Annotated in this window: 58 protein-coding genes, 1 tRNA gene and 1 pseudogene (1 of these 60 cut by a window edge); 10 read left to right on the top strand and 50 right to left on the bottom strand. The window is 64.3% G+C overall.

The features are described from left to right. Positions 1-946, top strand: partial view of an ABC transporter substrate-binding protein gene (locus QF050_RS09955; protein ID WP_308930287.1) — the 3' portion only. 404 nt of this gene lie to the left of the window's left edge; 946 of the gene's 1350 nt are visible here — the last part of the coding sequence; its start codon lies off the left edge, out of view; it ends in the stop codon at positions 944-946. Between the two features lie 70 nt (positions 947-1016). On the opposite strand, the gene map is transcribed toward QF050_RS09955, so the two are convergent. The 23 genes from map to rpsJ all read right to left on the bottom strand — a co-directional run bounded on the left by map (position 1017) and on the right by rpsJ (position 14015). Then, positions 1017-1844 carry a type I methionyl aminopeptidase gene (gene map / locus QF050_RS09950; RefSeq protein WP_308930286.1) on the bottom strand — a complete coding sequence of 276 codons (828 nt, stop codon included), beginning with the start codon at positions 1842-1844 and terminating at the stop codon, positions 1017-1019. 72 nt (positions 1845-1916) lie between these two features. Beyond that, on the bottom strand, positions 1917-2486 hold the full coding sequence (locus QF050_RS09945; protein WP_308932142.1) for an adenylate kinase: 570 nt from the start codon (positions 2484-2486) through the stop codon (positions 1917-1919). A gap of 5 nt (positions 2487-2491) precedes the next feature. Beyond that, the gene (gene secY, locus QF050_RS09940) at positions 2492-3802 is read right to left on the bottom strand and encodes a preprotein translocase subunit SecY (protein WP_308930285.1); all 1311 of its coding nucleotides are present in this window, start codon (positions 3800-3802) and stop codon (positions 2492-2494) included. 211 nt (positions 3803-4013) lie between these two features. Beyond that, the gene (gene rplO, locus QF050_RS09935) at positions 4014-4499 is read right to left on the bottom strand and encodes a 50S ribosomal protein L15 (protein WP_308930284.1); all 486 of its coding nucleotides are present in this window, start codon (positions 4497-4499) and stop codon (positions 4014-4016) included. Next, a complete protein-coding gene (rpmD, locus tag QF050_RS09930) occupies positions 4500-4706 on the bottom strand; it encodes a 50S ribosomal protein L30 (RefSeq protein ID WP_018760444.1) in 207 nt (68 codons plus the stop codon). A 2-nt stretch (positions 4707-4708) separates the two neighbouring features. Then, positions 4709-5395 carry a 30S ribosomal protein S5 gene (gene rpsE, locus QF050_RS09925; RefSeq protein WP_308930283.1) on the bottom strand — a complete coding sequence of 229 codons (687 nt, stop codon included), beginning with the start codon at positions 5393-5395 and terminating at the stop codon, positions 4709-4711. 27 nt (positions 5396-5422) lie between these two features. Further along, positions 5423-5806 (bottom strand): 50S ribosomal protein L18, encoded by a 384-nt coding sequence (rplR, locus tag QF050_RS09920; RefSeq protein ID WP_018760446.1) that lies wholly within the window; start codon positions 5804-5806, stop codon positions 5423-5425. Positions 5807-5808: 2 nt separating this feature from the next. After that, on the bottom strand, positions 5809-6345 hold the full coding sequence (gene rplF, locus QF050_RS09915; RefSeq protein ID WP_018769140.1) for a 50S ribosomal protein L6: 537 nt from the start codon (positions 6343-6345) through the stop codon (positions 5809-5811). Positions 6346-6363: 18 nt separating this feature from the next. Continuing rightward, complete coding sequence (gene rpsH, locus QF050_RS09910) at positions 6364-6762, bottom strand: 30S ribosomal protein S8 (RefSeq protein WP_018760448.1); 399 nt, start codon at positions 6760-6762, stop codon at positions 6364-6366. A gap of 82 nt (positions 6763-6844) precedes the next feature. Next, positions 6845-7423, bottom strand: coding sequence for a 50S ribosomal protein L5 (gene rplE, locus QF050_RS09905; protein ID WP_308932141.1), 579 nt, complete (start codon positions 7421-7423; stop codon positions 6845-6847). Between the two features lie 3 nt (positions 7424-7426). Further along, positions 7427-7789 carry a 50S ribosomal protein L24 gene (gene rplX, locus QF050_RS09900; RefSeq protein ID WP_308930282.1) on the bottom strand — a complete coding sequence of 121 codons (363 nt, stop codon included), beginning with the start codon at positions 7787-7789 and terminating at the stop codon, positions 7427-7429. Positions 7790-7792: 3 nt separating this feature from the next. Further along, a complete protein-coding gene (gene rplN / locus QF050_RS09895) occupies positions 7793-8161 on the bottom strand; it encodes a 50S ribosomal protein L14 (protein WP_003803789.1) in 369 nt (122 codons plus the stop codon). A gap of 501 nt (positions 8162-8662) precedes the next feature. Beyond that, positions 8663-8968 carry a 30S ribosomal protein S17 gene (gene rpsQ, locus QF050_RS09890; protein ID WP_018760451.1) on the bottom strand — a complete coding sequence of 102 codons (306 nt, stop codon included), beginning with the start codon at positions 8966-8968 and terminating at the stop codon, positions 8663-8665. Further along, on the bottom strand, positions 8965-9294 hold the full coding sequence (rpmC, locus tag QF050_RS09885) for a 50S ribosomal protein L29 (protein WP_018760452.1): 330 nt from the start codon (positions 9292-9294) through the stop codon (positions 8965-8967). The genes rpsQ and rpmC overlap by 4 nt, the downstream gene beginning before the upstream one ends. Positions 9295-9296: 2 nt before the next feature. After that, positions 9297-9713 carry a 50S ribosomal protein L16 gene (gene rplP, locus QF050_RS09880; RefSeq protein ID WP_015937848.1) on the bottom strand — a complete coding sequence of 139 codons (417 nt, stop codon included), beginning with the start codon at positions 9711-9713 and terminating at the stop codon, positions 9297-9299. After that, the gene (gene rpsC, locus QF050_RS09875) at positions 9714-10544 is read right to left on the bottom strand and encodes a 30S ribosomal protein S3 (RefSeq protein ID WP_308930281.1); all 831 of its coding nucleotides are present in this window, start codon (positions 10542-10544) and stop codon (positions 9714-9716) included. Beyond that, positions 10545-10910 carry a 50S ribosomal protein L22 gene (gene rplV, locus QF050_RS09870; protein WP_009358304.1) on the bottom strand — a complete coding sequence of 122 codons (366 nt, stop codon included), beginning with the start codon at positions 10908-10910 and terminating at the stop codon, positions 10545-10547. 38 nt (positions 10911-10948) lie between these two features. Next, positions 10949-11230, bottom strand: a complete 282-nt coding sequence (gene rpsS, locus QF050_RS09865) for a 30S ribosomal protein S19 (RefSeq protein ID WP_003803803.1) — start codon at positions 11228-11230, stop codon at positions 10949-10951. 12 nt (positions 11231-11242) lie between these two features. Next, positions 11243-12082: a 50S ribosomal protein L2 gene (gene rplB / locus QF050_RS09860; protein WP_026264302.1), complete on the bottom strand. Its 840-nt coding sequence runs from the start codon at positions 12080-12082 to the stop codon at positions 11243-11245. 29 nt (positions 12083-12111) lie between these two features. Then, positions 12112-12417, bottom strand: a complete 306-nt coding sequence (rplW, locus tag QF050_RS09855; protein WP_011692807.1) for a 50S ribosomal protein L23 — start codon at positions 12415-12417, stop codon at positions 12112-12114. Beyond that, positions 12414-13034, bottom strand: coding sequence for a 50S ribosomal protein L4 (rplD, locus tag QF050_RS09850; RefSeq protein WP_018760455.1), 621 nt, complete (start codon positions 13032-13034; stop codon positions 12414-12416). The genes rplW and rplD overlap by 4 nt, the downstream gene beginning before the upstream one ends. A 4-nt stretch (positions 13035-13038) precedes the next feature. Continuing rightward, positions 13039-13689 carry a 50S ribosomal protein L3 gene (rplC, locus tag QF050_RS09845; protein WP_308930280.1) on the bottom strand — a complete coding sequence of 217 codons (651 nt, stop codon included), beginning with the start codon at positions 13687-13689 and terminating at the stop codon, positions 13039-13041. A 17-nt stretch (positions 13690-13706) separates the two neighbouring features. Continuing rightward, complete coding sequence (rpsJ, locus tag QF050_RS09840; protein WP_003803825.1) at positions 13707-14015, bottom strand: 30S ribosomal protein S10; 309 nt, start codon at positions 14013-14015, stop codon at positions 13707-13709. Positions 14016-14410: 395 nt separating this feature from the next. Here rpsJ and QF050_RS09835 point away from each other — a divergent pair, with 395 nt between their 5' ends. Next, complete coding sequence (locus tag QF050_RS09835) at positions 14411-15847, top strand: GH1 family beta-glucosidase (RefSeq protein ID WP_308930279.1); 1437 nt, start codon at positions 14411-14413, stop codon at positions 15845-15847. 21 nt (positions 15848-15868) lie between these two features. Here the strand turns inward: QF050_RS09835 and QF050_RS09830 are convergent, their stop codons facing one another. The 10 genes from QF050_RS09830 to QF050_RS09785 form a co-directional block, all read right to left on the bottom strand. Continuing rightward, positions 15869-17119: an Nramp family divalent metal transporter gene (locus tag QF050_RS09830; protein ID WP_308930278.1), complete on the bottom strand. Its 1251-nt coding sequence runs from the start codon at positions 17117-17119 to the stop codon at positions 15869-15871. 105 nt (positions 17120-17224) lie between these two features. After that, positions 17225-17350 carry a hypothetical protein gene (locus QF050_RS09825; RefSeq protein WP_308930277.1) on the bottom strand — a complete coding sequence of 42 codons (126 nt, stop codon included), beginning with the start codon at positions 17348-17350 and terminating at the stop codon, positions 17225-17227. Positions 17351-17379: 29 nt separating this feature from the next. Beyond that, positions 17380-21582 (bottom strand): hypothetical protein, encoded by a 4203-nt coding sequence (locus QF050_RS09820; protein ID WP_308930276.1) that lies wholly within the window; start codon positions 21580-21582, stop codon positions 17380-17382. A 150-nt stretch (positions 21583-21732) separates the two neighbouring features. Beyond that, entirely contained in the window at positions 21733-22923 is a 1191-nt protein-coding gene (gene tuf / locus QF050_RS09815; protein ID WP_018760460.1) for an elongation factor Tu, read from the bottom strand. Positions 22924-23188: 265 nt separating this feature from the next. Further along, a complete protein-coding gene (fusA, locus tag QF050_RS09810) occupies positions 23189-25303 on the bottom strand; it encodes an elongation factor G (RefSeq protein WP_308930275.1) in 2115 nt (704 codons plus the stop codon). 69 nt (positions 25304-25372) lie between these two features. After that, positions 25373-25843, bottom strand: a complete 471-nt coding sequence (rpsG, locus tag QF050_RS09805; RefSeq protein ID WP_003803829.1) for a 30S ribosomal protein S7 — start codon at positions 25841-25843, stop codon at positions 25373-25375. Position 25844: 1 nt separating this feature from the next. After that, the gene (gene rpsL, locus QF050_RS09800) at positions 25845-26219 is read right to left on the bottom strand and encodes a 30S ribosomal protein S12 (protein ID WP_009358312.1); all 375 of its coding nucleotides are present in this window, start codon (positions 26217-26219) and stop codon (positions 25845-25847) included. A 387-nt stretch (positions 26220-26606) separates the two neighbouring features. Then, positions 26607-30506 (bottom strand): DNA-directed RNA polymerase subunit beta', encoded by a 3900-nt coding sequence (locus QF050_RS09795; RefSeq protein WP_308930274.1) that lies wholly within the window; start codon positions 30504-30506, stop codon positions 26607-26609. 103 nt (positions 30507-30609) lie between these two features. Then, positions 30610-34119, bottom strand: coding sequence for a DNA-directed RNA polymerase subunit beta (rpoB, locus tag QF050_RS09790; protein ID WP_141942688.1), 3510 nt, complete (start codon positions 34117-34119; stop codon positions 30610-30612). Between the two features lie 298 nt (positions 34120-34417). Further along, complete coding sequence (locus QF050_RS09785) at positions 34418-34882, bottom strand: hypothetical protein (RefSeq protein ID WP_308930273.1); 465 nt, start codon at positions 34880-34882, stop codon at positions 34418-34420. A 266-nt stretch (positions 34883-35148) separates the two neighbouring features. Here QF050_RS09785 and QF050_RS09780 point away from each other — a divergent pair, with 266 nt between their 5' ends. Next, entirely contained in the window at positions 35149-36348 is a 1200-nt protein-coding gene (locus QF050_RS09780) for an acetyl-CoA C-acetyltransferase (RefSeq protein WP_308930272.1), read from the top strand. Continuing rightward, complete coding sequence (locus QF050_RS09775) at positions 36348-36845, top strand: YbaK/EbsC family protein (RefSeq protein ID WP_308930271.1); 498 nt, start codon at positions 36348-36350, stop codon at positions 36843-36845. Before QF050_RS09780 ends, QF050_RS09775 begins: the two co-directional genes overlap by 1 nt. 74 nt (positions 36846-36919) lie before the next feature. Here QF050_RS09775 and rplL read toward each other — a convergent pair whose 3' ends face one another. From rplL to QF050_RS09730, 9 genes and pseudogenes are all read right to left on the bottom strand, one after another. After that, on the bottom strand, positions 36920-37294 hold the full coding sequence (gene rplL, locus QF050_RS09770; RefSeq protein WP_139029946.1) for a 50S ribosomal protein L7/L12: 375 nt from the start codon (positions 37292-37294) through the stop codon (positions 36920-36922). Between the two features lie 78 nt (positions 37295-37372). Continuing rightward, a complete protein-coding gene (rplJ, locus tag QF050_RS09765; RefSeq protein WP_141942696.1) occupies positions 37373-37954 on the bottom strand; it encodes a 50S ribosomal protein L10 in 582 nt (193 codons plus the stop codon). 296 nt (positions 37955-38250) lie between these two features. Then, entirely contained in the window at positions 38251-39369 is a 1119-nt protein-coding gene (locus QF050_RS09760) for a GNAT family N-acetyltransferase (protein ID WP_308930270.1), read from the bottom strand. A gap of 7 nt (positions 39370-39376) precedes the next feature. Beyond that, positions 39377-40516, bottom strand: a complete 1140-nt coding sequence (locus tag QF050_RS09755; protein ID WP_308930269.1) for a GNAT family N-acetyltransferase — start codon at positions 40514-40516, stop codon at positions 39377-39379. Positions 40517-40629: 113 nt separating this feature from the next. Then, complete coding sequence (gene rplA / locus QF050_RS09750; RefSeq protein ID WP_308930268.1) at positions 40630-41337, bottom strand: 50S ribosomal protein L1; 708 nt, start codon at positions 41335-41337, stop codon at positions 40630-40632. 179 nt (positions 41338-41516) lie between these two features. Further along, positions 41517-41948 carry a 50S ribosomal protein L11 gene (gene rplK / locus QF050_RS09745; protein WP_018760472.1) on the bottom strand — a complete coding sequence of 144 codons (432 nt, stop codon included), beginning with the start codon at positions 41946-41948 and terminating at the stop codon, positions 41517-41519. Positions 41949-42076: 128 nt separating this feature from the next. Continuing rightward, positions 42077-42899: pseudogene (gene nusG / locus QF050_RS09740) on the bottom strand (transcription termination/antitermination protein NusG). Between the two features lie 114 nt (positions 42900-43013). Beyond that, positions 43014-43298 carry a preprotein translocase subunit SecE gene (gene secE, locus QF050_RS09735; RefSeq protein ID WP_308930267.1) on the bottom strand — a complete coding sequence of 95 codons (285 nt, stop codon included), beginning with the start codon at positions 43296-43298 and terminating at the stop codon, positions 43014-43016. Positions 43299-43381: 83 nt separating this feature from the next. Next, positions 43382-43454, bottom strand: a tRNA-Trp gene (locus QF050_RS09730). Between the two features lie 277 nt (positions 43455-43731). Between QF050_RS09730 and QF050_RS09725 the strand changes: the two genes are divergently transcribed. Next, positions 43732-44949 (top strand): pyridoxal phosphate-dependent aminotransferase, encoded by a 1218-nt coding sequence (locus tag QF050_RS09725; protein ID WP_308930266.1) that lies wholly within the window; start codon positions 43732-43734, stop codon positions 44947-44949. Positions 44950-45082: 133 nt separating this feature from the next. Here QF050_RS09725 and QF050_RS09720 read toward each other — a convergent pair whose 3' ends face one another. Both QF050_RS09720 and QF050_RS09715 read right to left on the bottom strand, forming a co-directional pair. Continuing rightward, complete coding sequence (locus tag QF050_RS09720) at positions 45083-45772, bottom strand: response regulator transcription factor (RefSeq protein WP_308930265.1); 690 nt, start codon at positions 45770-45772, stop codon at positions 45083-45085. Next, on the bottom strand, positions 45769-47106 hold the full coding sequence (locus tag QF050_RS09715; RefSeq protein WP_308930264.1) for a PspC domain-containing protein: 1338 nt from the start codon (positions 47104-47106) through the stop codon (positions 45769-45771). The genes QF050_RS09720 and QF050_RS09715 overlap by 4 nt, the downstream gene beginning before the upstream one ends. A 125-nt stretch (positions 47107-47231) precedes the next feature. Between QF050_RS09715 and QF050_RS09710 the strand changes: the two genes are divergently transcribed. From QF050_RS09710 to QF050_RS09690, 5 genes are all read left to right on the top strand, one after another. After that, positions 47232-48791 carry a PspC domain-containing protein gene (locus QF050_RS09710; protein ID WP_308930263.1) on the top strand — a complete coding sequence of 520 codons (1560 nt, stop codon included), beginning with the start codon at positions 47232-47234 and terminating at the stop codon, positions 48789-48791. Position 48792: 1 nt separating this feature from the next. After that, positions 48793-49047: a hypothetical protein gene (locus tag QF050_RS09705; protein WP_308930262.1), complete on the top strand. Its 255-nt coding sequence runs from the start codon at positions 48793-48795 to the stop codon at positions 49045-49047. A 3-nt stretch (positions 49048-49050) separates the two neighbouring features. Beyond that, positions 49051-49314: a PspC domain-containing protein gene (locus tag QF050_RS09700; RefSeq protein WP_308930261.1), complete on the top strand. Its 264-nt coding sequence runs from the start codon at positions 49051-49053 to the stop codon at positions 49312-49314. 209 nt (positions 49315-49523) lie between these two features. After that, positions 49524-50549 (top strand): ATP-dependent 6-phosphofructokinase, encoded by a 1026-nt coding sequence (locus tag QF050_RS09695; protein ID WP_018760481.1) that lies wholly within the window; start codon positions 49524-49526, stop codon positions 50547-50549. Between the two features lie 27 nt (positions 50550-50576). Continuing rightward, positions 50577-51293: a GNAT family N-acetyltransferase gene (locus QF050_RS09690; RefSeq protein WP_308930260.1), complete on the top strand. Its 717-nt coding sequence runs from the start codon at positions 50577-50579 to the stop codon at positions 51291-51293. Here QF050_RS09690 and QF050_RS09685 read toward each other — a convergent pair. The 6 genes from QF050_RS09685 to QF050_RS09660 form a co-directional block, all read right to left on the bottom strand. Beyond that, the gene (locus QF050_RS09685; protein ID WP_308930259.1) at positions 51255-52778 is read right to left on the bottom strand and encodes a DHA2 family efflux MFS transporter permease subunit; all 1524 of its coding nucleotides are present in this window, start codon (positions 52776-52778) and stop codon (positions 51255-51257) included. The genes QF050_RS09690 and QF050_RS09685 overlap by 39 nt on opposite strands. A 52-nt stretch (positions 52779-52830) precedes the next feature. Beyond that, positions 52831-53253 carry an ankyrin repeat domain-containing protein gene (locus tag QF050_RS09680; RefSeq protein ID WP_308930258.1) on the bottom strand — a complete coding sequence of 141 codons (423 nt, stop codon included), beginning with the start codon at positions 53251-53253 and terminating at the stop codon, positions 52831-52833. After that, the gene (locus tag QF050_RS09675) at positions 53253-54335 is read right to left on the bottom strand and encodes a glycine cleavage T C-terminal barrel domain-containing protein (protein WP_308930257.1); all 1083 of its coding nucleotides are present in this window, start codon (positions 54333-54335) and stop codon (positions 53253-53255) included. The genes QF050_RS09680 and QF050_RS09675 overlap by 1 nt, the downstream gene beginning before the upstream one ends. A gap of 59 nt (positions 54336-54394) precedes the next feature. Continuing rightward, a complete protein-coding gene (locus QF050_RS09670; protein ID WP_308930256.1) occupies positions 54395-55129 on the bottom strand; it encodes a flavodoxin family protein in 735 nt (244 codons plus the stop codon). A gap of 17 nt (positions 55130-55146) precedes the next feature. Beyond that, on the bottom strand, positions 55147-55755 hold the full coding sequence (locus QF050_RS09665) for an FABP family protein (RefSeq protein ID WP_018760487.1): 609 nt from the start codon (positions 55753-55755) through the stop codon (positions 55147-55149). A gap of 173 nt (positions 55756-55928) precedes the next feature. Then, complete coding sequence (locus QF050_RS09660) at positions 55929-56696, bottom strand: permease (RefSeq protein ID WP_308932140.1); 768 nt, start codon at positions 56694-56696, stop codon at positions 55929-55931. Positions 56697-56754: the final 58 nt, after the last annotated feature.

Below are 56754 nucleotides of genomic sequence, written 5' to 3'. Positions count from 1 at the left end.
CAGCCTCACCAAGCAGCTGGACATGAAGATGGACGATTTCCAGCAGTCCCTGGTGGATGACTACAAATACGACGGCAAGCAGTGGGCGCTCCCTTACGGCCGCTCAACGCCGCTGTTCTACTACAACAAGGATCACTTCGCCGCGGCCGGCCTGCCCGACCGCGCACCCAAGACCTGGGACGAGTTCGGTGAATGGGCACCCAAGCTCAAGGCGAGCTCCGGCGCCCAGTACGCCTACATCTACCCGGCCCTGGCCGGCTACGCTGGGTGGACGCTGCAGAACATGCTGTGGGGCTGGGGCGGCGGCTGGTCCAAGGAATGGGACATCACATGCGACTCCGCCGAATCCGTGGCGGCGCTGCAGTGGGCCCAGGATTCGATCTACAAGGACAAGTGGGCAGGCGTTTCGTCCAAGGAAGCCGCTGACGATTTCTCGGCCGGGCTGACCTCCACCACCATCTCCTCCACGGGCTCCCTGCTGGGGATCCTGAAGTCCGCCAAGTTCAATGTCGGCGTTGGCTTCCTGCCTGGAGGTCCGAAAGCGCAGTCCAACGTATGCCCCACCGGCGGCGCAGGCCTGGGCATCCCGAGCGGAATCACCAAAGAAGAACAGCTTGCCGCGGGTACGTTCCTGAAGTTCGTCACGCAGCCGGAAAGCACTGCGGAGTTCTCGGCCGCCACCGGCTACATGCCCATCCGCAAATCGGCCGACATGGCGGCTGTCCTCGCCAAGACACCGCAGATCAAGACGGCGATGGACCAGCTGGCCGTGACCAAGGTCCAGGACAACGCCAGGGTGTTCCTGCCGGGCGCAGACCAGGAGATGGCCAAGGCTGCCGCGAAGATCCTCACCCAGCAGGGCGACGTCAAGTCCTCCATGACGGACCTGAAGAGCACCCTGCAGGGCATCTACGACCGGGACGTCAAGCCCAAACTGAAGGCATAGCGCTACACGCTCCGGTGGTTGAGCCTGTCGAAACCCGGTCTTGGATTTCGACAGGCTCAACCACCGCGCCTTAAGGGATGGGGACGGGCGTGACGCCGAGGGGCACCAGCTGCTCCGCGCCGCCGTCGGGAGCTGACAGCACCCAGATGCCCTTCTCATGCACCGCAACCGAATGCTCCCACTGGCAGGACCGCTTGCCGTCGGTGGTGACCACGGTCCAGTCGTCGTCCAGCACCGCGGTGTCGATGCTGCCGCGGACCAGCATGGGTTCGATGGCAAGGCACAGGCCCGGCTTGATCTTGGGGCCGCGGTGGTTGGTGCGGTAGTTCAGCACGTCAGGTGCCATGTGCATCTCTGAGCCGATGCCATGGCCCACGTAGTCCTCCAGGATGCCCAGGGGCTTGCCGGGTACGGAGGAGACGTAATCGTCGATGGCGGCGCCGACATCGCCCACGTGGCTGCCCGTGGCCAGTGCCGCAATGCCCCGCCACATGGCCGCCTGGGTGACGTCGGAGAGCCGCTGGTCCTCAGGGTCCACGGTTCCCACGATCACGGTCCGGGCGGAATCAGAGTGCCAGCCGTTAACGATCGCCCCGCCGTCGATGGAAATGATGTCGCTGTCCTGCAGGACACGGCTGCCCGGGATGCCGTGGACCACCTCCTCGTTGACAGAGGTGCAGATGGTGGCCGGGAAGCCGTGGTAGCCCAGGAAGTTGGACTTCGCGCCTGCTTCGTTGAGGATTGCCGCGAAGACGTCGTCCAGGTGCTTGGTGGTGACCCCCGGCACCGCGGCGGCGACGGCGGCGTCCAGCGCGCGGCTGAGGACCAGTCCGGCCTCGTGCATGGTGCGCATCTGGGCGTTGTTCTTGTATTCGATGCGGGGTTGGCCGAAGGCCATGGTGTGTCCTTTCAAATGGCTGAGGCTCCTCCCGGATTCCGGGAGGAGCCTCGATAACCGTGGCGCCTTAAGTCAGGCTGCCTGTGCGGCCTTGATGGCCTGCATCACGCGGTCGGTTACTTCGTCGATGGGACCGATCCCGTCCACCTGGGTCAGGATGCCGCGCTCGGCGTACTTCGCCACTACGGCTTCCGTCTGCTCGTGGTAAAGATCAAGGCGGTGGCGGATGACGGCTTCATTGTCGTCGCTCCGGCCCGTCTCCTTGGCCCGGCCCAGGAGACGGTGCACCAGCTCTTCGTCGTCGGCCGTCAACTGCAGCACCACGTCGAGCTTCTCGTCGCCGTCGGCGAGGATCTCGTCAAGGTAGTCCACCTGCGCGGTGGTGCGCGGGTAGCCGTCCAGCAGGAAGCCGTTTTCGACGTCGGACTCGCCCAGGCGGTCGCGGACCATCTTGTTGGTCACGCTGTCCGGAACGAAGTCACCGTTGTCCATGTACTTCTTGGCCTCGATGCCGAGCGGGGTTTCGCCCTTCACGTTGGCACGGAAAATGTCGCCGGTGGAGATGGCCACAACGCCGAGGCGTTCTGAAATCCGCTCCGCCTGCGTTCCTTTTCCGGAACCGGGAGGTCCAATAATCAGCATTCTCGTCATCGCAAAAGCCCTTCGTAGTGACGTTGTTGTAGCTGCGCATCAATCTGCTTGACGGTCTCCAGGCCAACGCCCACCATGATCAGGATCGAGGTGCCACCGAACGGGAAGTTCTGGTTTGCGTTGATCAGCACCAGTGCCACCAGCGGAATCAGTGCCACGAAGCCCAGGTAGAGGGCGCCGGGCAGGGTGATCCGCGAGAGCACGTACTGCAGGTAGTCCGCGGTCGGCCGGCCGGCGCGGATACCTGGAATGAAGCCGCCGTACTTCTTCATGTTGTCTGAGACTTCTTCAGGGTTGAAGGTAATCGCGACGTAGAAGTAGGTGAAGAACACGATCAGCAGGAAATAGACCACCATGTAGATCGGGTGGTCACCGCGGGTCAGGTTGTTGTTGATCCATTCAACCCACGGCTGGAGCTGCTCGCCGTTCTTGGGCTGGTTGAACTGCGCAATCAGCCCGGGAATGTAGAGCATGGAGGAAGCGAAGATCACCGGAATGACGCCGGCCATGTTCACCTTGATGGGGATGTAGGTGCTGGTGCCACCCACCGTGCGCCGGCCGATCATACGCTTGGCGTACTGGACCGGGACGCGCCGCTGTGACTGTTCCACGAAGACCACCAGCGCGACCGTCAGCAGGCCCACCACCAGGACGAGGAAGAAGGTCCCCGGTCCCTGGGAGGTCCAGATCGCTCCGAGCGAGGTGGGGAACTGCGCTGCGATGGAGGTGAAGATCAGCAGCGACATGCCATTACCCACACCCTTTTCGGTGACAAGCTCGCCCATCCACATGATCAGGCCGGTGCCGGCCGTGAGCGTGATGATGATCAGGATGGTGGTGATGATGCTTGTATCCGGGATTATGGGGAGCTGGCAGCCTGGCAGCAGCTGGCCGGAACGGGCCAGGGACACCAGGGTGGTGGCGTTGAGCAAGCCCAGGGCAATGGTGAGGTAGCGGGTGTACTGGGTCAGCTTGGACTGGCCTGACGCGCCCTCGTCGTAAAGCTCCTGGAACCGGGGAATGACCACCCGGAGGAGCTGAACGATGATGCTGGCCGTGATGTACGGCATGATGCCCAAGGCGAAGATGGACACCTGGAGCAACGCGCCGCCGCTGAAGAGGTTGACGAGCTGGTACAGCCCGCCGGCAGTCTGACCGTTATGCAAGCATTGCTGGACATTCTGGTAGTTCACACCTGGCGAGGGAATGAAAGCACCCAAGCGGAAGATGGTGATGATTCCCAGCGTGAACAACAACTTGCGCCGCAGATCAGGCGTGCGAAAGGCCCGGCCAAATGCGCTAAGCAAGCGTCCTCCTGTGGTGTCAATAAGAGTGGGGTTGCGGAATTTGATAAATCCCGACATCCGAGTCTAACGGTTGGATGCGCCATGCGAACAATCCGTACCGGCCAAGGTACGCCGGATGGCAGGAAAAATTCGTCCGGCGGATATGAAAAACTCCCGGTATCCGGGGCCGAGGCCCGCGGATACCGGGAGTTCAACAGCTGGCGCCGTCCCTTTAGAGGGCGGTGGTGCTTCCGCCTGCTGCGGCAATCTTTTCAGCGGCGCTGGCCGAGAATGCGTGGGCGGTGATGTCAACCTTGACGGTGATGTCGCCGGTGCCCAGCACCTTGACGGGCTGGTTCTTGCGAACGGCACCCTTTTCGACCAGGTTCTCCACGGTGACTGCGCCACCTTCCGGGAACAGCTCGTTGAGCTTGTCCAGGTTTACAACCTGGAACTCAACCCGGAACGGGTTCTTGAAGCCGCGCAGCTTCGGCAGGCGCATGTGCAGCGGCAACTGGCCGCCGGCAAAGCCAGCCTTCACCTGGTAGCGGGCAGCCGTACCCTTGGTACCGCGGCCGGCGGTCTTACCCTTGGATGCCTCACCACGACCAACACGGGTCTTGGCGGTCTTGGCACCCGGAGCGGGACGCAGGTGGTGAACCTTCAGGGCGTTCTGCTTCTCAGCAGCCTGTGCCTTATCAGCAGTGTTCTCTGCCATTTACTTCGCCTCCTCTACCTTTACCAGGTGCGGAACCGTGTTGATCATCCCGACGGTCACGGCGTCGGCGGTGCGGACAACGGTGTGCCCGATCCGCTTCAGGCCGAGGGACCGCAGGGTATCGCGCTGGTTCTGCTTGCCGCCAATGGCGGACTTGATCTGAGTGATCTCCAACTGAGCGTCGGAGGGGACCAGGTTCTTAGCCATGACTAGGCACCTGCCTTCGGTGCGAGAAGGGCCTTCACCAGTGCCGGCGGGGCAACCTCGTCCAGCGGCAGGCCGCGGCGTGCTGCCACGGATGCCGGCTCTTCGAGGCGCTTCAGGGCATCAACGGTCGCGTGGACGATGTTGATGGCGTTGGAGGAACCGAGCGACTTGGAGAGGATGTCGTGGATACCCACGCACTCCAATACTGCACGGACCGGACCACCGGCGATAACACCGGTACCGGCGGAAGCCGGACGCAGCATTACGACGCCGGCAGCGGCTTCACCCTGAACGCGGTGCGGGATGGTGCTGCCGACGCGGGGAACGCGGAAGAAGGACTTCTTGGCCTCTTCAACGCCCTTGGCGATAGCAGCGGGAACTTCCTTGGCCTTGCCGTAGCCGACGCCGACCATGCCGTTCCCGTCACCAACGACCACCAGAGCGGTGAAGCTGAAGCGACGACCACCCTTGACGACCTTGGAAACGCGGTTGATGGTGACAACGCGCTCTACGAACTGGTTCTTTTCGGCTTCACGGCCACCGTCGCGGCCACCACGGCCACCGCGGTCGCCGCGGCCCTGGCCACGGTCTCCACGCTCGCCCCGACGGGCGCCACCACGGCGGTCCTCGGCAGCGGGGGCAGTGGTCTCAGCAGCTGCGGCTTCGGGCGCCTTCTGATCTGCAGACACAGTGTCCTTTTCCCTTGTTTGCTTCGGTCACAGTGACAGCCCACCTTCGCGTGCACCGTCGGCGACGGCAGCGATCCGGCCGTGGTACTTGTTACCACCACGGTCGAAAACGACAGCCTCGACGCCGGCAGCCTTGGCACGTTCGGCAACGAGCTCGCCGACGCGCTTGGCCTTGGCAGTCTTGTCACCGTCGAATGCACGAAGGTCAGCTTCCAGAGTGGACGCGCTTGCTACGGTCTGGCCAATGCTGTCATCGACAACCTGGACAAATACGTGGCGTGCGGAGCGGTTGACCACCAAACGGGGGCGGGCAGCCGTGCCGGCAATGCGCTTGCGGATACGAAGCTGGCGACGGCTGCGTGCAGCAGCCTTGCTCTTGTTCGTACGCTTCTTGTTAATGGCGATGGCCATGGTTACTTACCAGCCTTTCCGACCTTGCGGCGGATGACTTCGCCGGCGTAACGAATGCCCTTGCCCTTGTACGGGTCAGGCTTGCGCAGCTTGCGAATGTTGGCAGCAACTTCGCCGACCTGCTGCTTGTTGATGCCTGAGACAGAGAGCTTGGTCGGACCCTCTACTGCAAAGGTGATGCCAGCCGGAGCGGAAACGCTGACCGGGTGGCTGTAGCCGAGAGCGAACTCAAGGTCTGATCCCTTGGCCTGAACGCGGTAACCGGTACCAACGATTTCAAGCTTCTTCTCGTAGCCTGCGGTGACACCCTGGATCATGTTGGCGATCAGGGTGCGGGTCAGGCCGTGGAGCGAACGGGAGGCGCGCTCATCGTTCGGGCGGGAAACGGTCAGGGTGTTCTCGTCCAGGGCAACCTCGATGGGGCTGGCCACAGTGTGGGTCAGTTCCCCCTTGGAACCCTTGACGCTGACGACAGAGCCGTCAACCTTGACCTCAACGCCGGCAGGAACGGTGATGGGGAGACGTCCAATACGTGACATTATTCTCTTCCTTTCCCGTTACCAGACGTACGCGAGGACTTCGCCGCCCACGCCCTTCTTGCCGGCCTGCTTGTCAGTCAGGAGGCCGGAAGAGGTGGACAGGATTGCGATACCCAGGCCACCGAGCACGTGCGGCAGGTTGGTGGACTTCGCGTAAACGCGGAGACCCGGCTTGGAGATCCGGCGTACACCGGCGATGGAACGCTCGCGGTTCGGACCGAACTTGAGTTCGAGGGTCAGCTTCTTGCCAACCTCAGCGTCCTCTTCCTTCCAGCCGGCGATGAAACCTTCGGCCTTGAGGATGTCGGCAACGCGTGCCTTGAGCTTGCTGTACGGCATAGTCACGGAGTCGTGGTAAGCCGAGTTTGCGTTACGCAGGCGCGTAAGCATATCTGCGACAGGATCTGTCATTGTCATGTGGGCTCATGCCCTTCCTCATAACGGTTTCCGCCATTCCGTCCCGTGGGGAGCGGAGCAGCCGGACCTTTTACGTAGTTAATTAAGCTTCGGTTTTGAACGGGAAACCAAGCGCCTTGAGCAGCGCACGGCCTTCGTCATCGGTCTTCGCAGTGGTGACAACCGTGATGTCCATACCGCGGACGCGGTCGATCTTGTCCTGGTCGATTTCGTGGAACATAACCTGCTCGGTCAGACCGAAGGTGTAGTTGCCGTTGCCATCGAACTGCTTGCCGCTGAGGCCGCGGAAGTCGCGGATACGGGGCAGTGCGAGGCTAACCAGGCGGTCCACGAATTCCCACATACGGTCGCCACGCAGGGTTGCGTGTGCACCGATGGGCATGCCTTCGCGCAGCTTGAACTGTGCGATCGACTTGCGGGCCTTGGTAACCTGCGGCTTCTGGCCGGTGATCTGGGTGAGGTCGCGGACAGCGCCGTCGATCAGCTTGGAGTCCTTGGCGGCATCTCCAACACCCATGTTCACAACAACCTTCACCAGACGGGGTACCTGGTTCACGTTCGAGTACTTGAATTCATCCTGGAGCGCAGTCTTGATGGATTCGGCGTACTTGGTCTTCAGACGGGGAACGATCTTCGTTGCCGGAGTCGTCGATGGTCTCAGTCATTAGATGTCCTTCCCGGTGCTCTTGGACACGCGGATGCGGACGGTCTTGTTGACGCCGTTCTTCTCCACCGTGTCGAGGCGGAAGCCCACGCGGGTCGGCTTCTTGGTCGACGGGTCAACCAGGGCCACGTTGGAAATGTGGATCGGGGCCTCTACGACCTCGATGCCGCCGGTCTTGGTGCCGCGCTGCGACTGTCCAACCCGGGTGTGCTTGGTGACGCGGTTGATACCCTCAACCAGCACGCGGTTGGTGTCGGTGAATACGCGCAGAACCTTGCCCTGCTTGCCGCGGTCGCCGCCGCGCTCAGCCTTGGCGCCAGTGATGACCTGAACCAGGTCACCCTTCTTGATCTTTGCAGCCATGGACTAGAGCACCTCCGGAGCCAGAGAAACGATCTTCATGAACTTCTTGTCACGCAGTTCACGACCAACCGGTCCGAAGATACGGGTGCCGCGGGGGTCACCGTCGTTCTTCAGGATCACAGCTGCGTTCTCGTCAAACTTGATGTAGGAACCGTCCGCACGGCGGCGTTCCTTCTTGGTACGGACGATGACGGCCTTGACCACATCGCCCTTCTTTACGTTGCCGCCCGGGATTGCATCCTTGACGGTGGCGACGATGACGTCACCGATGCCTGCGTAGCGACGGCCGGATCCACCGAGAACGCGAATGGTAAGGATTTCCTTAGCACCCGTGTTGTCGGCGACCTTGAGTCGCGACTCCTGCTGAATCACTATTTACTCCTTGCGTCGCGCCGGTTCTCAGGCCGTGATCTTGCTACGGAATGAGCCTTGCGGAACGGTTGATCGGGGTGTCTCTTGACCTGCCTGGATTTTGCCAGACCAGGCCTAAACGCCCGTGCCGGAAGCAGTTGCTCCCATCCAGTCCGGGACGGATCCCGGGCGCACAGGGGCACTATGCTGTGGCACGCTTGTTTACGAGGTTGATGACAGCGCGCAAAAGGCGCCATACAAACTCAATATCCTAGCACGTATTCCGCCAGTCCCCATATCACCCTCCGCGCCCGCACTGCAAGATGGACGACGACGTCACCCGGCGCAGCCTTTCGGGCCGCCTGCGGTGCCACTCCCCCGGATCGGCGCAAGCCCGCCGTCGTCGTCTCCAGCAAAGGCTGCTGCGCGTGCCGCACGCCGGGGCACGGGGCCGCCGCACGGCTTAAACGAGGAAGCCCCCGCTCCCGTAAGGGAGCAGGGGCAACAGCGAAGCAGCAGGTGCTACTTGGCCTTCTCGAGGATTTCCACGAGCCGCCAGTTCTTGGTGGCGGACAGCGGACGGGTCTCGGCGATGACAACGAGGTCGCCGATGCCGGCGGTGTTCTCTTCGTCGTGTGCCTTGACCTTGGAGGTACGGCGGATAACCTTGCCGTACAGGGCGTGCTTTACGCGGTCCTCAACCTCGACAACGATGGTCTTTTCCATCTTGTCGGAGACCACGTAGCCGCGACGCGTCTTGCGGTAACCGCGCTCCCCAGCCTTGGCGGCGGTAGCAGTTTCCGTCACGTTCTCGTCCTTTTCACTCACTTGGCATCCTCCTCGGTCTCAACCGTTTCAGCCTTTTCGGCCTTCTTGGTTGCAGCCTTCTTGGACTTCTTTTCTTCCTTGGCTTCCACAACCGGTGCGGCAACCTCGGCACGAATGCCCAGCTCGCGTTCGCGGAGAACGGTGTAGATGCGGGCAATGTCCTTCTTTACTGCACGCAGGCGACCGTGGTTCTCCAGCTGTCCGGTGGCGGACTGGAAACGCAGGTTGAACAGCTCTTCCTTGGCCTTGCGGAGTTCTTCAACGAGACGCTCGTTGTCGAAACCGTCCAGCTGTGCGGGAGCCAGATCCTTGGATCCTACTGCCATTTCTACTCACCACCTTCGCGACGCACAATGCGTGCCTTCAACGGCAGCTTGTGGATTGCCAGGCGCAGGGCCTCGCGAGCTACCTCTTCATTGACACCGGAGAGTTCGAACAGAACCCGACCCGGCTTGACGTTGGCGACCCACCATTCCGGTGAACCCTTACCGGAACCCATGCGGGTTTCGGCCGGCTTCTTGGTCAGGGGACGGTCCGGGTAGATGTTGATCCAGACCTTACCGCCACGCTTGATGTGGCGGGTCATCGCGATACGGGCAGATTCGATCTGACGGTTGGTGACGTATGCCGGGCTCAGAGCCTGGATACCCCACTCACCGAACGAGACCTCGGTGCCGCCCGTGGCAGCGCCGGAACGACCCGGGTGGTGCTGCTTACGGTGCTTGACTCGACGTGGGATAAGCATTTAAGCCTGTCCTCCTTCTGCTGCTGCAGGTGCAGCTTCAGCTGCCGGAGCTTCGGCAGCAGGAGCTGCGTCAGCGGCCGGGCGGTCGTTGCGACGACGGCGGTCACCGCGGTCGGCGCCACCCGGACGGCCGGGACGCTCGCCACGGTTGCCGCGGGACGGTGCCGAAGCAGCCTGGGCGGCCAGTTCCTTGGCAGTGACGTCGCCCTTGTAGATCCAGACCTTCACGCCGATGCGGCCGAAGGTGGTCTTGGCTTCGTAGAAGCCGTAGTCGATGTTCGCACGGAGGGTGTGCAGGGGCACACGGCCTTCGCGGTAGAACTCCGAGCGGGACATTTCAGCGCCACCAAGACGGCCCGAGCAGGCAATGCGGATGCCCTTGGCACCTGCACGCTGTGCGGACTGCATGGCCTTCTTCATCGCGCGGCGGAAGGCCACGCGGGAAGTCAGCTGCTCTGCAACGCCCTGGGCCACAAGCTGGGCTTCCATCTCGGGGTTCTTGACCTCGAGGATGTTCAGCTGAACCTGCTTGCCGGTGAGCTTTTCGAGCTCGCCGCGGATGCGGTCTGCTTCTGCTCCACGGCGGCCGATGACGATGCCGGGACGTGCCGTGTGGATGTCCACGCGGACGCGGTCACGGGTGCGCTCGATCTCAACCTTGGCGATACCGGCGCGCTCCATGCCCGTGGACATGAGCTGGCGGATACGGATGTCTTCGCGAACGAAGTCCTTGTACCGCTGGCCGGCCTTGGTGCTGTCAGCGAACCAGTGCGATACGTGATCGGTGGTGATGCCGAGTCGGAACCCGTGCGGGTTTACTTTCTGTCCCACTTAGCGAGCCTCCTCTTTCTCCGGGGTAGCGACTACCACGGTGATGTGGCTGGTGCGCTTCTTGATCTGAAATGCACGACCCTGGGCACGCGGCTGGAACCGCTTCATGGTCGGGCCTTCATCAACAAACGCTTCGCTGATGATGAGGTCACCTTCGTCAAACGCCACGCCGTCGCGGTCCGCGAGGACCCGGGCGTTGGAGATTGCCGACTGAACTACCTTGAATACCGGCTCCGAAGCTGCCTGTGGGGCAAACTTCAGAATTGCCAGAGCCTCATTCGCTTGCAATCCACGAACAAGGTTGACGACGCGCCGGGCCTTCATAGGCGTTACGCGGATGTGGCGCGCAATTGCCTTGGCTTCCATTGCTTTCCTTCTCTCGTCTTTGACGTAAACGCAGGCGCCTAGCGGCGCTTGCCCTTACGGTCGTCCTTGACATGGCCGCGGAATGTCCGCGTGGGAGCGAATTCGCCGAGCTTGTGCCCGACCATCGACTCAGTGACAAACACCGGGATGTGCTTGCGTCCGTCGTGTACGGCGATCGTGTGCCCGAGCATGTCGGGGATGATCATCGAACGGCGTGACCAGGTCTTGATGACGTTCTTGGTGCCCTTTTCGTTTTCCCTGGCGACCTTCACAAAGAGGTGCTGGTCAACGAAAGGACCTTTTTTCAGGCTGCGTGGCATGTGTCCAGGCTCCTATCGCTTGTTCTTGCCAGTACGACGGCGACGCACAATAAGCTTGTCGCTCTCTTTGTTCGGGCGGCGGGTGCGGCCTTCACGCTTACCGTTCGGGTTGACGGGGTTACGTCCACCGGACGTCTTACCCTCACCACCACCGTGCGGGTGGTCAACCGGGTTCATGGCGACACCACGGACGGTCGGGCGGACGCCCTTCCACCGCATACGGCCGGCCTTGCCCCAGTTGATGTTCGACTGCTCGGCGTTGCCGACCTCGCCGACGGTTGCGCGGCAGCGCACGTCAACGTTGCGGATTTCGCCGGAAGGCAGACGCAGCTGGGCGAAACGGCCTTCCTTGGCAACGAGCTGGATGGATGCACCGGCGGAGCGGCCCATCTTGGCGCCGCCGCCCGGACGCAGTTCAACTGCGTGGATGACGGTACCCACCGGGATGTTCAGCAGGGGCAGGTTGTTACCGGGCTTGATGTCAGCACCGGCACCTGCCTCAACAACGTCACCCTGGGAGAGCTTGTTGGGGGCGATGATGTAACGCTTGGTGCCATCAACGTAGTGCAGGAGGGCGATGCGAGCCGTGCGGTTCGGATCGTACTCGATTTCGGCAACGCGGGCGTTGACGCCGTCCTTGTCGTGGCGACGGAAGTCGATCAGACGGTACTGGCGCTTGTGTCCACCACCCTTGTGACGGGTGGTGATCTTACCGGTGTTGTTACGGCCGCCCTTCTTGGGCAGCGGACGTACCAACGACTTTTCCGGCGTCGACCGCGTGATTTCGATAAAGTCCGCTACGCTCGAGCCGCGTCGGCCCGGGGTAGTCGGCTTGTACTTACGGATTCCCATAATTTATTTCCTCGTTAAAGTGGTCTCCGCTACGCGAGCGGACCGCCGAAGATGTCGATGGTGCCTTCTTTGAGGGTGACAATCGCACGCTTGGTGTTCTTGCGGGTACCCCATCCGAATTTGGTGCGCTTGCGCTTACCGGCACGGTTGATGGTGTTGATCGATTCGACCTTGACGGAGAAGATTTTCTCCACGGCCAGCTTGATCTCGGTCTTGTTCGAACGGGGGTCCACCAGGAAGGTGTACTTGCCCTCGTCGATCAGGCCGTAGCTCTTTTCCGACACGACGGGTGCAAGCACGACGTCGCGGGGATCCTTGATGGTGGCTGCACTCACTTGGCATCCTCCTCGTTCTTAGCTGCCTTGGCGGCTACGAATGCTTCGTAGGCTGCCTTGGTGAAGACAACGTCATCGGAGACGAGAACGTCGTAGGTGTTCAGCTGGTCTGCGTACAGAACGTGAACGCCGGCGAGGTTGCGCACGGACAGTGCGGCAACGTCGTTATCGCGCTCGATGACGACCAGCAGGTTCTTGCGGTCGGAAACACCGCGGAGCGTTGCCAGTGCGGTCTTGGCGGAGGGCTTGGTGCCTTCAACCAGTTCTGCGACAACGTGGATGCGTCCGTTGCGGGCCCGGTCGGAGAGTGCGCCACGCAGTGCAGCAGCAATCATCTTCTTGGGGGTGCGCTGGCTGTAGTCACGCGGGGTGGGACCGTGGACAACGCCACCGCCGGTCATGTGAGGAGCACGGATTGAACCCTGACGGGCGCGGCCGGTGCCCTTCTGCTTGAACGGCTTGCGTCCTGCACCGGAAACTTCGGCGCGGGTCTTGGTCTTGTGGGTTCCCTGGCGTGCAGCAGCGAGCTGAGCAACGACAACCTGGTGCAGCAGGGGCACGTTGGTCTGAACGTCGAAGATCTCTGCAGGCAGGTCAACCTGGACAGTGTTAGCCATTGAACTAGGCTCCCTTCACGGCGGTGCGTACGAAGACGACCTGGCCGCGGGCACCGGGAACGGCGCCCTTGATCAGGAGCAGCGACTTCTCGACGTCAACCGCGTGAACGGTGAGGTTCAGCGTGGTGTGACGAACGGCGCCCATGCGGCCGGCCATTTTCATGCCCTTGAAGACGCGGCTCGGGGTGGATGCGCCACCGATTGAACCGGGCTTACGGTGGTTCTTGTGGGCACCGTGGGAAGCGCCGACGCCGTGGAAGCCGTGACGCTTCATAACACCGGCGAAGCCCTTACCCTTGGTGGTGCCGATGACGTCGATCTTCTGGCCGGCTTCGAAGAGCTCTACGGAGAGCTCCTGGCCCAGCTCGTACTCGGCAGCATCTGCGGTACGGAGTTCGACGACGTGGCGGCGAGGCGTGACGCCTGCCTTTTCAAAGTGACCAGCCAGCGGCTTGGTGACCTTGCGGGGATCGATCTGGCCGTAGCCGATCTGAACGGCGACGTAACCATCGGTCTCAGCGTTGCGCAGCTGGGTGATGACGTTCGAGTCTGCCTGGACCACAGTGACGGGGATGAGCTTGTTGTTCTCGTCCCAGACCTGGGTCATGCCGAGCTTCGTGCCCAGCAGGCCCTTTACGTTACGGGTTGCGGTCATAGTTTCTCAGCACCTCCCTACAGCTTGATTTCGATGTTCACGTCAGCCGGCAGGTCGAGACGCATGAGCGAGTCGACGGCCTTCGGCGTGGGATCGATGATGTCGATAAGACGCTTGTGCGTGCGCATTTCAAAGTGCTCGCGGCTGTCCTTGTACTTGTGCGGAGAGCGGATCACGCAGTACACGTTCTTCTCCGTCGGCAGCGGCACGGGGCCAACTACCGTTGCGCCTGCGCGCGTGACCGTCTCAACGATCTTCCGTGCTGAAACGTCAATGACCTCGTGGTCGTATGACTTCAGCCGGATGCGGATTTTTTGTCCCGCCATGTCGCCTGACTCTCTTTCAGTCTGTGCTTCCCCGGTTTAGGGCTGCCCTGTTCACTTACTCGTTGTATGGCTGCCGAAGCATTTGAGGTCGTGACCACCATCCGCCGCACAAACTGAATCCGGATAAATCCGGGTTCCTCACCTTGCCGGCGTAACCGACCCCCGCGGTCGGGCGTGTCGCGCTGGGCGCGCATATGAATCCGCAGTTCCTTGGGGGTGGGTTATGTTTGGACTTCAGCTTGGACCCTGCACCCGGCATTATCCGGATCGGGACGCGAAGAAGCGCTTGAACAACTCATCTAGTATGCCGGAAAACCCGGCCAGATGCGAATCGTCCCTTTTCAGGCCCGGCAACGGCCATTGCCGTGGACGGGAAGCCACTGGATGATAGGGGCATGACCATGGAAGGCACGGAATCGGTGACCGAACTGGCCGGGCGCGTGCCGGCGTCGTTCACCCTGGGCGTCGCGGCAGCGGCATTCCAGATCGAAGGCGCACTCAAGGCGGACGGCCGGGGACCCTCCGGATGGGACGCCTTCGTCGAAAAACCCGGGGCGATACTGGACGGCCACTCCCCCGCAGTCGCCTGCGACCACTACAACAGGCTGCCCGAAGACGTGGCGCTGCTCAAGGAGCTGGGCGTTGGCTCGTACCGCTTCTCGCTCTCCTGGCCCCGTATCCAGCCCGATGGCCAGGGCAGCTTCAATGCCCAGGGCCTGGACTTCTACGACCGACTGATCGACGAGCTCCTTGAGGCCGGCATCTCCCCCATGGCCACCCTCTACCATTGGGACACCCCGCTGCCGCTCGAGCACCGGGGCGGCTGGCTGAACCGGGACACTGCGCATCGGTTTGCCGAATACGCCAGGGCAGCCGGCGACCGGTTCGGGGACCGGGTGGCGCAGTGGGTAACCCTCAATGAACCCGTCTCGGTGACCCTGAACGGGTATGCCCTGGGGGTGCACGCACCGGGGCGCCGCCTGATGTTCAATGCCCTGCCCGCCATCCACCACCAGCTCCTGGCGCACGGCCTGGGAGTCCAGGCTCTGCGGGCCGCCGGTGTTGCCGGTGGCATCGGCCTGACGAACCTGCACTCACCGGTGAGGCCCGCAACCCGGAAGATCGGCGACCGGCTGGTGGCCCACCTGTACGACCTGCTGATGAACCGACTTTATGCCGACCCCGTCCTGCTTGGCAGGTACCCGTCCCTGCCTTTGTACGCCAGGCCGTGGCTGCGCTCCATTGGCAGGATCTCCGACGCAGACCTGAAGACCATCCACCAGCCGCTGGATTTCTACGGGCTCAACTACTACTTCCCGGTCAAGGTTGCGCTCGGCCCCGGCATCACCCCCTTGCCTGCGGACATGCACCAGGAGCTGGCCCGGCTTCCCTTCCACGAGGTGGGGTACCCGGAATACGGCAGCACCGGCTTCGGTTGGCCGGTGGCACCGCACCACCTGGGCATCCTGCTAAAGGAAATGCGGGACCGGTACGGCGACGCCCTTCCGCCGGTGTACATCACCGAGGGCGGGGCCAGCTTCCCCGAGCCCGACCGTGTATCCGGGACATTGGAGGACGCCGACCGGGTGGACTACCTCGCAGCGCACCTGGGGACTGCCCTTGACGCCACCGCCCCCGGCGGTATTGCGGACGGCGTGGACCTGCGCGGCTACTACGTGTGGACCCTGATGGACAACTTCGAGTGGGCCGCCGGCTACTCGCAGCGTTTTGGCCTGGTGCACGTGGACTTTGAGACCCTTGAACGGACCCCGAAAAGGTCCTTCTACTGGTACCAGGCTCTCTCGCGGGCGCGGGCACGCCGGGACAGCTAGCGCAGGGCTGCCGGCTGCGGCTCAGGCATGTCCGGACACCGTGAGGACTATCAGGACACAGTTCAGCCCAACGATCAGCGCGGCACTCGTCCAGCCGGCAACGCGCAGCGGCTTGGAGTCCACGTGGATACCCATCACCTCCCGGCTGCCTGTGAGCCGGATGAGTGGGATCAGCGCGAACGGAATCCCGAAGCTGAGGAGCACCTGGCTCAGGACCAGGGCGAGCGTCGGTTCAATACCCGCGCCCAGGACCACCAGTGCCGGGATAAGGGTGATGATCCGCCGGACCAGGAGGGGAACCTTCATCTTCAGCAGGCCGCCCATGATCGTGGCGCCGGCGTAGCAGCCCACGGAGGTGGAGGCCAGGCCCGAGGCCAGCAGGCCCACGGCGAATACGACGCCGATCACCGGTCCGAGCGCCGACGTCACCGCGGCGTGCGCCCCGGCAATGGTGTCGGTTCCCTCCACGCCGCGGAGGCTTGTGGCAGCCAGCAACAGCATGGCGATATTGACGATTCCGGCAAGCAGCAGGGCACCGGCGACGTCAAAGCGCGTGGCCCGGATCAGCCGGGACCGGACCCGCGGATCCGGTGAGAAGCCATGGCGGTCCCGTGCCAGGGCTGAGTGCAGGTAGATCGCGTGCGGCATGACGGTTGCCCCGAGCATGCTGGCCGCCAGCAGGACCGTATCCGTCCCCTCGAACCGCGGCACAAGGCCAGCCAGGGCACCCCCCGCGTCAGGTGGGCTGACGAACAGACCCGAGACGAAACCGACCGCTATCACGCCCAGGAGCATCAGGATGGCGATCTCGAAGGACTTCTGGCTCCGGTGTGATTGCAGTGCCAGCAACAGCATGGAGGCTACGCCAATGATGAATCCGCCCGCGAGGAGGGGCACTCCGAAGAGGAGGTTGAGCGCCACGGCGCCGCCGATCACCTCGGCCATGTCCGTAGCCCCGGCCACAATCTCGGCCTGGGCCCAGAAGGCACGGCGGCGACGGGTACCCAGCCGCTTGCCCAGGATTTCCGGCAGGCTCATGCCGGTGGCGAGCCCAAGCTTTGCGGACTGGTACTGGATCAATACCGCCATGGCGTTGGCCGCCACGAGGACCCACACGAGCAGGTACCCGAAGTTGGCACCAGCGGTCAGGTTTGCGGCAACATTGCCCGGATCCACGTAGGCGATGGCCGCCACGAAGGCAGGTCCGAGCAGCAGGAGCCGGGACCAGGCCTTGGGGGCGGCAGGTCCGGCTGTCAGTGTTGGAGCAGCCATTTCGTGTCCTCGTCGTTGCGGGCATCAATAAGACGAGGATAGCGCGAATTTAGGCATACCGAAAAGTAGGAATACGGTAGACCGGCAAACTTTGAAGGGCCCGTGTTACTGGTTCTTGTTGGACCTGTTGATCCGCTTGGCGCGATCGATCTCGCGCCGGAAATACCTTCTGGCCCAGAACGCCCCGGCGACTACGGCAACCGCGATGATCAGGAAAATAAGCCATCCCATGATGGACTCCTTTCAGTGCTGAAACAGTATCAGGGCGCGTCCCCTGCTTTATCCGCACCGGCGGCAGCTCGGTTGAGGCGCCACACCGCGAAGGCAATAAGGCCGACGGCGACAATTGCCAGGAGCGCAAAAGTGTACTGCCGCATCGCCCACAGGACGCAGACGGCGATCCCCACCGCACCCCACCTGACGAAGAGCCTGTCACCAACAACAAGCCCCGCAGCCAGAAACACTGCCAGCCATACCAGCACCCACAGCTGGTGGGAGGCTTCGCCGCCGAAGATGGTGCCCAGCCCGGACAGTGAGAGCAGCCCCGCCGAGGCACACGCATAACGCCGGCCCACGGAAGGACTGCCTGTCAGGTACCGCAGGCCTGCCAGCGCAGCCGCCAGCAGCATGTACCACTGCGCCACCCAGAAGGGATCCGCCTGGGAAGCTGCCGGCCACGGCAGGAGTCCCCGGGCTCCGCTGAACTCGAATATTGCTGCCCGCTGGACAGCAGCCACAATCAGGATGGCAGCCAGTTCCGCAGCAGGCCTGCGCATGCGGGGTGAAGGTTCGAAGACTGCAACAGCCGCGGCGGCAATGAGCACGCCCACACCGGCCCAGGCGGTCCCGTCCCGGTACAGGCCCGCTGCCGCTGCCAGCACAAGGCCAAAGAACGCGCCGCCCGCCAGGGACCAGCGCCGGACCGGATCATCCGCCAACGCCGCTGACCGTGCCCGGCGCGCTGCATACAGCCCCAATGCCGCTGCACCCGGGCCCGCCAACCACGGCAGATAGCGTTCCCACTCCCCCGGGCCAGCATCGCTCCCAAGTCCCGGCAAAGCGTTCGCAAGCATAAAGGCTCCGCCAAGGACGGCGGCCGCGGCAGGCGGATAGAGCATCGGCACGGCTTCAACATGGGAGGCCGTCAGCAGGACTGCGGCCACAGCCAGCACAGCAGCTCCCGGAAGCCAGCCAGCTGCTTGCGGCGACACAGCCAGCGCCGCACCGGTGAATGTTCCTGCGGCGGCGAGCCACAGGCGGAGTTCCGGGCCGGCCGCAGAAGCGCTGCGGCGCCGCCACTCCGGACCGGCCGCCGCTGCCGCAAGGCCCAAGAACAGCAGCACAACCGCCGTCCCGGTGAAGCTGAGGGCTGCCACGTCCCCGAAAGCAACCACCGGACTGAGGGACAAAACACCGAAGAGCAGGCCGTAAATGCCGAAGTACAACGCACCGCGGGCAACGAACAGCCTGCGGGCCACGGCAGCCGAAACCACCAGGAGGCCCACCTCAAGGAGCAACACCCAACGGCCGGCGTCGCCCATCCCGCCGCCGCCCGGCAGCGAGCCACTGAGGTCCGTGCCAGGCCACAAAGCCCCGTGCTGCACGGCGTAAACCAGGGGCAGCAGGGCCTGGCCTGCAAGGGTGATCCATACGGCGGCTTGCTGGAACGGCACGGCAGCGAGCCGGAAACGCATCATCCAGCGGATCACATGCTGGGCAGCGAGGACGAGAGCAAACGTTACGGAGACAGCGGTAGGTGACGCCGTGACATCGTCGCTGAGCACCAGGGCAAGGACGGCAGTGAGCACGCGCGCGGCAACGAAGTACCACCCTTTGCTCCGAGGCCGGGGAACCGCCACCACCATGACGGCGGCAAAGACGGCGAAGACACCCAGGAGAACCTCCACCACCCGGACATTTCCGAGCGAGAGGCCGACGAGGATCAGGAAGGACACCGGGGCAAACACCACAGTGACGGGCTCGGTCCGCAGGACGTAGGCAGCCAGCGCGGCGGCAATTGCAGCCCCGGACACGGCAACGAGGTGTTGCCAACTCCCGGAGGCTTGCTGCGCCAGGACGGCACAGGCGGCAAGCTGCAGCAGGATGACACAGGCGGCATCGAACACCACGCCCGCAGGAGCCCGCCGCAGCATTTGCCCGCCCAGCGGCAGGGCCAGCTGAACGAACAATGCGGCGAAGAGAACGCTGGCCGGATGCAACTCCTCCCCGCCGACAACGATACTGCCGGTGCTGTGCTGCAACTGCGAGAACGCCGTCAACACCAGAACAGTTCCTGCCGCCCGGGCCGCCCACCAATAAGCCCACCGGTGCTCCAGCGCCGGTAGCCTGGGCGCAGAAGCCACCATGTACGCCAGCAGCAGCAAGAGCACCAGGTTGCCGGCTCCCTCCGAAAGCCTCATAAACGCGAACGCTGCAAGCATCGCTGCCACCACCGGTGCAAGGAACTCTCCGGCGCCGAACCGCCAGTTGCGCGAGTCCGTAGGTTTGCCGGTCAGCAACAGGCCGGTCACAAGGACGGCGGCCAGTTGGATCAGCACCGCTGCCCACGTCAGTCCCTGGGAACCGCGGCCCTCAAGTGACGAGACGCTGGCGATACTCCCCAGGCCAACAAGCGTGAAACCGACCAGGCTCACTTGGGGTGCCAGTGCGCTTATCCCGAATCGCTGAATCCCCGCTGAGAGAAGTTGCTGTGCTGCAGCGGCGATCAGCAACACGAACCACACGGCCCGGTCCTGCACAGCGCCTTCGGTCACGGCTGCCGCCACGGCAGGCGCCAGTAGTGTGACGGCCACGCGTGCGTTGAGCACCATGAGGCGACGCAACGCCCCGTCCGCAGCGTAGGCCCTGACTGCCCAGAAGCCCGAGGCCAGGGCGAGCAGCACCGCAAACATTCCTTCACCGATGTGATGGCTGACGACGGCTGCCAGCAACAGAGCCGGAACCGGGGCAATCTCGGCGCGGCCGCGAAGCCTGGCAGCCAGCGTAAAACCCGTGACAAGGCTGATCAGGACGGGAAGCCACAATGGCACAGGGGTGACAGATATCCGAGCCGGCGGGAAGAAGCCCGCGACGACGACAGCCAGCGCAAAGACGGCCGTGGCCGCGATCTGGAGGCCGAACTCGATGAAAGCGTCACGCCGCCACCGTGCCATACCCGCTTTCGGGACGGGATGGGCCGCCCTTTGGTGCCCGCCGGTCACGCCGGTTGCCCGCGTGATCCAGGTTTCAAGGCGCGCACCCATGAACGCAACAGCCACTGACTGGGCGCCGAGCAGCACGACGAGGGTGAACAGGGCGTCCGTCCCGCGGCCTGTCATGTGCCACATCCCGACGGCGGCCGCGATTGTCAGTGCCACCCTCGCGGCCCTGAAATAAGCCAACCTTAAGGCAGCCGCGGCTGCTGCAAACACGGCGAAGTATGCCCCACAGGTGCCGAGGACGAGTGCATACTCTGCCTTGGTCAACCCCGGTTCAGCCGGCAGGAACAGCGACAACGAGGCCGCGGCGGCGACGCCTGGCACCAAGTAGGGGTGCAGCGCGGCGAGCGGCCCGACGAAGAGTGGCGGCAGCCAGGCGGGGCGCAGGTGCGATAACAGCGTGAATACCACGGCCACGCTGATCAGCGCCGCGAAATACCAAATGAGTGCTCCCCCGAGGACAGCAACTCCCGACCACGCACTCGACACCACGAACGTCAAGGAGAGGTACGTCAGGACTTTACTCTCCAGCCTGATGGCGGCCGCTACATAGGCGGCGGTTCCCACTATGGACGTCAGCAACCAGGTGGCGGGCCCGTTATGCCAGGCAAAGTTGTACAGCGCCAGGCCGGAGACCGGCACCAGCGCCAGGCCGGTCCCCGTGAAGGCGACGGCGGCGGGCCTCAACCGCGCGATCTTCGCATGCAGCCCGAAGCCCAGGCAGTAGAACATCGTAGTGACGGCGCCTACGCCGGCAAAGCGCAGCATCGGCGGCAGCCCGCTGCCGACAAACAGAGCGGCAGCAGCCACCAGGAGCAGGCTCGCTACGTAGAGCGTGGTGTTGATGTTCTGCCGGTCCCGCCGTTCACGGCGCGCCTGGCGCTCGGCAGGCGTGAATGCGGGCCGTACGGTACGGACACCGGGCGGTGCAGGTGCGGGGCGCCGTGGCTGCACCCGCAGCCCGGGGCCAACGACGATTCCGGATCCCTCGGCGTCGACCTGGGCGGCCATGGCGGAGGGAGCCGGTATGACCTGCCCGGCTGGCGCTGCCGCGGCGGATGCTGCGGTTTCCCGCGGAGAGACAGCAGCGGGCTCCCGCACAGGAACAGGCGTGGGCTGCACGCCTTGGGGCGCGGGCTGGGGCGTGCCAGTCGGCTGCCGCATCTGTTCGATTGGCGCTATGGCATCCAACCAACCCTGCAGGTGGCCGGCCCGGTAGCCTGCGGCATACGACTCGTCCCTCATGTCCGGCCTTCTCCTAACAGACAGCAGCAATCCACTTTTTTATCCAGCGAATGGATAAATTTTAGCAAAAGAAAACCCCGCTGCGCAGGGCAGCGGGGTTTTCTGTGGATTACCGAATCAATGATTCGGATGGTCCGTGATCAGCAGAAACTACTTGATGATCTTGGTAACACGTCCCGAACCAACGGTGCGGCCGCCTTCACGGATTGCGAAGCCGAGGCCCTCTTCCATTGCGATGGGCTGGATGAGCGCAACGGTCATCTCAGTGTTGTCGCCAGGCATAACCATTTCCGTGCCCTCAGGCAGGGTGATAACGCCGGTTACGTCCGTGGTGCGGAAGTAGAACTGCGGGCGGTAGTTGGAGTAGAACGGGTTGTGACGTCCGCCTTCGTCCTTGGAGAGGATGTAGACGTTTGCCTCGAAGTCGGTGTGCGGGGTGATGGAACCCGGCTTGACGACAACCTGGCCACGCTCGACATCGTCGCGCTTCAGACCGCGGAGCAGGAGGCCACAGTTCTCGCCGGCCCATGCTTCGTCGAGCTGCTTGTGGAACATCTCGATACCGGTAACCGTGGTCTTCTGGACCGGGCGGATGCCGACGATCTCGACCTCGGAGTTGATGGCGAGGGTTCCACGCTCGGCGCGGCCCGTAACAACGGTGCCACGACCGGTGATGGTGAAGACATCTTCGATCGGCATCAGGAACGGCTTGTCGCGGTCACGTACGGGGTCCGGAACGGACTCGTCGACAGCAGCCATCAGGTCCTCAACGGACTTGACCCACTCGGGGTCGCCTTCCAGGGCCTTCAGGCCGGAAACGCGGACAACCGGAGCGTTGTCACCGTCGAAGCCCTGCGAGCTCAGGAGCTCACGAACTTCCATTTCGACGAGGTCGAGGAGCTCTTCGTCGTCAACCATGTCAGCCTTGTTCAGCGCGACCAGCAGGTAGGGAACACCAACCTGGCGGGCCAGCAGAACGTGCTCGCGGGTCTGAGCCATCGGGCCGTCGGTAGCAGCAACCACGAGGATTGCGCCGTCCATCTGGGCAGCACCGGTGATCATGTTCTTGATGTAGTCAGCGTGGCCGGGGGCGTCAACGTGTGCGTAGTGACGCTTCTCGGTCTGGTACTCCACGTGGGAGATGTTGATGGTAATACCGCGCTGACGCTCTTCGGGTGCAGAGTCGATCGACGCGAAGTCACGCTTCTCGTTGAGAGTCGGGTACTTGTCGTACAGCACCTTGGAAATGGCGGCCGTCAGCGTCGTCTTACCGTGGTCAACGTGACCAATGGTGCCGATGTTGACGTGCGGCTTAGTCCGCTCGAACTTTGCCTTTGCCACAGGTTCCTCCTAGAACGTTTTCAAATGACATACCCTCCTGCCGCTCTTGTCGCGGCAGAAACTCAGGTAAGTCTACTTGGGGGGCTTTGGATTGGTGAAATTGCAGATTCAGGAACTAATACTAGTCCCTAGAGCCTGTTCGTGCAGATGGCCAGAGCCCGGCTTGACCGGACGAATCCGACCGAGCCCCGACCACCTGCACCGGCTGTGCTTTCCGTAACCGGCAAGCGCACCCGAGTTTGTTCGCTTTGAGAAGTCCCAGGGACTATTCGCCGCGGGTCTTCTGGATGATCTCGTCGGCAACTGCCTTCGGGACCTCGGCGTAGCTGTTGAACGTCATGGAGTACACAGCACGGCCCTGGGTCTTCGAGCGCAGGTCGCCGATGTAGCCGAACATGCCGGACAGCGGTACGTGCGCACGGATGACCTTGACGCCCTGTGCATCTTCCATCGACTGCATCTGGCCACGGCGGGAGTTGAGGTCACCGATAACTTCACCCATGTATTCCTCAGGGGTGCGGACCTCGACATCCATCAGCGGTTCAAGCAGAACCGGGTTCGCCTTGCGCGCAGCTTCCTTGAAAGCCATGCGTCCGGCGATCTTGAACGCCATTTCCGAAGAGTCAACATCGTGGTACGCGCCGTCAATCAGCGTGGCCTTGATGCCGACGACCGGGTAGCCGGCCAGGACGCCGTCGTTCAGCGCGTCCTGGATGCCAGCGTCAACAGACGGGATGTACTCGCGGGGAACGCGGCCACCGGTGACCTTGTTCTCGAACTCATACAGCTCGCCTTCGGCGGTGTCCAGCGGCTCGATCGCGATCTGGATCTTTGCGAACTGGCCCGAACCACCGGTCTGCTTCTTGTGCGTGTAGTCGTGGCGTTCGACGGCGCGCTTGATGGTTTCGCGGTAAGCAACCTGCGGCTTGCCCACGTTAGCCTCGACCTTGAATTCGCGGCGCATGCGGTCCACCAGGATGTCCAGGTGGAGTTCGCCCATGCCGGCGATGATGGTCTGGCCGGTGTCTTCGTTGAGGGACACCTGGAAGGTGGGGTCCTCAGCGGAGAGCTTCTGGATGGCCGTGGAGAGCTTCTCCTGGTCACCCTTGGTGTTCGGTTCGATGGCAACCGAGATCACGGGCTCCGGGAAGCTCATGGACTCGAGCACGATCTGGTTGTTGGCATCGCACAGGGTGTCGCCCGTGGTGGTGTCCTTCAGACCGATGGCTGCGTAGATGTGGCCGGCGGTAGCGCCCTCGACGGGCATTTCCTTGTTGGCGTGCATCTGGAAGAGCTTGCCGATGCGCTCCTTCTTGCCCTTGGTGGAGTTGACCACCTGGGCGCCCGCTTCCACGTGACCGGAGTACACGCGGATGAAGGTGAGCTGGCCGAAGAAGGGGTGCGCCGCAATCTTGAACGCCAGCGCCGAGAACGGTTCCTCGGAGGAGGGCTTGCGGGTCAGTTCCTTCTCTTCGTCACGAGGATCGTGACCGATCATCGGGGGGACGTCGAGCGGGTTCGGCAGGTAGTCCACCACGGCATCGAGCATCGGCTGGACGCCACGGTTCTTGAAGGCAGAGCCACAGAAGATCGGGTACAGCTCGGAGTTGATGGTCATCTTGCGGATGCCGGCCTTGAGCTCGTCGACCGAGATCTCTTCGCCCTCGAGGTACTTCTCCATGAGTTCCTCGGAGGACTCTGCGACCGTCTCAACGAGGTTCGCGCGGTACTCTTCAGCCTTTTCCTGGAGGTCAGCAGGGATCTCGCGGATCTCGTACTTGGCACCCATGGTCACGTCGCCCTTGGCGTCGCCCGGCCAAACCAGGGCGCGCATGTAAAGCAGGTCGACGACGCCGATGAAGTCGTTCTCGGCACCGATGGGCAGCTGCATTACCAGCGGCTTGGCACCGAGACGGCTGATGATGGTGTCTACGGTGAAGTAGAAGTCAGCACCGAGCTTGTCCATCTTGTTGACGAAGCAGATACGCGGAACGTTGTACTTGTCAGCCTGGCGCCACACGGTCTCGGACTGCGGCTCAACGCCTTCCTTGCCGTCGAAGACGGCAACTGCACCGTCGAGGACGCGCAGGGAGCGCTCAACCTCAACCGTGAAGTCCACGTGGCCGGGGGTGTCGATGATGTTGATCTGGTTGTTCTCCCAGAAGCAGGTCACGGCGGCAGACGTGATAGTGATGCCGCGTTCCTTTTCCTGTTCCATCCAGTCAGTGGTCGAAGCGCCGTCGTGCGTTTCGCCGATCTTGTGGTTCACACCCGTGTAGAACAGGATGCGCTCGGTTGTGGTGGTCTTGCCGGCATCAATATGGGCCATGATGCCGATGTTGCGGACCTTACTAAGGTCGGTAAGCACGTCCTGTGCCACGGGGTCTCCTTTTGGGATGGACTACACGTTCGCCGCCGGCTCTGTTGAGCCGGCGGCGCCCGGGGAGTATTACCAGCGGTAGTGTGCGAAGGCCTTGTTGGACTCGGCCATCTTGTGGGTGTCTTCGCGACGCTTCACAGCGGCACCGAGACCGTTGGACGCATCCAGGATTTCGTTCTGGAGGCGCTCGGTCATCGTCTTTTCACGGCGGGCCTTGGAGTAGCCAACCAGCCAGCGCAGGGCGAGTGCGGTGGAGCGGCCCGGCTTGACCTCGACCGGAACCTGGTAGGTGGCGCCACCGACGCGGCGGGAGCGAACCTCAAGCGAAGGCTTGACGTTGTCCATGGCCTTCTTCAGCGCTGCGACGGGGTCGCCACCGGACTTGGCGCGTGCGCCTTCGAGGGCACCATAGACGATGCGCTCTGCCGTGGACTTCTTGCCGTCAACAAGCACCTTGTTGATGAGCTGGGTTACCAGCGGGGAGCCGTAAACCGGATCCGAAACGAGCGGCCGCTTGGGGGCCGGACCCTTGCGAGGCATATTACTTCTTCTCCATCTTTGCGCCGTAGCGGCTGCGGGCCTGCTTACGGTTCTTCACGCCCTGGGTATCGAGGGCGCCACGGACGATCTTGTAGCGGACACCGGGGAGGTCCTTCACACGACCACCGCGGACGAGCACAATGGAGTGCTCCTGCAGGTTGTGGCCAACACCGGGGATGTAGGCGGTAACTTCCACGCCGCCGTTGAGGCGAACACGCGCCACCTTACGCAGAGCCGAGTTCGGCTTCTTCGGGGTGGTGGTGTAAACGCGGGTGCAAACACCGCGGCGCATGGGGCTGCCCTTAAGCGCGGGAGCCTTGGTCTTTGAGACCTTAGGCGTGCGGCCCTTGCGGACCAGCTGGTTAATCGTAGGCACTCTCGTGTTCTCCGTTTTATCCGGAGCGGCTGTTTCCGGCCACTCTCTTGTTGCGTTGCCCCGCCGCCCGGGCCCTGAAGAGGATCTCCATGGCGGCGAAGGCGAAGCCTTTAATAGTCGGATCGCATACCGGGAAGGAGCTTGCGATCCTATCAGTCCCTAGGCATGCAAAAATGTGGCATACGTTGCACAAGAACCCTGCAAACCGGAAACGTCGCTCTGGTTCAGCCTTTCAGCTGGAACCGGCGCACTCATCCACTGCCACAATAACAATTGGTATCCACTCTACCACGGACAGGGTCCAGGCCTTAATCGACGGTTAAAGGGGGAAGGTCCCCCACCTTGCGGTGCGGGACCATCCCTTTCGGCTAAGTCGGATCCTACTGGTTAGCGGAAGTCGTTGCCGAGGTCGTAGTCATCCAGCGGGATGGCGTGGAACTCAGGAGCTCCGTCACCGCCCAGGGTGTCGTACGAGAAGTCACTGAATGCGCTGGGGCCGGTGAACAGGTTGGCCTTCGCTTCCTCAGTGGGCTCGACGGTGACCTCGGTGTAGCGCGGGAGACCCGTGCCGGCCGGGATCAGCTTACCGATGATGACGTTTTCCTTCAGGCCAAGCAGCGGATCGCTCTTGCCTTCCATGGCCGCCTGCGTCAGGACGCGGGTGGTCTCCTGGAAGGAAGCGGCCGACAGCCAGGACTCGGTGGCCAGCGACGCCTTGGTGATGCCCATGAGCTCGGGACGTCCGGAAGCCGGAGTCTTGCCCTCGGACACAACGCGGCGGTTCGCTTCCTCGAACCGGCTGCGCTCGGCGAGCTCGCCGGGCAGCAGGTCCGATTCGCCGGACTCGATGACCGTGACGCGGCGCAGCATCTGGCGGACGATAACCTCGACGTGCTTGTCGTGGATACCGATGCCCTGGCTGCGGTACACGCCCTGGACCTCGTCCACCAGGAACTTCTGGGCGGCACGCGGACCCATGATGCGCAGGACCTGCTTGGGGTCCACGGGACCGTTGATCAGCTTCTGGCCAACGGTGACGTGGTCGCCGTCTTCGATGAGCAGGCGTGAACGGCGCAGGACCGGGTAAGCGATCTCTTCCGTTCCGTCATCAGGGGTGATGACCAGGCGCATCTGGCGCTCGGACTCTTCGATGGTGATGCGGCCGGCTGCTTCAGCAATCGGAGCGACACCCTTCGGAGTACGGGCTTCGAAGAGCTCCTGGATACGGGGCAGACCCTGGGTGATGTCGTCGCCACCGCTGGCGGAAACAGCACCACCGGTGTGGAACGTACGCATGGTCAGCTGGGTACCCGGCTCACCGATGGACTGTGCGGCGATGATGCCCACGGCCTCGCCGATATCCACGGTCTTGCCGGTGGCCAGGGAACGGCCGTAGCACAGTGCGCAGGTGCCGACGCTGGACTCACAGGTGAGTACGGAGCGGACCTTGACCTCGGTGATGCCGGCCTTGAACAGCTCGTCAATCACCACGTCACCGCAGTCGGTGCCGGCGGCTGCGAGGACCTTGCCCTCGGAGTCCACGACGTCGACGGCGAGGGTACGTGCGTAGGCACTGTTCTCGACGTTCTCGTCCAGGACCAGCTCACCGTTGGAATCGGCGACGGCAATGGGCGTGACCAGGCCACGCTCGGTGCCGCAGTCCTCTTCGCGGACGATGACATCCTGCGAGACGTCCACCAGACGACGGGTCAGGTAACCCGAGTTGGCGGTACGCAGCGCGGTGTCAGCCAGACCCTTACGGGCACCGTGGGTGGCGATGAAGTATTCCAGCACCGACAGGCCCTCACGGTAGGAGGACTTGATGGGACGCGGGATGATCTCACCCTTAGGGTTGGCCACCAGGCCACGGATACCCGCGATCTGACGGACCTGCATCCAGTTACCACGGGCACCGGAGGACACCATGCGGTTGATGGTGTTCATCGGGGACAGGCTGTCACGCATCGCCTGGGCGATCTCGTTGGTTGCCTTGTTCCAGATCTCGATCAGTTCCTGGCGACGCTCGTCGTCGTCGATCAGGCCCTTGTCATACTGGCCCTGGATCTTGGCGGCGCGCTCCTCGTAACCGGCAAGGATCTGCGGCTTCGCGGCCGGAACCTCGATGTCCGAGATGGCGACGGTGACGCCTGAGCGGGTGGCCCAGTAGAAACCGGCATCCTTCAGGTTGTCCAGCGTTGCCGCGGTAACAACCTTCGGGTAGCGCTCGGCGAGGTCGTTGACGATGCGGGACAGTTCGCCCTTGTCGGCAACAGCCTCAACCCAGGGGTAGTCCTCGGGCAGGGTCTCGTTGAAGAGGACCTGGCCCAGGGAGGTCTGGACGAGTGCGGGCTGACCCTGCTCCCAGCCTTCCGGAGCTTCCCAGCCGGCGTACGGCACGAACCCTTCGAGACGGATCTTGACCTGCGAGTTCAGGTGCAGCTCGCGGGCGTCGAACGCCATGATGGCTTCCGAAACCGAACCGAAGATGCGGCCTTCACCGGCTGAACCCTTGCGCTTGGTGGTCAGGTGGTAGAGGCCGATGATCATATCCTGCGAGGGCAGGGTGACCGGGCGTCCGTCGGAGGGCTTCAGGATGTTGTTCGAGGACAGCATCAGGATGCGGGCCTCAGCCTGTGCCTCGGGGCTCAGCGGCAGGTGGACTGCCATCTGGTCGCCGTCGAAGTCGGCGTTGAACGCGCCACAAACCAGCGGGTGCAGCTGGATTGCCTTGCCTTCAACAAGCTGCGGCTCGAAGGCCTGGATGCCCAGGCGGTGCAGGGTAGGTGCACGGTTGAGCAGCACCGGGTGTTCGGTGATGATCTCTTCGAGCACGTCCCAAACCTGCGGACGGTAGCGCTCCACCATCCGCTTGGCCGACTTGATGTTCTGGGCGTGGTTGAGGTCAACCAGGCGCTTCATCACGAACGGCTTGAAGAGCTCCAGCGCCATCTGCTTGGGCAGGCCGCACTGGTGCAGCTTCAGCTGCGGGCCGACGACGATGACCGAACGGCCGGAGTAGTCGACGCGCTTGCCGAGGAGGTTCTGGCGGAAACGGCCCTGCTTGCCCTTGAGCATGTCGCTCAGGGACTTAAGCGGACGGTTGCCCGGTCCGGTGACCGGACGGCCGCGACGGCCGTTGTCGAAGAGGCTGTCAACAGCTTCCTGAAGCATGCGCTTCTCGTTGTTGACGATGATCTCCGGAGCGCCCAGGTCAAGCAGGCGCTTGAGGCGGTTGTTGCGGTTGATCACGCGGCGGTAAAGGTCGTTCAGGTCGGAGGTCGCGAAGCGGCCACCGTCCAGCTGGACCATCGGGCGCAGTTCCGGCGGGATCACCGGGACGGCGTCGAGCACCATGCCGAGCGGGCTGTTGTTGGTGGTCAGGAACGCGTTGACCACCTTCAGGCGCTTGAGGGCCCGAGTCTTGCGCTGGCCCTTGCCGTTGGCAATGATGTCGCGCAGCAGGTCGGACTCGGCCTGCATGTCGAAGTTCTCAAGGCGCTTCTTGATGGCTTCGGCACCCATGGAGCCTTCGAAGTACATGCCGTAGCGGTCGCGCAGTTCGCGGTACAGGCCCTCGTCACCTTCGAGGTCGGCGACCTTGAGGTTCTTGAAGCGGTCCCAGACCTGCTCGAGGCGCTCGATGTCGGCGTCGGCACGCTTGCGCACGTTGGCCATCTGGCGGTCGGCGGAGTCGCGGGCCTTCTTCTTGTCGGCTGCCTTGGCGCCTTCGCCCTCGAGGCGTGCGATTTCGCCTTCGAGGTCGCGGGCGATCGCGGCGATGTCGGCGTCGCGGTTGTCGATCAGCTGCTTCTTCTCGATGTCGTGCTCAACCTGCAGGTTGGGCAGTTCCTCGTGGCGGGCAGCCTCGTCGACGCTGGTGATCATGTAGGCAGCGAAGTAGATGACCTTTTCGAGGTCCTTCGGGGCCAGGTCAAGGAGGTAGCCCAGGCGGGACGGAACACCCTTGAAGTACCAGATGTGCGTGACCGGGGCGGCCAGCTCGATGTGGCCCATGCGCTCACGGCGGACCTTGGCGCGGGTGACTTCAACGCCACAGCGCTCACAGATGATGCCCTTGAAGCGCACGCGCTTGTACTTGCCGCAGTAGCATTCCCAGTCCCGGGACGGGCCGAAGATCTTCTCGCAGAAGAGTCCGTCCTTCTCGGGTTTGAGCGTGCGGTAGTTGATGGTTTCCGGCTTCTTAACCTCGCCGTACGACCAGCCGCGGATGTCTTCCGCGGTGGCGAGGCCGATCTGCATGAGGCCGAAGGAGGATTCGCTGGACATATGGTCCCTGTTCTCTCTTGTTCTCTAAATTCTGAAGTCTTGGTGCGGGATGAGGGAGGGGGCATACGACGGCGGGTGGTCACCCGCCGTCGTAAACCTCCTGCTAGACCTCTTCTACGGAGCTGGGCTCTGCACGAGACAGATCGATGCCCAGTTCTTCCGCAGCCGTGAAGACTGCGTCATCAGAGTCACGCATTTCAATTGTGGTTCCGTCCGTGGAAAGAACTTCCACGTTCAGGCACAGCGACTGCATTTCCTTGATCAAGACCTTGAAGGATTCGGGAACGCCCGGCTCGGGGATGTTCTCGCCCTTGACGATCGCTTCGTAGACCTTCACACGACCGTGGATATCATCCGACTTGATCGTGAGGAGTTCCTGGAGCGTGTAGGCAGCGCCGTAAGCCTCGAGCGCCCACACTTCCATTTCACCGAAGCGCTGGCCGCCGAACTGTGCCTTACCACCCAGCGGCTGCTGCGTGATCATGGAGTACGGGCCGGTGGAGCGCGCGTGGATCTTGTCGTCCACCAGGTGGTGGAGCTTCAGGATGTACATGTAGCCGACCGAGATCGGATCCGGGAACGGCTCACCGGAGCGGCCGTCAAACAGGCGGGTCTTGCCGGAGGAGTTGATCAGGCGGTCACCGTCGCGGGTCACGTTGGTGGAGTCCAGCAGGCCCGTGATTTCCTCTTCGCGGGCACCGTCGAACACCGGCGTCGCAACAGTGGTGGGACCACTCTCGCGCGGCAGGTTCGGCAGCTGCTTGACCCATTCGGGCTCGCCTTCGATCTTCCAACCGGTCTTGGCAACCCAGCCGAGGTGCGTTTCGAGCACCTGGCCCACGTTCATACGGCCCGGAACACCCAGCGGGTTCAGGACGATGTCAACGGGGGTACCGTCGGCAAGGAAGGGCATGTCCTCGACGGGGAGGATCTTGGAGATGACACCCTTGTTGCCGTGGCGGCCGGCGAGCTTGTCGCCGTCGGTGATCTTGCGCTTGGCAGCCACGTAGACGCGCACCAGCTGGTTCACGCCCGGGGGCAGCTCGTCGTCGTTGTCGCGGTCGAAGACGCGAACGCCGATGACGGTGCCGGACTCGCCGTGCGGCACCTTCAGGGAGGTGTCGCGCACTTCGCGGGACTTCTCACCGAAGATGGCGCGCAGCAGGCGCTCTTCCGGGGTCAGCTCGGTTTCACCCTTCGGGGTGACCTTTCCGACCAGGATGTCACCTGCTTCAACCTCGGCACCGATGTGGATGATGCCGCGCTCGTCCAGGCCGGCCAGGACTTCCTCGGACACGTTGGGGATGTCACGGGTGATTTCCTCGGCACCAAGCTTGGTGTCGCGGGCATCGATCTCGTGCTCCTCGATGTGGATGGAGGAAAGGACGTCCTCGGCAACGATGCGCTGCGAGAGGATGATGGCGTCCTCGAAGTTGTGGCCTTCCCATGACATGAATGCCACGAGCAGGTTCTTGCCGAGTGCGAGTTCACCCTGGTCCGTTGCCGGACCGTCGGCGATGATGCCGCCGACCTCAAGGCGCTGGCCTTCGTTCACCAGGACGCGGTGGTTGTAGCAGTTGCCCTGGTTGGAGCGGGCGAACTTGTTGATGCGGTAGTTGGTCTCGGTGCCGTCGTCGTTGAGCATGATGACGAGCTCGGCGGAAACCTCGGTGACCACACCGGCCTTCTTGGCGATGACAACGTCACCGGCATCGACGGCGGCGGCGCGCTCCATGCCGGTGCCCACGAACGGAGCCTCGGAACGGACCAGCGGAACGGCCTGGCGCTGCATGTTGGCACCCATGAGTGCGCGGTTGGCGTCGTCGTGCTCCAGGAACGGGATCAGGGCGGTTGCCACGGACACCATCTGGCGCGGGGAAACGTCCATGAACTCGACGTCCTCGGCCGGAACCAGGACGGGCTCGCCTCCACCACCACGGGCACGGACCAGCACGGTGTCCTCGGCGAACTTGTTGTTCTCATCCAGCGGCGCGTTGGCCTGTGCGATCAGCACCTCGGCCTCGTCGTCGGCCGTCAGGTACTGGACGTCGTCGGACACGACGCCGTCCTTGACCAGCCGGTACGGGGTCTCGATGAAACCGAACGGGTTGATGCGGCCGTAGGATGCCAGCGAACCGATCAGGCCGATGTTCGGGCCTTCAGGAGTTTCGATGGGGCACATACGTCCGTAGTGGGACGGGTGAACGTCACGGACTTCCATGCCGGCGCGGTCACGGGACAGACCACCCGGGCCAAGCGCGGACAGGCGGCGCTTGTGGGTCAGGCCCGAGAGCGGGTTGTTCTGGTCCATGAACTGCGACAGCTGGGACGTTCCGAAGAACTCCTTGATGGCTGCAACCACGGGGCGGATGTTGATCAGGGTCTGCGGCGTGATGGCCTCGACGTCCTGGGTGGTCATACGCTCGCGGACGACGCGCTCCATGCGGGACAGGCCGGTGCGGACCTGGTTCTCGATGAGCTCGCCGACGGCGCGGATGCGGCGGTTGCCGAAGTGGTCGATGTCGTCGATTTCGACGCGCAGGTCCACTTCCTGGCCATCGCGGGTGCCCTTGATGGTTTTCTCGCCAGCGTGCAGCGCGACGAGGAACTTGATCATGGCAACGATGTCTTCAACGTGCAGGACCGAGGCTTCCTTGTCGCCAAGGGAGCGGTCGATGCCGAGCTTGCGGTTGATCTTGTAGCGGCCAACCTTGGCCAGATCGTAGCGCTTGGAGTTGAAGTACAGGTTGTCCAGCAGGGACTGGGCAGCCTCGACGGTGGGCGGCTCGCCCGGACGAAGCTTGCGGTAGATGTCCAGCAGGGCGTCTTCGCGGGTCTCGGTGGCGTCCTTCTCCAGGGTTGCCCGCATGGAGTCGTACTGGCCGAACTCTTCGAGGATCTGGCCTTCGGTCCAGCCGAGGGCCTTGAGCAGGACCGTGACGGACTGCTTGCGCTTGCGGTCGAGGCGGACACCGACCTGGTCGCGCTTGTCGATCTCGAGCTCGAACCAAGCACCGCGGGACGGGATGATCTTGGCGGTGAAGATGTCCTTGTCGCTGGTCTTGTCAGCGGCGCGCTCGAAGTAGGCGCCCGGTGAACGGACCAGCTGGGAGACGACGACACGCTCGGTGCCGTTGACCACGAAGGTGCCCTTCTCGGTCATCAGCGGGAAATCGCCCATGAACACGGTCTGCTGCTTGATTTCGCCCGTGTTGTTGTTCATGAACTCGGCCTTGACGTACAACGGAGCCGAGTACGTTGCGTCCCGGTCCTTGCACTCGGCCATGGTGTATTTGGGGTCAGCGAACTCCGGATCGGAGAAGCTCAAGGACATGGTGCCCTGGAAGTCCTCGATCGGGGAGATCTCTTCGAAGATGTCCGACAGGCCGGACGTGGTGGCGACGCTGAGATCGTTTTCTTCGACAGCCTTTGCCACGCGTGCCTGCCAGCGCTCATTGCCGACCAGCCAATCGAAGCTGTCTGTCTGCAGGGCAAGCAGATTCGGAACGTCAAGAGGTTCGTGAATCTTTGCGAATGAGAGCCGGCGAGTGGCACCATCAGTGCTGTCGGCGGTGTTAGCGGTTTCGTTATTAGAGGTGCTCGAGGCGACCAAGAGGGATCCTTCCACAGACCTTCAGGCGTTTTCAGATCTCCCCCGCTGTGCACCCTGCGAAAGTGACTCCGCAGCGCTACCATCCGGTTCCGCTATATGACCCGGGACCCGTGCTGACGATGCTGTGACGTTGTCACGGCACGTTGATTGCCAGCTGCCAGGCAAAGCCCACCGCTATATGAAGGCTGAAGGTAAACAGGGAAGACGCAAATATCTACGATACGGCAAAACAACCTACATGTCTACCCCACATCGGGCCGGATTGCAAGCACTGTTTTCGCGCTGTCCGCCGGCCGTCCTACAGGCGCAGCGTGACACCTTCCGCAGTGCAGGTCCCCGAGTTCGCGAAGACGGCGTCCCGCACGGCGTCCTTGGACTCCTGGGCAGGCGTGCTGCCGGATTCAGCGGCGGCCGAGTGGTCGATCGCAAGCAGGCTGAGCGAGGCGAAAAGCCCCTCGAGGTCCCCGGAAACGGTGCCCTTGGCGTCCTGGGCCTTCAGGTAGACGTCCTCATAGCCTTTTGCGTCGGTGGGGGAAACCGCAGCGTAGTCAGCGAAGAGTTTGTTGAAGAGTTCGCAGGCTTCCCTGGCGCCCCGGCTCGGGCTGCCGGCGTCTGCTGACGCACGGGGCGTGCTGCCGCCGCTGGACCGGGCCGAGGACGGAGCAGGCTGCTGCGTTGATTCCGCCGGTGCGGGTGTCGACACCGAGCAGCCTGTCAGTGCTGCAAGGGCTGCAAGGGCTGCTGCGGCAAGTGTCGTTTTCATGATCTCGCTCCGTCCGTCACGGCCCCGGACCCGGTGTCCCCCTGAAAAGCCTCGCCCACCACCCTACGCAAGCCGCCGCCGTCGTGCACACCGGGAGGATGGGGACCTCTCCCCTGCCCGCACCCTTACCCCGGCCCGCAGTGGCCGGACCCGCAGCAGCCGGGACGCCGGAATGCGCACAGGTGTTCCGGCGTTTCAATAGTTGGGTGACCAGGCTCACGATAGCCTTGGTGGCTTACACCTGAACCGGATTGAAAGTGATGACCATGGGCAACTCTCCTGACAACAGTGACGTTGTCATCCTTGCAGCAGCGCGGACCCCGCAGGGCCGCATCAACGGCCAACTGTCCAGCCTGACGGCGGTGGACCTTGGCGCCCACGCCATCAAGGCTGCCTTGGCGGCCAGCGGCATTGAAGCCGCCGATGTGGAGGCTGTGATCATGGGGCAGGTGCTGCAGGCGGGCGCAGGCCAGAATCCCGCACGGCAGAGCTCCATCGGAGCCGGGATCGGCTGGAACGTCCCCGCCGTGACAGTGAATAAAGTGTGCCTCTCCGGGCTCACCGCGGTGATCGACGCCGCCCGCATGATCCGGGCCGGTGAGGCCGCCGTGGTGGTGGCAGGCGGCCAGGAATCGATGAGCCGGGCGCCGCACCTGCTGCCGGGCTCGCGCCAGGGATGGACGTACGGCTCCATCCAGGCGCTGGACGCGGCTGCCAATGACGGACTGACCGACGCCTTTGACGGGCAATCCATGGGCCTGTCCACTGAAACCCGGAATCTCACGCTGGGCATCGACCGCAGTTCCCAGGACAACGTGGCCGCCCAGTCGCACCAGCGTGCGGCACTGGCGGCTAAGAACGGAACGTTCGACGGCGAGATCGCACCGATCAGCGTCAAGCAGCGCAAAGGCGACCCCCTGGTGGTGGACACCGACGAAGGCGTCCGCCCCAACACCTCGGTTGAGTCGCTGGCAGGCCTGCGCGCAGCGTTTGTGACCGATGGCACCATCACCGCGGGCAACTCCTCTCCCCTGTCCGACGGCGCCGCCGCCCTGGTGCTCGCCTCCCGCGGCTATGCCGAGGAGCACGGGCTGGAGTACCTTGCCGTGGTGGGAAAGCCGGGGCAGGTGGCCGGCCCGGACAATTCCCTGCATTCCCAGCCTTCCAACGCCATCATGAACGCCTTGGGCAAGGCCGGCTGGAGCACTGCGGACCTGGATTTCATTGAGATCAACGAGGCCTTTGGTTCCGTGGCGGTCCAATCGCTCAAGGACCTGGACTACCCCCTGGAGAAGTGCAACATCCACGGCGGTGCCATCGCCCTGGGACACCCAATCGGGGCATCAGGAGCCCGGCTCGCCGCCCACGCGGCCCATGAGCTGAAGCGGCGCGGAAGTGGCAAGGCCGCCGTGTCCCTCTGCGGCGGGGGCGGGCAGGGCGAAGCCCTCCTGCTGTACCGCGACTGATGGCGGGCGCAACCGGAAACGGAACGGACGGCGTCGGACGGGAACGCTTCCTGGCCGACGCCGCGGCCCGGGGCTTGCAGGTTGACGTGGTGGAACGCCCGCCGGCACGGAGCCTGGAGGAAGCCGCCGCCATTCTGGGCATCAAACCCGCTGACATCGTGAAGTCACTGGTGGTCAAGCACAAGGACGGCACGTTCCTGTTCGCCCTGATTCCCGGCGACCGCCAGATCTCCTGGCCCAAACTCCGGTCCCTGGTGGGCGTCAACAAACTGTCCCTTCCACCGGCAGACATTGCCCTGGAAGCGACCGGCTACGAGCGTGGCACCATCACGCCGCTGGGCAGCACCACGGCGTGGCCCGTCTATGCCGACGCCACGATCAGCGGGCGCCGGATCTCCATGGGCGCCGGAGCCCACGGCTACAGCGCTTTCGTTGACGCCGACTCACTGACCGCGGCCCTGGGTGCGGTGGTCGCCGACATCTCAGATCCCGGCTGACCCCTCCGCCCCGCTTAAAGCAGGAAACCCCGCCCACCGAAGTGGACGGGGTTTCCGAAGGAAAAAAGGCGTTGTTACTTGAGGGTAACGGTGGCGCCTGCAGCCTCGAGCTGCTCCTTGGCCTTCTCGGCAGCTTCCTTGGTGGCGCCTTCGAGAACAGCCTTCGGTGCGCTGTCAACCAGGTCCTTGGCTTCCTTGAGGCCGAGGGAGGTGATGGCGCGAACTTCCTTGATGACTGCGATCTTCTTGTCACCGGCAGCTTCGAGGACGACGTCGAAGTCGGTCTTCTCTTCAACCTCTTCAGCAGCAGCGCCGGCGGGGCCAGCAACTGCAACAGCAGCGGCGGTAACTTCGAAGGTCTCTTCGAAGAGCTTGACGAACTCGGAGAGCTCGATGATGGTCAGTTCCTTGAAAGCTTCAATGAGCTCTTCGTTGCTGAGCTTCGCCATGGTTGGCGTCCTTCCTGTTGTGGTGTCCGAGCGGCGCGGAGCCGGGCCTGACACCGGAGTCTGGTGGGGTAAAGAGAATCAGTTCTCTTCGGCAGCGGGAGCTTCGGCGGGTGCCTCGGCTTCAGCGGCGGGAGCTTCTTCAGCGGCAGGCGCTTCGGCAGCTGCCGGTGCACCGTTCTCTTCTTCAAGCTTGAGGCGCAGTGCGTCGATGATGCGTGCAGCTGCGGCGGCGGGTGCCTTGAGGACGCCTGCAACCTTGGCGAGCTGCAGCTCACGGGACTCGAGGGCAGCCAGGGCTGCAACCTCGGTGGCGTCCAGCGCCTTGCCCTCGAAGTAACCGGTCTTGATGACCAGCTGCTTGTTGGCCTTGGCAAAATCCGTCAGGCTCTTGGCAGCGGCAACTGCGTCACCCTTGATGAACGCGATTGCAGTGGGGCCGGCAAGCTGGCCGTCGAATGCTTCGACGCCGGCTTCCTTGGCTGCAATGGCGGTCAGGGTGTTCTTGACGACCGCGAACTTGGTGTCCTGGCCGAGAGAAACACGCAGCTGCTTGAGCTGTGCAACGGTGAGCCCGCGGTATTCGGTCAGGACAGCGGCGTTCGATTCCTTGAAATCGTTAGTGATCTCAGCTACTGCTGAAACCTTGGTAGGCGTTGCCATAACCCTCCTTCCGGGGATAGTGCCGGTATTCGACGGTCCCCGCTCAAGAGAGCTAAAACTAAAAACGCCCCGCGCAGATGCACGGGGCTTGGCTCAACACGGTTTGACCGCGGAGCTTTGCTTCGTTCACCTGCGCCGGCCGCCCTGCGTTGAGGGTCCTTCGTCCGGAAACCCACTGTGGCCTCCGGCGCACAACTGCAGAGTTGAGCCATGTACAGGAGAGTGGATTTCCAACAACCGACGGTCTTTGGTACTCCCAGCTTACGCGAGGGGACGCCGGTCCGCCAAATCGGCGGTCAGCTGGTGCTGGTCCGCAGCGTGGGAAGTTCCTTTTGCCAGATGCCGGTCACCCCAGCCGTCTGGAATCCAAGCTGCTTGTTGACCGTCAAGAGGTAGCGGTTCTCCGGGGCGTTCCAGGTGTAGATGATGCGCGCATCCGGGAACTGCTCGCTGAGCCGTTCCATGTTGGCCACCTTGATCAGCAGGCCCAGCTTGTTGCCGCGGTGTTCCTGCAGGACCAGCGTATCGTCCTGGAAAACGACGTCAGCGCGGTGGGCGAGCACGGTGATGGTGGTCAGCCCTACCAGCGATCCTGTGGCGATGTCTTCGACGGCGGTGACCACCGTGCGCCTGCCCTGCGCGATGGCGACGTCTTCGGCCTCGCGCAGGATCCCGCCGTCGAACACCATGTCCTGCTCAACCGGCACGTCCAGGGAAGGGTCGACGTCGGCACCCGCCTGGTTTTCCAGGACAGCCACGGCCTCCAGCCACTGGTCCGGGCAGCGGTCCGTCCAATGGTGCAGCCGGTACCTGCCGCCGTTGGCTTCCTCCGCCTCGGCCTGGAGGTCTGACACCAGCATGGTGTCCAGGGGAAGCAGACAGGAGCTGAACTGCTCGATGTGCTGCAGCGTGTAGCCGGTCCTCTGCGCGAATTCCACCTCCCGGCTTTCCAAGGGAACGAAACCCTGGCCGGTGCCCGGGACCAGCTGGGCCTGCCCAAACTCGTGGAGCGATGCGCCGGGGTGGTTGGTGTCCACCAGGATCATGGTGCGGCCTTCACCCCGGGCCAGCTGCTCGGCGGCCTCGAGCAGGCGCCGCCCCACGCCCTGGCGCTGGAACTCGGGCAGGATGTCCAGGGTGAGTTCGGCGAGGTCCAGGTGGTCTGTCAGCGGCAGTGCGATGTCCACGGTCCCCACGATGTCCCCGTCCACCTTGGCAACGAGGATCAGCTGGCGCTCATAGGGGTCGGCGAACTCGAGCAACTTTTCCAGCGGACCATAGGCAAGATCATCACTCCCCCAGGTCTGCATCCGCACTTTGCGGCCCACCTCGACGGCGGCCAGGAAGTCCGCTGCGTCGGGGGTATCCAGGGAATCGGGGATCCACAGCTGCTCGATCTTCACGTCTATTGCCATTCGGGCATCATCCCAGCCGTTTCTGCCACTCACCTTCATAGCCAGCGGGCTTGAATCCAAGTGCGGTATTTATCGCCAGCATATGCTGGTTTTCGCTGGCATTCCATGTCAGGACCGAGCGCGCCGAGGGCCACTTTTCCTGCGCGCGGCGGAGGTTGGCCGCCTTGACCAGCATGCCCAAGCGGTGGCCGCGGTGCTCCGCCGCCACCAGGGTGTCCTGCTGGATCAGCGACTCCGGCACCTGCGGACGCCAGGTCAGGACCGTATACGCCACCAGTTCGCCGGTGTGCCGGTGCACGGCGGCTGCCACTGCTGACTGGACGCCACCGCGCCCGAGCGTCGATTCGTCCTCGCGTACCCGGGCGGCGTCCCAGTCCTCGCGTTCCCAGTCCATGCCTGCGGTGGGGGCATCCTCACTCATCCGCACCCTGAGCCGCGCATAGCCGGCGACCAGCGCTTCCGGGCACTGATCATCCCAGGCCGTCAGCGTGTAATGCCCTGCCTGCGCAAGGCCTTCCGCCTCCAGCCGGGCCAACAGGCATTCGGACACGGGAAGCGCCAGCCGGCTGGAGCGCTCCACCTGTTCCAGCTGGTATCCAGCGGCCATGGCAAACGCGCTTGCGGGATGGTCCGTGGGCAGGTGCCCGGCCCCGGACTTCGCGGCCAGTAGGCGGGTGCCATCCTCCGGGACTTCCAGCGGTATTTCCTGGAAGGCATCCAGGGATGACCGGCCACGGGCGCGGGCCACGGCTTCGGCGTGCCTCAGCAGGGCACGCCCAATCCCCCGGCGGCGCCTGCCGGGAACCACCAGGACGTCGATGCCTGCCGTGGCCGTGTTGTCCTGCAACGGCAAGGTGACCGAACACAGCCCCACCGGTTCGTTGCCAATCCGGGCCAGGAAGAGATGCCGTTCTTCGTACCGGTTGCCACGCCAATACTCGAGCGCTTCCTTGTCTGTCAGGCAGCGGTCCAGGTTGCCCCACACTGCCGTGTCCTGCGCCTCCCGCATGGCCTGGCAAGTCCGGAAGTCCGCGGACAGCCGGGCGGTATCCGGGCCGCTTCCCCGGGGCGGGATCACGACGGCGGCAATCACCAACGCGTCATGCGGCGGCAAAGGCGGGACTCCAGCGGGGTCCGGTATATCCATGCAGCCACCTTAGGCAAACACGCGGACAACAAAGGAGCCCGCCACGACGCCTAAGCGTCGGACGGGCTCCTGGTGCTCCGGAATCAGCCCGGGGCAGGAACTTCAATCAAGGACTACGCCTCGGTGAGCACCTTGGTGACGTTGGGGTCGACGGAGATGCCGGGACCGAACGTGGTGGCCACGGTGGCCTTCTGGATGTAGCGGCCCTTGGAAGCGGACGGCTTCAGGCGAAGCACCTCTTCCAGTGCTGCTGCGTAGTTCTCGGCCAGCTTGACGGCGTCGAAGGAAACCTTGCCGATGATGAAGTGCAGGTTGGAGTGCTTGTCGACGCGGAAGTCGATCTTGCCGCCCTTGATGTCGTTGACGGCCTTGGCGACGTCAGCGGTCACCGTGCCGGTCTTCGGGTTCGGCATCAGGTTACGCGGACCCAGGACCTTACCGAGGCGGCCAACCTTGCCCATGAGGTCAGGGGTGGCAACGGCTGCGTCGAAGTCGGTCCAGCCGCCGGCGATCTTTTCGATCAGGTCGTCGGAGCCAACGAAGTCGGCGCCGGCTGCGATTGCGGCCTCTGCCTTGTCGCCCGTGGCGAAGACCAGGACGCGTGCGGTCTTACCGGTGCCGTGGGGCAGGTTGACCGTACCGCGGACCATCTGGTCGGCCTTACGGGGGTCAACGCCCAGGCGGAAAGCCACCTCGACGGTTGCATCGAACTTGGACGGGTTGGTGTCCTTGGCCAGCGTTACTGCCTCGAACGGTGCGTAGTGCTTCTCCGCGTCGATCTTGGCGGCTGCTGCCTCATATGCTTTGCTGCGCTTTGCCATGCTGCTTATTTCTCCTTGTGCAGTTGTGGTCTGCGGACCGCGCTGGGCCCTGCCACAGTCGGTAATCCGGTTCGTTATCCGGCCCGGATGACCGACATTTCAATTGTTGTGGTGCCGGTGTCCCGGCGGTGCGGCCCGTCGTCGTCATAATCCTGACGCCGGACAGCAGGTAGGGCTGGTTAGCCCTCGACGGTGATACCCATGGAGCGGGCGGTGCCGGCGATGATCTTGGCTGCGCCTTCGAGGCTGGTGGCGTTGAGGTCTTCCATCTTGGTGGAGGCGATCTCGTTGACCTGGGCCTGGGTCAGCTTGGCAACCTTGACGGTGTGCGGGGTGGATGAACCCTTGGCAACGCCTGCAGCCTTCTTGATGAGCTCTGCAGCCGGCGGGGTCTTGGTGATGAACGTGAAGGAACGGTCCTCGTAGACCGTGATTTCCACGGGGATGACGTTTCCGCGCTGGGCTTCCGTCGCAGCGTTGTACGCCTTGCAGAATTCCATGATGTTGACACCGTGCTGGCCAAGCGCGGGACCGATCGGCGGGGCCGGGTTGGCGGCACCTGCCTGGATCTGCAGCTTGATGAGGCCGGTGACCTTCTTCTTGGGAGCCAATGTAGGGTCCTTCTCTCAATAACGTCCTGGGGCACAGGAGCGTGCCTCAGGTTTCTGGCCGCCATGGCAAGGCGGCCGGCCGTTCCGGTGCCGCTAAGCGGGCGGTGCCGGAACGAATTCTAGGGTTGTCAGATCTTGGAGACCTGGTTGAACGCCAGGGTGACAGGCGTTTCGCGCTCGAAGATGGAGACCAGCACCACGAGGGTCTGGGACTCGGGCTTGATCTCGGAGATCGTGGCGGGGAGGGTCTCGAACGGACCTTCCTTGACGATGACCGACTCGCCGACCTCGAAGTCGACGGCCACGGGAGCCTGGTTCTGCTTGTTGACCGGCTTGCCCTTCTCGGCCTGCTCCTCTTCGAAGACAGGGGCGAGCATGGAGAAGACCTCGTCCAGGCGCAGTGGGACGGGGTTGTGGGCGTTGCCCACGAAGCCGGTGACGCCGGGGGTGTGGCGGACGGCCGCCCCACGAGGCGTCGGTCAGGTCCATGCGGACCAGGACGTAGCCCGGGATGCGGACGCGGTTGATCACCTTGCGCTGGGCGTTCTTGATCTCCACGACTTCTTCCATGGGCACCTGGATTTCGAAGATGTAATCTTCCATGTCCAGGGTCTGGATGCGGGTTTCAAGGTTTGCCTTCACACGGTTCTCGTAACCGGCGTAGGAGTGGATGACGTACCAGTCACCCTCCTGGCGGCGCAGCTTGGCCTTGAACTCCTCGGCGGGATCAGCGGCTGCGGAAGCCGCTGCGGCGGCGAGGGCGTCGGCGGACTCGTCGTCGCCGTCGTCTGCGGCGTCGGCTTCTTCGCCGGCGACGTCGTCAGCATCGGAGCCGGCGTCGTCGGATTCGGGCGCGAAGGACTCAACCTCGGACTCTTCACCGGCTTCTGCCGCGACGTCCTGGGACTCTTCCAGCCCAGACTCGGTTACCTCGAGCTCCTGCTCAGACACTTGGTCTCCTGCTTCCTCATTGCCTAACATGCCTATTTAAATGGCTCAATTCCGCACGCCGGCGCTTCCCTTCCGGTTTCCCGGACGAACACGCGGCCTGCGGACCATACAGCCTTAGCGGTCCGTCGCGCCGGTACCGCCGAAGATCCAGCTGACAGCGGTTCCGAAACCAATGTCCAGCAGGCTGACGATGACCATCATGATGGCCACGAACACCAGCACCACGAGCGTGTAGTTGATCAGTTCCTTGCGGGTGGGGGCCACAACCTTCTTGAGTTCGCCAATGATCTGGCGGACAAAGAGAGCAATGCGGGCGAAGAAGCTTGCCTTGGCTTCCTTCTTAGCTGGGCGGCCCTTGGAGCTGCTGGCAGCTGTTTCGGTCACCTGGTCCTCGCTCATCTTTGCAATGGTGGATTACCCGGCCCTGATCAGAACCATGGTTACTGCGCCTGCCCCGGGCTTTCGCCCGGGAACAGCTTGCGCAGGGCAGACAGGACTCGAACCTGCAACCTGCGGTTTTGGAGACCGCTGCGCTACCAATTGCGCCACTACCCTTTGGAGTGAATCCCACTCTTTGACGACCCAGGCACCAGCTTGTACTGGGGCGCACGCCATCATCCGTGTTTCAACACCGGTGAACCAGTCTACGCAAGAACTTCGCGTAGGTAAAACCGGCCCGACCCGGCCCGACCGCCGGCCGGTCCGACTTGTGCGGCGAGTGGCAGTCACAAAACCAAACCGGCTCCCCGGAGGGTCCGGTGAACAGCTTAGAGTAGAACTCGTCGAAACCCACATTCCAGCCTTCCGGCTGCAAGCGAAGAACGGACCTGCCATGTCTGCCGCCCGCGTTTCCAAGCGCATATCCGCAATTGCCGAATCCGCAACCCTTGCCGTTGATGCCAAGGCGAAGGCGCTCAAGGCAGCAGGCCGTCCGGTTATTGGCTTCGGTGCGGGTGAACCCGACTTTCCCACCCCGGACTACATTGTCCAGGCCGCCATAGAAGCTGCCGCCCAGCCCAAGTACCACCGCTATTCCCCAGCGGGCGGCCTGCCGGAGCTGAAGAAGGCCATCGCCGAAAAGACCCTCCGGGACTCCGGGTACACCGTCGATCCCTCGCAGGTACTGGTAACCAACGGCGGCAAGCAGGCTGTGTACAACACCTTCGCCACACTGGTGGATCCGGGCGACGAAGTGATCGTTCCCACCCCGTTCTGGACCACCTACCCTGAGGCGATCCGCCTGGCCGGCGGCGTGCCGGTGGAAGTTTTCGCCGGGCCGGAGCAGGACTACCTGGTGACGGTCGAACAGTTGGAGGCGGCTGTCACGGACAAGACGAAGATCCTGTTGTTCGTCTCGCCGTCGAACCCCACCGGCGCTGTCTACTCGCCGGAGCAGGTGGCGGAGATCGGCAAGTGGGCCGCAGCCAAGGGCCTGTGGGTTGTCACGGACGAGATCTACGAGCACCTGACCTACGACGGCGTCCCCTTCACCTCCATCGCTACCGCGGCCCCGGAACTGGGCGACAAGGTGGTCATCCTCAACGGTGTTGCCAAGACGTACGCGATGACCGGTTGGCGCGTGGGCTGGATGATCGGCCCGGCCGACGTCATCAAGGCCGCCACCAACCTGCAGTCGCACGCCACGTCCAACGTGTCCAACATCATGCAGATCGCTGCCCTCGCTGCCGTGTCCGGTCCGCTGACGGCCGTCGACGAGATGAAGGTGGCCTTCGACCGCCGCCGCAAGGCCATCGTTGCCGGCCTGAACGCCATCGACGGGGTGGAATGCCCGACGCCGAAGGGTGCCTTCTACGTTTACGCGGACGTCCGGGGACTGCTGGGCAAGGAATTTCCGACTGCGTCCGGCACTGCCACGCCGCAGACATCTGCCGAGCTTGCCACCCTCATCCTGGACGAGGTTGAGGTGGCGGTGGTCCCCGGCGAGGCTTTCGGCCCCTCCGGCTACCTGCGCCTCTCCTACGCCTTGGGCGATGAGGACCTCGCCACCGGCGTCCAGCGCCTGCAGGATTTCCTCGGCAAGGCCCAGTAGACGCCCGCTCACTTCCGTCGGCCAAAACACCAACGCCCGCTCACTTTCCTTGAGGAAGTGAGCGGGCGTTGGTGTTTAAGACGTCAAAGGTGAGCGGGCGTTGGAGAAACAGCTGCCAAACATGAGCGGGCGGTTAGAGGAGGCGGCGCTCGGCGGCCCACTTGGTCAGCTCGTGGCGGCTGGAGAGCTGCAGTTTCCGCAGCACAGCGGACACATGGGTTTCCACGGTCTTGATGCTGATAAAGAGTTCCTTCGCCACTTCCTTGTAGCTGTAGCCCCGGGCGATGAGCCGCATCACTTCAAGTTCGCGGGCGGAGAGCTTGTCCAGCTCGTCGTCGGCAATATCCGCAGGGGCGGTTCCGAACGCGTCCAGGACGAACCCGGCCAGGCGCGGCGAGAACACGGCATCGCCGCCGGCCACCCGGAATACGGCGTCGGTGATCTCGGCGCCGGAGATGGTCTTGGTGACGTAGCCCCGGGCGCCGGCGCGGATCACGGCCACCACGTCCTCCGCCGCGTCGGAAACGCTCAGGGCCAGGAAGCGGGTGCCCGAGAGGAGCGGTACTGAGCCGGCGATGACTTCCCGGCCGCCGCCGCCCAGCCCACCGGGCAGGTGCACGTCCAGGAGGACGACGTCGGGCCGCTGTTCGGCGATCACGGCGATGGCCTGCTCCACGGTGGCGGCCTCCCCCACCACGTGGATGCTGGCGTCGAGGTCCGCTTTCAGACCGGACCGGAAGATGGCGTGGTCATCCACAATCACCACCCGAACGGATTTGGCCGGCCGGTCTGCCGCGGCCCCTGTCCCCTGGATCGTGCTCATGATTTCCCTTCCGCGTTCTCCGCCGCTGCCGGCAACCTCAGGCGAACCTCGGTGCCGTCATCCGTACTGAGGATGGCAGCCGAGCCGCCATGCCTTTTCATCCTGCCGATGATCGATTCCCGGACGCCGAGCCTGTCCGGCGGGACGTCCCCCAGCTCAAAACCGGGGCCCCTGTCCTTGATGAAGATCTCTGCCTGCGCGTCCGATGCCTCCAGGTATACGGAGACGGTTCCGCCGCCGTGCCGGGATGCGTTGAGCATGGCCTCGCGGCTGGCCTGGACCAGGGCTTCATGGGCTTCCGTCATGGCGGCATCGCCGACCGTGACCACCTCTACGGCATTGCCAAGCAGGTCCTCCACCTCGGCGGCTGCGGCCTTAATCCGGTCCGACAGCTGGCCGCTTTCGCGTCCGTGGTCCTGGAAGAGCCAGCCGCGCAACTCCCGTTCCTGTGCCCGGGCCAGGCGGACGACGTCGTGCTCGCTGCCGGCCCGCCGCTGGATCAGGGCGAGCGTCTGCAGGACGGAGTCGTGCAGGTGCGCGGCGATTTCCGCGCGTTCCGTTTCCCGGATCCGGCCTGCCCGCTCGGCTTCCAGGTCCCGCCAGAACTTCAACGCCCATGGCAGCAGCACCAGCACCACGCCGCCCAGCACGGCCACGGAAGCCAGCAGTGCGAGCCAGGTCTGTTCCCAGGAACCCGATCCGGACACCATCACCAGGACACCGGCAACCACCAGCGCCAGTCCCGCCGCCAGCCGGCCCCACCCGCCGGCCTGGTCCGCCTTGGTTTTGTCCACCAGTCCCGCCCGGCGCGTCTCATCCAGCTGCATCCAGGCGATCGAGGCGCCGCCCAGGACAGCGGCGGCGGGGATCAGGGTCCCCAGCGACACGTCCACGCCCAGCATCTGGGCAATCATGATTCCGGCCACCAGCAGGAGCCCGCAGCCGAGCAGGATTTCCTTGCCGTAACGCATCCCCCGCACCCGGAACCACGGTGGGCTGGACGGCCCGGCCGCGCCAGGCGGCACGGAACCCGCGGCACCCCCGGGACGTCCGTCGTCGTCCGTTGTTAAGGCCGACGGCCGGCTCACCGCCGGAGCAATGGGCGACGCCGGGCGGCGGGTATTGCGCCGTGCAGCCTCATCCGCGGTGGGAACCATGATCCAGAGCCATGCGTAGAACACCAGGCCCGCTCCGCCTGCGAAGGACGCGAGGACCAAACCCCAGCGGACGTTCTTCACGGGCCATCCGAGATGCAGGGCCAAGCCGGAACACACGCCGGCGATGACCCGGTCACTGCTCCGGGCCAGGGGCGGCCGCACCGGGAGGGTTGTCATGGGTCAATCCAAGCATGGATCAGGGTTGCCCGGACCGCGTGCCGCGGTTTCCCGGGGACGGCTCAGGGACAGTTCAGGGTTTCCCCCAGTAGAGCGGGAACGGGCCTGGACGGGAGGATCGAGGTATGAACTCGCAGACCCCTTCCCCCGACGACGAACACCCAACCGAGCCGTTGCCAGGTGCGGGCAGCCAGCGGCCCACAGAGCCGCTGCCGGCCTCCGACGCGGTTCCTCCCGGCCCCGCGTCGAGCACCTCCGAACGTCCCTCCGGCGGTGCGCAGGGCGGTCCCACCGCTCCTCCCGCTGCCGACCCCGCGCAGGGCTACGCATTCCATGCAGCCCCCACCCCACCTGCGCCGTCAAACGACTTCTTCGGCTGGATCCGCGGCCAGGGCATCTCCCGCGGCAGCGACCGCTGGATCGGCGGCGTCTGCAGCGGCATCGCCCACCGGCTCGGGGTGGATCCGATCATCATCCGCGGCGCCCTTGTTGTCCTGACCCTCCTAGCGGGCATAGGCGTATTGCTCTACGGCCTTGCCTGGGCCCTCCTCCCGGAACCGGACGGCAGGATCCATGTCCAGGAAGCCGGTGCCGGGCGCTGGTCCAGCGGTATGACAGGCGCGCTGATTGCCACGGTCCTGGGACTCACCGGCCTGGGCGGAGGGTTCTGGGGTTGGAGCCACAACGGCTTGAGCGGGCTTCTCTGGACCGTCTTCTGGGTGGCCGGTGCGATCTTCCTGATCTACCACCTCTCCCAGCGCAACAAGGCCCGTCCCACCATGGCGGGACATGCGCCGGCGGCCCCGGGCATGCCTTACACGGCGGGACGCCCGGGTACAGAACACACGTCATCGTTCTCCACCGCCACCACGTCGGGCCCCACCCAGGGATTCCCTCCAGCGCCTCCCTACAGCGGCGGCACCGCCGGCGGCCCTGCCGGGACGGGCCCGGGGGCGGGGGCGCCCGGAGGTACCGGCGGCCCCGGCGTGCCCGGTGGCGGGGGTCCCGGCGGGTCCGGCTATCCGGCGCCGTGGGTACCGCCGCGGCCGCCCAAGCCCCGGCCGGCCGGCCCCGGTGCCCCCGCCGTCGCCATAGCCGCCGGCTCCGCCCTGCTGGTGGGCGGAGGGCTCAAGGCACTCGACGCCGGCCACGTCATCGATCTTGGCGGCTCCGGCAACGCGATTGTCTGGGCCAGCGCCGCGGCAGTCCTTGGCCTGGGCATCCTGGTGGCGGGACTGCGGGGCCGGACCTCGGGGATCCTGAGCCTGTTCGCCGTAATCGCCCTGGTCACCGGCGGCGTCTACAACGTGGCGAACGACAGCCGGATGCGTTTCCAGCAGGTGGACTGGAACCCCGCCAGCATCGAGGAGGCGCGCGGCGGCATCGACATCACTGCCGGACGGGGAACCGTCAACCTCACGGACCTGTCCCCGACCGCCCCCCTGACCTCCGACGTCGTGGTTCCGCTCGATATCACCGCCAGCAACGTGACCGTGGTGATCCCGCAGAACCTGCCCGTGGATATCAAGGCGGACATGACCATGGGAAACCTGACCGAGGGCACCGCCCAGCGCGGCGGGACCACCACCCGCGAGAGCAGCTACAACACGGACAAGCCCGGCAACCACCTTGTGGTGCAGATCGATGGCACGTTCAGCAACGTCACTATCCAGGAAGGCAACTGACATGGACAGCAACATTCCGACGACGTCGGGCCAGGACTATGCCGGAGCGGCACCTGCCAGGGTGGGAACCGTGGTGTGGGGCCTGATCGTCCTGGCCTTGGCCGCACTGATCATCGTGGCGCAGCTCGGCATCGTCACCCTCAACGGGACCTACGTCCTGATCGGCCTGATGATCGGCGCGGGCGTGGCCCTGGTGGCGGGCGGCCTGCTCTCTGCCCGCAAACGTGACAACGACCCAATGAAAAGGAAGTCTTAGACCATGGATAAGTTCTTCGGCATTGTCAGGGGCCTTGGCCTGAAGCGCGGCCCGCAGCGCTGGCTGGGCGGGGTGCTGGGCGGCATCGCGGCCAAGCTGAACGTGGACGTAGCTTATGTCCGCATCGCATTCCTGCTGTTCTGCCTCCTGCCGGGACCCGCCGTCGTCTTCTACCTGCTGGCGTGGGTGGTGCTGCCGGACCAGCGCGACGAGATCCCGCTGCAAACATTCCTGGAGCGCCGCTCCATCAATGGGCCAAAAATGTAGCCGCGAAAGGCGCCTCCCCGAGAGCACCAGGCCCCCGCACTCGTGAACGAATCACGAATGCGGGGGCCTTTTCCTTGCCCGGGGCAACCTCCGGGAACGCGCACCGCATGTAACCGGTTTGTGTCGTACCCCACACACCCCACTACACTTCTAGGTGAGCTCAGCGTGGCGCTCTGCCTGTAAACCTTCTCCCAGGATTTGAGCTGAACATGAAAATTGGAATCCTTACCAGTGGTGGCGACTGCCCCGGCTTGAACGCCGTGATCCGCGGCGCCGTACTGAAGGGCATCGCCATCCACGGTCACGAATTCGTCGGATTCCTCGATGGCTGGCGCGGCGTGGTGGAGGGCGACATCATCGATATCCCCCGCACCATGGTCCGCGGTATCGCGAAGCAGGGCGGCACCATCCTGGGCACCTCACGCACCAACCCGTTCGAAAACGGCGGCGGCCCCGAGGCCATCAAGGCCCACATGGACCGGCTGGGCATCGATGCGATCATCGCCATCGGCGGTGAGGGAACGCTCGCCGCCGCCAAACGCCTGACCGACGCAGGGCTGAAAATCGTCGGCGTCCCCAAGACCGTGGACAACGACCTCGACGCCACCGACTACACCTTCGGCTTCGACACCGCAGTGCAGATTGCCACCGAAGCCATCGACCGTCTCCGCACCACCGGCGAGTCCCACCACCGCTGCATGATCGCCGAAGTCATGGGCCGGCACGTGGGCTGGATCGCCCTGCACGCGGGCATGGCCGCGGGCGCGCACGCCATCCTCATCCCGGAGCAGAAGGTCAGCATCGAGCAGATCACCGAGTGGGTTAACGAAGCCCACGCCCGTGGCCGCGCACCCCTGGTGGTAGTGGCTGAGGGCTTTGTCCCCGAGCACATGGAGAGCCCGCACTCCGAGCGCGGGCTGGACACTTTCGGCCGGCCCCGGCTGGGCGGCATCGCAGACCAGCTGGCACCCGAGCTGGAAGCCCGGACCGGCATCGAGACCCGGGCAACCATCCTGGGCCACATCCAGCGCGGCGGCGTACCGTCCGCCTTCGACCGCGTCCTGGCCACCCGGCTGGGCATGGCGGCCATCGATTCAGTGGTGGAAGGCTACTGGGGCACCATGGTGGCGCTGAAGGGTACCGACATCCACCACGTCGCCTTCCAGGAAGCCTTGGGCCAGCTGAAGACCGTCCCGCAGAACCGGTACGACGAAGCCGCCGTCCTTTTCGGATAAGCCGACGGGCCGCCCTAGGCTGGGACCATGACACTCGATCCCGGCTCTGCTGCCATCATCCAGTTGGCGTGGGCGCGCCGGCTGGGCCTCGACGACGACGCATTCGGGACCGCACTTGCCTCGGACGAACGGATTGTCCGCGCTGACGAGTCGGCCCGGACCGTTGAGTTCGTGCGGCTTTTCGGGAGTTCCGTGCTCGTGGGACCGCAGAGCGTGATTGACGCCGCCGCCGGCATCCCGGACGAGGAAATGGCCCAGCACGTGACGCTCCTGACCCTTACCAGGGACCAGGGCGGTCACGGCCTCGGCGCGGCGGCCCTGTTCTTCGCGGACGATCTGCCCCTGCAGCAGCCCGCCGAAGAACTGACCGTGTCCCACGGAAACCCTGAGGCCATCGAGTTGGAGGGCCGCTGCCCGCCGGATGACGTCAACGAAGTTGGCCTCTCCGACCTCGAAAACCGGTACACGATCGTCCACGAGCAGGACGGCCGGCGCGTGCCCTTGGCCTGCGGTGCCTACGGCGAGTGGGAAGGCCTGCTGGCCAACATGGGCGTGCTGGTAGACCCTGAGTGGCGGCGCCGCGGTTTGGGTTCCCTCGCGGGGTCCATCGCAGCCCATGAAGCCCTGGCAGCGGGGCTGACGCTGCAGTGGCGCGCAGACGTCAGCAACACGGGTTGCCTGGCGCTGGCCCGGAAGCTCGGCCTCTCAGCCGGCGGAATCCAGACCAGCGTCCACCTTCGCTGACGCCTCGCCGTGCCCGGGCGCGCCCCAGTTCTGGACCGGCTTCGGTTTGGCGAAGAACAAGGCGACGGCTGCGCCTACCAGGATCACTCCCGCGGGTAGCAGGATGGACTGGCCCATCGCCGTCGAAAAGCCGGCGTGCAGGAACTCGGGCAGGGAGCCGCCCATCGCCAGACCTTCGCCGGCGGATCCGCCGGGGCCTCCCGCGGGGAGTTCGGCGGCGAGCCGCGACTGGATCAGCACCGCGATGGCGGCACTGCCCAGGACCGCGCCGATCTGGCGGGTGGTGTTGTACACACCCGATCCTGCCCCTGCCTGCCGTGGCGGCAGGTTCCTGGTAGCCGTGGTGCTCAACGGCGCCCAGATGCCTGCATTGGCGAAGCCCAGGACTGCGCTGGGCAGCAGGAACATGAGGATGGGCGTGTCCGGCTGCATGAGGGCAGAGTTCCAGAGCAGGGCCACAGCCATCAGCACGAGCCCGGTGGCGGTGATGTATTTGGGGTTGACCCGGTCCACCAGTTTGCCCACGACGGGCGCGAGTCCCCCCGAGATCAGGGCCATGGGCACCATCATCAGGGCGGACTGGGTGGGGGTCAGGCCCCGGACCAGCTGGTAGTAGAAGATCAGCGGCAGGCTGAAGGCGGTCACGGTGAAGCCCACCGTGGTGATGCCGATGTTGGCGAGCGAAAAGTTCCGGTCCTTGAAGAGCGCCAGGGGCAGCAGCGGCTCACCCTTGTTGAAGCGCTGCCACGCCACGAAAGCCGCCAGCACCACGATGCCGGCGATGATCAGGCCCCACACGCTGATGGGCCCGGTGATGGTGCCCCAGTTGTAGGTCTCGCCTTCCTGGATGCCAAAGACCAGCAGGAACAGGCCGACGGCGCTGAGCAGGACGCCGGGGATGTCGAACTTGTGCGGGTGGGTGCTCAGCGCGGGCACGTTGCGCCACGCCAGAATAAAGCCGACGACGCCCACGGGAAGGTTGATGAAGAAGATCCACTCCCAGCCGAGGCCGTCCACCAGGACGCCGCCGAGGATGGGTCCGACGAGGGTTGCCATGCCGGCGGTTGCGCCCCAGACTGCCATCGCGGATCCGCGGCGGTCCGGCGGGAAGATGCGGGTGATGACGGCCATGGTCTGTGGAGTCATCATGGCAGCGCCGAGCCCTTGGAGGACGCGGGCAGCTATCAGGATCCGGACGTCGCCGGACAGGCCACACCACAGTGAGGCAAGGGTAAAGACCACCAGGCCGGAGAGGTACAGCTTTTTGGGCCCGAACCTGTCCCCGAGGCGGCCGGTGATGAGCAGCGGAACGGCGTAGGCCAGCAGGTAGGCGCTGGTCACCCAGATGACAGAGTTGATGTCGGCATGCAGCCCCTCCATGATCCGGGGGTTGGCCACGGAAACGATGGTTGTGTCGATCAGGATCATGAAGAACCCGATCACCAGGGACCATAGCGCCGGCCAGGGCTTTTCTACGTTTTCCATCCGTTCTTCCTTCTGAAGTTTTATTCAAGGGCCGGGCAAAGCCCGGGCGGCACTAGCCCAGCAGGTCCAAAATCTCCGTGCGGGCAAACATTTGCGCCGCGGCGCGTGCCGAGGGCGCTCCGGCATCCGGATCAGCTCCGGCGCCCAGCAGGATACGGGCCACGTCCGGGTAGCCCTTGAAGGCGGCCCCGGCGAGCGGGGTCTGGCCGCGGTCGTTGGCGGTGTTGGCGTCGGCGCCGTGCTGCAGGAGCAACCCCACCGTACCGGCGTGGCCATGGTAGGCGGCCAGCATCAGCAGGGAGTCGCCTGTGGCGTTGGTCATGGTTGCCGGCGCCCCGGCCTCAAGGTAGGCGCCGAGCAGGGCGTCGTTGCCGTCGCGGGCCGCTTGGAACAGCGTGTGCGCCAAGGCCACTGCGGCATCGTTGTCCTCCACGGGTTCCGTTGCTCCGTTTCCCGTTGCGGTCTGGTCAGTCATCAGCGTGGCCCCCTCAAGAATCCGGTCTGCCGCCCAACAACCTGGCCGGCGTCCGGGGCGACAATAAGTTCCTGGACAGCCGGATACGGTTCGTCGCCGTCCAGGACGGTCAGTATCTCATCCGGTGCCACGGATCGCTTTATGACCGCCAGCGCCACAGGACCCATTTCGTGGTGCTGTGCCACGGAGGTCACCGTTCCCACCTGGCGCTCCCCTGCCATGACCGGGCTGCCGGCGGCGGGCAGCGTGTGCTGCGAGCCGTCCAGCTGCAGGAACACCAGCCGGCGCGGCGGGTGGCCCAGGTTGTGCACGCGGGCGATAGTTTCCTGCCCTTTGTAGCAGCCCTTGGCCAGGTGCACCGCGGTGCGCAGCAGGTCGAGTTCGTGCGGGATGGTCTTGTCATCGGTTTCAGCGCCGATCCGGGGGCGCCAGGCGGCGACCCGGAGGGCCTCGGCGGCAAGCACTCCCGCGAGCGGACGCCCGGCGACGGCGTCCTCCAGTTCCGCAGCGGGGATGAGGTATTCGAACCACGGACGCTGGAGGCCGGGGTGGCTTTCCTCGGGAACGGTGGCGTAAGAGTACCCGCCCGCCGAGACGTGCGGCCACGGGTCCTGCCAGGCGAGGCGGCCGGACCATTCGGGAACGGCTTTGGTGCTGCCCACCACCGCCCAGTCGGCGGAGGCGTCGGTGATCTCCACCCGCAGCATGAACTTCATCCGGTTCAGGTACTCAGCCAGCGGTGCAGCCTCGGCGGCCTCGACGATCAGCCAGGTGGTCCCGCCGTCGTCAATAACGCGGGCGTCAAATTCGATGCGCCCCTGGACACTCAGCAGCAGCAGTTCGCTGGATTCGCCAGGTGCCAGGGCCGCCACCTGCTGGGACGAGAGTGTGTTGAGCCAGCTCAGCCGGTCCGGCCCGGCGACGGTGACCACACCGCGGTGGGAAAGGTCGACGACGGCGGTTCCGGCAGCGAGTGCGCGCTGCTCGCGCAACGGCTCGCCGTAGTGGGCGGCGACACCGGCGTCGGGGCCGGTGGCCTCAACGGCGCCGGGGCGCGACAACAAGGGGCTGGGGGTACTCATACTGGCGGCAACGTCCTTTATCAGCGGGGTATTCCGGGTTTCGAGAGGCTCAACCAACGCTAGCGGTATTCCGGATTTTCAAAATCGAACCGTGTGCCGGCGGCCCATTCGCCGGGCAGGTTGCCGTAGGCCGGGTAGCCGCCGGCATCCTTGAGGGTCCTCGCCAGGTGCAGGAGGTTCCAGGTCATGAACGTTGTGTTCCGGTTGGTGAAGTCTGTCTCCGGTCCGCCGGAGCCTTCGTCCAGGTAGCTGGGGCCGGGTCCTACCGGCCCGATCCACCCGGCGTCTGCCTGTGGCGGGATGCTGAAGCCGATGTGCTGCAGGCTGTAGAGGACGTTCATGGCACAGTGCTTGATGCCGTCCTCGTTCCCGGTGATCAGGCAGCCGCCCACCTTCGGGTAGAACGCCCACTGGCCCTTGCTGTTGAGCTGGCCGGAGTGGGCGTAAAGACGCTCTATCAGTTTCTTGGTCTGGGACGAGTTGTCGCCCAGCCAGATAGGGCCGGCCACCACCACGATGTCCGCTTCCTGGACGGCGGGGAAGATCTCCGGCCATTCATCGGTGGCCCAGCCGTACTGGGTCATGTCGGGGTAGACGCCGGTGGCGACGTCGTGATCGACAGTGCGGATGAGCTTGGTGCTGACGCCCTGTTTCTCCATGATCCGGCGGCTGATGTTGATCAGCCCTTCGGTGTTGGAGGTCTGGGGTGACTTCTTCAGGGTGCCGTTGAAGAAGACGGCTTTGAGGTCGCTGTAACTGCTGGGCTTGCCTGGATGTTCCGTGCCGTCTTCCATGGCGGGGCCTTTCCGGGTCAGGAAACTCTTTTCAGGAATGCAGAGGCGTGGGCCTCCAGCCCTTTCCCGGCCTCTCCACCCGTTGCCACGTCCCACCGCCACAAAAGGTTCCCGTCCACCAGGCCGAAGATCCGGGTAGCGGCACTGTAATCCTTGGAGTGGCTCCCGCGCATGACCATGTCGGTGGTCAGCTGGATCTGCGGTCCCTTGATCTGCCCGTAGTACAGCTCCGTGATGCCGCCCGGGTGGGCGATGGATACGGAGATGTCAAAGCCGCCGTCCTTGTTGCGCAGCGCTTCCACCTCGTCGGCGCTCTTCAACACGGGAACGATATCTGCCGGCACCAGCCCTGGACCGCCGTCGGCATCCAGTTGCTTTCGCTCCAGCGCCCAAAAGCCGGTCTCGACGGTGAGCGGCCGCAGCCGCGTGCCGTCGTCGTCGGTCAACCAGCTTTCGGCGCGGTACTGAAGGTACGGCAACCCGTTATGGGTGAACGATACGTGCTGCAGGAAGTGCTCGGAATCCTCGTCACCGCTGCCCAGCCGGCCGCGTCCTTCCCACTCACCGATGAGCCAGGAAAGGGGGACGAGTTCGGGGGTCAGGTCTGTGGGAATCTCAATGGGCACTGGCATTACCTCGAGAGACGGCGGGGGTGGGAAAGGGAGTGGCTACTTCTGGCCCTTGAAGAGGCGGTAGACCACGAAACCGGCGAACCAGGCCATGGAGACGCTCGCGATACCGAGCAGGACGAGGAAGAAGATTTCAAATGCAAGTACGGACATGGTGCAATCCTAACCCGTTAGTAGATGAGTAGTTTGTCTATGAAGTAAGCCAGGGATCCCACAGCTGAGACCGGCGCCAGGCCCATGCTCAGCGCTGCCAGCATATTCAACGGCGCGCCACGCAGTGTGGCAAGCCTGCGGAAGCTGGCCAGGACCGCACCCACAATGACGCCAAAGACGGCGGCCGGCAGGACGGCGATGTCCGACAGGACCAGCCCGGCGAGCGGACCGGCCAGGCCGGCCAGGACCACACCCAGCGGCGCCACGATGCTGTCCGGCCATTGGATGAGTCCGGCAAGGAGCGCCACGGCGGCGCTGATCGCGGCCACCAGGAGCATTTCGCGGACGCCGTTGAACCGGGCACCGGCGATCCAGCCCGCGCCGAGGCAGGACAGGAGTACACCAACGCAGCACCCGAGCGTGGACTCCAGCCGTTGCGCCTGGCCGGTGCCGCGGATGAGTTGCACCACGAAGACGGCCATCATGCCCAAGGCGACGAAGGCAGGTGTCCAGTCGAGGTAGCCGGGGGGTGGCACCACGGCGGCAGAGACCGCGGCTGCGGCTCCCGGCAGGGCGATGACGGCGGCAAGGGTCTTTTTGGCGGGGATGCGCAGGAAGTGCGGCCATCCGATCCCAACAGCCAGGGCGATCAGGATGCCGACGGCGACCAAGGCTTCGGGGGAGGAATAGACACCGGCGATGATTGCGATGAGCCCGGCGATCCCGACGACGCCGATGGTCCAGGAGCCAAGCGACCGAACAGGTGCCTGCAGTTCCGCCGTCATCCGGGGGCCGGCCTGTGCTTCGTCGGTGCACTCACTGCGCTGATTTCCCATCCTGGCG

Source organism: Arthrobacter sp. SLBN-112 (assembly GCF_030944625.1).
GTDB lineage: Bacteria > Actinomycetota > Actinomycetes > Actinomycetales > Micrococcaceae > Arthrobacter.
This window is presented reverse-complemented; position numbering and strand designations above follow the sequence as displayed.

Bases quoted from the DNA above. Each gene is read 5' to 3' on its own strand.
- map (WP_308930286.1), bottom strand. From the start codon at position 1,844: ATGGCCTTCGGCCAACCCCGCATCGAATACAAGAACAACGCCCAGATG.
- QF050_RS09945 (WP_308932142.1), bottom strand. From the start codon at position 2,486: ATGCTGATTATTGGACCTCCCGGTTCCGGAAAAGGAACGCAGGCGGAG.
- rplO (WP_308930284.1), bottom strand. From the start codon at position 4,499: ATGGCAGAGAACACTGCTGATAAGGCACAGGCTGCTGAGAAGCAGAAC.
- rpmD (WP_018760444.1), bottom strand. From the start codon at position 4,706: ATGGCTAAGAACCTGGTCCCCTCCGACGCTCAGTTGGAGATCACTCAG.
- rplR (WP_018760446.1), bottom strand. From the start codon at position 5,806: ATGGCCATCGCCATTAACAAGAAGCGTACGAACAAGAGCAAGGCTGCT.
- rplF (WP_018769140.1), bottom strand. From the start codon at position 6,345: ATGTCACGTATTGGACGTCTCCCCATCACCGTTCCTGCCGGCGTTGAG.
- rpsH (WP_018760448.1), bottom strand. From the start codon at position 6,762: ATGACAATGACAGATCCTGTCGCAGATATGCTTACGCGCCTGCGTAAC.
- rplX (WP_308930282.1), bottom strand. From the start codon at position 7,789: ATGGCTGCAAAGATCAAGAAGGGTGACCTGGTTCAGGTCATCACTGGC.
- rpmC (WP_018760452.1), bottom strand. From the start codon at position 9,294: ATGGCAGTAGGATCCAAGGATCTGGCTCCCGCACAGCTGGACGGTTTC.
- rplP (WP_015937848.1), bottom strand. From the start codon at position 9,713: ATGCTTATCCCACGTCGAGTCAAGCACCGTAAGCAGCACCACCCGGGT.
- rplV (WP_009358304.1), bottom strand. From the start codon at position 10,910: ATGGAAGCCAAGGCAATTGCGCGCCACATCCGCGTAACGCCTATGAAG.
- rpsS (WP_003803803.1), bottom strand. From the start codon at position 11,230: ATGCCACGCAGCCTGAAAAAAGGTCCTTTCGTTGACCAGCACCTCTTT.
- rplB (WP_026264302.1), bottom strand. From the start codon at position 12,082: ATGGGAATCCGTAAGTACAAGCCGACTACCCCGGGCCGACGCGGCTCG.
- rplD (WP_018760455.1), bottom strand. From the start codon at position 13,034: ATGGCTAACACTGTCCAGGTTGACCTGCCTGCAGAGATCTTCGACGTT.
- rplC (WP_308930280.1), bottom strand. From the start codon at position 13,689: ATGACCGCAACCCGTAACGTAAAGGGCCTGCTGGGCACGAAGCTCGGC.
- rpsJ (WP_003803825.1), bottom strand. From the start codon at position 14,015: ATGGCGGGACAAAAAATCCGCATCCGGCTGAAGTCATACGACCACGAG.
- QF050_RS09835 (WP_308930279.1), top strand. From the start codon at position 14,411: ATGACCATGGAAGGCACGGAATCGGTGACCGAACTGGCCGGGCGCGTG.
- QF050_RS09830 (WP_308930278.1), bottom strand. From the start codon at position 17,119: ATGGCTGCTCCAACACTGACAGCCGGACCTGCCGCCCCCAAGGCCTGG.
- QF050_RS09825 (WP_308930277.1), bottom strand. From the start codon at position 17,350: ATGGGATGGCTTATTTTCCTGATCATCGCGGTTGCCGTAGTCGCCGGG.
- QF050_RS09820 (WP_308930276.1), bottom strand. From the start codon at position 21,582: ATGAGGGACGAGTCGTATGCCGCAGGCTACCGGGCCGGCCACCTGCAG.
- rpsG (WP_003803829.1), bottom strand. From the start codon at position 25,843: ATGCCTCGCAAGGGTCCGGCCCCCAAGCGGCCGCTCGTTTCGGATCCG.
- QF050_RS09795 (WP_308930274.1), bottom strand. From the start codon at position 30,506: ATGTCCAGCGAATCCTCCTTCGGCCTCATGCAGATCGGCCTCGCCACC.
- QF050_RS09785 (WP_308930273.1), bottom strand. From the start codon at position 34,882: ATGAAAACGACACTTGCCGCAGCAGCCCTTGCAGCCCTTGCAGCACTG.
- QF050_RS09780 (WP_308930272.1), top strand. From the start codon at position 35,149: ATGGGCAACTCTCCTGACAACAGTGACGTTGTCATCCTTGCAGCAGCG.
- QF050_RS09775 (WP_308930271.1), top strand. From the start codon at position 36,348: ATGGCGGGCGCAACCGGAAACGGAACGGACGGCGTCGGACGGGAACGC.
- rplL (WP_139029946.1), bottom strand. From the start codon at position 37,294: ATGGCGAAGCTCAGCAACGAAGAGCTCATTGAAGCTTTCAAGGAACTG.
- rplJ (WP_141942696.1), bottom strand. From the start codon at position 37,954: ATGGCAACGCCTACCAAGGTTTCAGCAGTAGCTGAGATCACTAACGAT.
- QF050_RS09760 (WP_308930270.1), bottom strand. From the start codon at position 39,369: ATGGCAATAGACGTGAAGATCGAGCAGCTGTGGATCCCCGATTCCCTG.
- QF050_RS09755 (WP_308930269.1), bottom strand. From the start codon at position 40,516: ATGGATATACCGGACCCCGCTGGAGTCCCGCCTTTGCCGCCGCATGAC.
- rplA (WP_308930268.1), bottom strand. From the start codon at position 41,337: ATGGCAAAGCGCAGCAAAGCATATGAGGCAGCAGCCGCCAAGATCGAC.
- secE (WP_308930267.1), bottom strand. From the start codon at position 43,298: ATGAGCGAGGACCAGGTGACCGAAACAGCTGCCAGCAGCTCCAAGGGC.
- QF050_RS09725 (WP_308930266.1), top strand. From the start codon at position 43,732: ATGTCTGCCGCCCGCGTTTCCAAGCGCATATCCGCAATTGCCGAATCC.
- QF050_RS09720 (WP_308930265.1), bottom strand. From the start codon at position 45,772: ATGAGCACGATCCAGGGGACAGGGGCCGCGGCAGACCGGCCGGCCAAA.
- QF050_RS09715 (WP_308930264.1), bottom strand. From the start codon at position 47,106: ATGACAACCCTCCCGGTGCGGCCGCCCCTGGCCCGGAGCAGTGACCGG.
- QF050_RS09710 (WP_308930263.1), top strand. From the start codon at position 47,232: ATGAACTCGCAGACCCCTTCCCCCGACGACGAACACCCAACCGAGCCG.
- QF050_RS09705 (WP_308930262.1), top strand. From the start codon at position 48,793: ATGGACAGCAACATTCCGACGACGTCGGGCCAGGACTATGCCGGAGCG.
- QF050_RS09700 (WP_308930261.1), top strand. From the start codon at position 49,051: ATGGATAAGTTCTTCGGCATTGTCAGGGGCCTTGGCCTGAAGCGCGGC.
- QF050_RS09695 (WP_018760481.1), top strand. From the start codon at position 49,524: ATGAAAATTGGAATCCTTACCAGTGGTGGCGACTGCCCCGGCTTGAAC.
- QF050_RS09690 (WP_308930260.1), top strand. From the start codon at position 50,577: ATGACACTCGATCCCGGCTCTGCTGCCATCATCCAGTTGGCGTGGGCG.
- QF050_RS09685 (WP_308930259.1), bottom strand. From the start codon at position 52,778: ATGGAAAACGTAGAAAAGCCCTGGCCGGCGCTATGGTCCCTGGTGATC.
- QF050_RS09680 (WP_308930258.1), bottom strand. From the start codon at position 53,253: ATGACTGACCAGACCGCAACGGGAAACGGAGCAACGGAACCCGTGGAG.
- QF050_RS09675 (WP_308930257.1), bottom strand. From the start codon at position 54,335: ATGAGTACCCCCAGCCCCTTGTTGTCGCGCCCCGGCGCCGTTGAGGCC.
- QF050_RS09670 (WP_308930256.1), bottom strand. From the start codon at position 55,129: ATGGAAGACGGCACGGAACATCCAGGCAAGCCCAGCAGTTACAGCGAC.
- QF050_RS09660 (WP_308932140.1), bottom strand. From the start codon at position 56,696: ATGACGGCGGAACTGCAGGCACCTGTTCGGTCGCTTGGCTCCTGGACC.